This window comes from Haloferax gibbonsii ATCC 33959, assembly GCF_000336775.1.
GTDB lineage: Archaea > Halobacteriota > Halobacteria > Halobacteriales > Haloferacaceae > Haloferax > Haloferax gibbonsii.
Window position 1 is genome coordinate 1 of record NZ_AOLJ01000012.1, and the last position, 56581, is coordinate 56581.

A 56581-nucleotide genomic window follows, 5' to 3' on the forward strand; every position below is an offset into this window, starting at 1 on the left:
GGACCACCGCGCGGGAGGTCGAACAGAAGTTGGAGCACTACGAGGTCGACGAGTCCAGCGCCACCATCCTCGACACGCTCTCTATCGAGCGCGGCTACTCCCGACGCAGTTCGGACAACATCTACTACGTCGCGGCCCCCGACGACCTCGACGCCATCGTCGAGAAGACCCGGCAGTTCCTCGAACGCCACGACGGAAAGCTCCGGCTCAGCGTCGATTCGGTCACGGAGATGGCGTACTACGCCGACGAGGACCGCGCCTTCGAAGCGACGAAGCAGATTCTCGAACTCCTCGACGAGTTCGACGCGGTGGGGCTGTTCCACCTCTCGAAGGAAGTCCACGACCAGGAGACGCTCGACCGCTTCCGCGAACTGTTCGACGGCGTCGTCGACCTCGAAGAGGACGGCACCGTCACGACCGAGTTCTGAGGCGGCACGCGACGCGAGCGGCTACGTCGAATCGGCGGCGTCGTCACCCGAGTCGTCGGCGGTCGGGTCGTCGTCATCGACCGAGCCCGCGTCGTCGTCCGCCGCGAGTTGCGCGAAGGTCTTTTCGGCCCACTTGACCGCGTAGCTCGGCCCGTGGTCGCGGTACGCCGCGGTGTCAAGCGCCGAAAACGGCGCGGGGAGGTCGCGGCCGTGTTTGACGGCCGAACACGCGAACTCGGTCGCCTCGGCGAAGGAGAGTCTGCCGAGCGCGACGAGCCGCGGGAGGTTCGCAAGTCGGTCGTCGAGTCGGCCGCCGGCGTCGACCCACGCCTCGCGGAGGCGGTCGTGGTCGCCCTCCCACGACGCGAACGCCTCGCGGGTGTGGACGCCGACCCAGCCCTCGTAGAGCGCGGCCGCGACCTGATACGTCTCGCTCGGGCCGAGCGGCGTCGCCGCCGCGAGGTCGCGGTACCGCTCGCCGAAGAAGGGCAGGAAGTGCTCCGGAATCTCGTCGTTTCCGGCCTGCACGAACGCCTCGGCGATGAGGAAGTCCAGAAAGTCGTCCGGCGTCCCCTTCGCGCGGTACTTCACCAGCACGACCGGCGGGTCGGTCTGCCGGGACCACGTCACGGTGCCGTCGCCGGGCATCCCGATGGTGAAGTCGGACGAGGCGTAGCGCCGGAGCTGTTGGGGCGAGTCGTCTGGTAGCCACTCCGCGGGGTACGCCGCCGGGGAGAGCGACTCGACCACCAGCCCGAGGTTCTCCGCGGCCTCCGGGGGAATGGTGTCGAAGTCGCCGGCCACGTCCAAGACGAGCGCGCCGGGGGCGTACTCGTCGCGGACCGATTCGAGGTCCGACGGCAGGGTGCGCGTCTCGAACATCCGCTCAGGCGATGCTCATCCCGACGAACACGACGGCCAGCAGGGCCGACACGCCGACGGTACCGAGCACGATTTTCGTCGCTTGGCTCATAGTGGCACGATTAGGGGCCCGCCGCTTAACCTTTACACTCTATCGTCGGCCGAATCTCCAGTCGAAACGGAGGGGTTCGGGGACGCGCCCCACGGTCGTCGGTCACACGGTTCGGTCGCGTCGCGGACGCGAGAGAAAACGGTAGACTCGTCGGCGTCGCGGTCAGGGAACGAGCTGTTCGCCGTCGTCGTCGAGGATGCGGATGGCCTCGACGGGGCAGACGCGGGCGGCGAACTTCGCGTCGAACTCGGCGTCCTCCGGAATCTCGCGGACGAAGACGCCGTCGTCGGTCTCCTCGCCGTCGACGAGGTCGGCCTTGCCGTCGTCGACGTTCTTCTCGAAGCCCTCCCACTCGTCGACACACTGGAACATGCCGATGCAGGTGTCGCGGTCGTACTCGACTCTCATGCGCCATCGTACCGCCGGGCCGTACAAAGCCCTGCCGACGCGGGGACGTGGGTCGGCGTCGCCTCGCGTCGCGGTCGTGCGACCGACGCCGCGGGCGGCGACGCGTCCGCGCCCGAACCGACCCGATGGCTTAAACCGGGGGACGGTCCAAGGGAGATGCAATGCGAACTGCGGACCTGACGGGCCTGCCGACGGGGATTCCCGAGGCCCTCCGCGACGAGGGTATCGAGGAGCTGTACCCGCCGCAGGCCGAGGCCGTCGAGGCCGGCCTGACGGACGGCGAGAGCCTCGTGGCCGCCGTTCCGACGGCGAGCGGGAAGACGCTCATCGCCGAGCTGGCGATGCTGTCGAGCGTCGCGCGCGGCGGGAAGGCGCTGTACATCGTCCCGCTCCGGGCGCTCGCCTCCGAGAAGAAAGCCGAGTTCGAGCGCTGGGAGGAGTACGGCATCGACGTGGGCGTCTCGACCGGCAACTACGAGTCCGACGGCGAGTGGCTCTCCTCGCGCGACATCATCGTCGCCACCTCCGAGAAGGTCGACTCACTCGTCCGGAACAACGCGGCGTGGATGGACCAACTCACCTGCGTCGTCGCCGACGAGGTCCACCTCGTCGACGACAGACACCGCGGGCCGACGCTGGAGGTCACGCTGGCGAAGCTCCGCCGGCTCAACCCGAACCTGCAGGTCGTCGCGCTCTCGGCGACCGTCGGCAACGCGGGCGTCGTCGCCGACTGGCTCGACGCGGAACTCGTCAAGTCCGACTGGCGACCCATCGACCTCAAGATGGGCGTCCACTACGGCAACGCCGTCTCCTTCGCCGACGGGAGCCAACGCGAGGTGCCGGTCGGCCGCGGGGAGCGACAGACGCCCGCGCTCGTCGCCGACGCGTTGGAGGGCGACGGCGACGGCGACCAGGGCTCCTCGCTCGTCTTCGTGAACTCGCGGCGCAACGCCGAGTCCGCGGCCCGCCGCATGGCCGACGTGACGGAGCGGTACATCACCGGGGACGAGCGCGGTGACCTGGCGGAACTCGCCGCCGAGATACGCGACGTCTCCGACACCGAGACCTCCGAGGACCTCGCCGCGGCGGTCGCCAAGGGCGCGGCGTTCCACCACGCGGGGCTCGCCGCGGAGCACCGAACCCTCGTCGAGGACGCCTTCCGCGACCGACTCATCAAGTGCATCTGCGCCACGCCGACGCTCGCCGCCGGCGTCAACACCCCGAGTCGCCGCGTCGTCGTCCGCGACTGGCAGCGCTACGACGGCGACTACGGCGGGATGAAGCCGCTCGACGTGCTCGAAGTCCACCAGATGATGGGTCGCGCCGGTCGGCCCGGCCTCGACCCCTACGGCGAGGCGGTGCTGCTCGCGAAGGACGCCGACGCCCGCGACGAACTGTTCGAGCGGTACATCTGGGCCGACGCCGAGGACGTGCGGTCGAAGCTCGCGGCCGAGCCCGCGCTGCGGACGCACCTGCTCGCCACCGTCGCCTCCGGCTTCGCCCACACCCGCGAGGGACTGCTCGAATTCCTCGACCAGACGCTCTATGCGACCCAGACCGACGACCCCGAGCGACTCGGACAGGTGACCGACCGCGTGCTCGACTACCTCGAAGTGAACGGGTTCGTCGAGTTCGAAGGAGAGACGATACGGGCGACGCCCGTCGGCCACACCGTCTCGCGGCTCTACCTCGACCCGATGAGCGCCGCCGAAATCATCGACGGCCTCGAGTGGGCGGCGGACCACCGAACCGAGAAGCTCCGGGCGCTCGCGGGCGAGACGCCCGAGAAGCCGAAGCGAGCGCGGAGCGAATCCGACGACGAACCCGGCGGCTTCCAGCGGGCCAGCGAGATGGTCGCGGCAGAGAGCGGCGACGCGGGAGACGGGACGGGGGCGGACGACGGCGACGACAGCGACGACGCCGACGAGTTCGAGGCGGACCGGACGTATCCGACGCCGCTCGGCCTCTACCACCTCGTCTGCCGGACGCCGGACATGTATCAGCTCTACCTGAAGTCCGGCGACCGCGAGACCTACACCGAACTGTGCTACGAGCGCGAACCGGAGTTCCTCGGGCGCGTCCCCTCTGAGTACGAGGACGTGGCGTTCGAAGACTGGCTGTCGGCGCTGAAGACCGCGAAGCTCCTCGAAGACTGGGTCGGTGAGGTCGACGAGGACCGCATCACCGAGCGCTACGGCGTCGGCCCCGGCGACATCCGCGGGAAGGTCGAGACGGCCGAGTGGCTCCTCGGCGCGGCCGAGCGACTCGCCTCCGAACTCGACCTCGATTCCGTGTACGCGGTCCGCGAGGCGAAAAAGCGCGTCGAGTACGGCGTCCGCGAGGAGCTGCTCGACCTCGCCGGCGTCCGCGGCGTCGGCCGAAAGCGCGCCCGACGGCTGTTCGAAGCCGGCGTCGAGAGTCGGGCCGACCTCCGCGAGACCGAGAAATCGCGCATCCTCGCCGCGCTCCGGGGTCGCAGGAAGACCGCGGAGAACATCCTCGAAGCCGCGGGTCGGAAGGACCCCTCGATGGACGAGGTGGACGAGGACGACGCGCCGGAAGACGCCGTTCCCGACGACGCCGGCTTCGAGACGGCCAAAGAGCGCGCCGACCAGCAGGCCAGTCTGGGTGATTTCGAATGAGGCTCGTCGAAGCCGAGGCGACCGTCTCGGACCTCGATTCGTTCATCGCGGTCGTCGGCGACGTGGCCGACGAGACGGGCGCGACGGTGCAGGCGTTCGACGCCCGGTACGTCGTGGACCGCGAGCACCTCGAACGGGCGACCGAACTCGCCGACCGGGCCATCGGCCGCGGCAACGAAATCGCCCGCGACCGGGCCGTCGAAATCCTCCTCTACGCCAGCGGCCGCCGGCAGATTAACCGCGCGTTCGAAATCGGCGTCTCGGAGGGGACGCTCCCCGTCGTGATTCTCGTCGACGGCGGCGACGAAGAAGACGCCGAGGCCGCGCTGTTCGACCGACTCGACCTCGAACCCGCGGAGACCCTCGGCGACTACGACGAAGCGCTCGTCCGCGAGGTGTTCGACGTGGGCGAGACGGAATTGCGCGTCGCCGACGGCGACCTCCCCGCACTGGTCAAAGAGCGAGTCGCGCTGCTCGCGGTCGAACGCTAAGCGGTTTTCGCGGCCCGTACCCTCCGTATTCGGACGGTCTGAGAATACGTCAGCAAAACTCCACTCGAAACATACCCCTTGGGTTTCTGAAACCTACCCCTTCGTTTCAACTGGAGAACAGGGGACGGCGCGGCCTCATCGAGAGTAGAATGCTGAGAAGTAGTCCCACCAGGATTCGAACCTGGGTCGTTGCCCCCAGAAGGCAACAGGATTGGCCACTACCCCATGGGACTTCGCATCAGTTCGTACTTCGCGGGTATTTGTAAACGTTGCGTGTCGATTCCGCCGTGCGATTTTATGGCACGGTAACGGACGGACGTGCATAAACCGCCAACTATTTGCCCCTATTCTATCCACTCTCGTGTATGTACGTCGGACGTTTCGTCGTCGTTGGCCCCGGAATCGGTGCGTATCGCGTCTCCTCTCGGTCCTTCCCGAACCGACAGGTCGTCGACCGGGACGGAGCCCTGACCGTCGGGCCGACGCCCGACGCTCCCGAGACCGATAACCCCTACATCGCCTACAACTGCGTCCGCGAGGGCGGCGACTACGTCGTCGTCGGCAACGGTTCGCAGGTCGACCCCATCGCGGAGAAACTCGACCTCGGCTACCCGCCGCGCGACGCCCTCGCCGAGATTCTGCTCGCGCTCGACTACGAGAAAGACGACTACGACACGCCCCGAATCGCGGGCGTCGTCGGCGACGACGAGGCGTTCATCGGCATCGTCCGAAAGGACGCGCTCGTCGTGGAGGCCGTCTCCGAACCCACGCTCGTGGCGACCTACGAGGAAGACGACCCGCGCGCGTTCGACCTCGACGCGGAGACCGCGGCCGACGCGGCCCGCGAACTCTACGACCACGAGTTCGAACACGCCGTCTGCGCCGCCGCCGCGACCGTCGACGACTCGGTCGAGACCGCCTTCTACAACGGCGAGTAACGCAACTGTCGGCGTCCCGCCGCGGGCGAGCGCTCGACCGCGACCGGCCCGGAACTTTTCAGCCGCGCACCCGTACACCGAGCCATGCGTCTGGGCGTCATCTCGGACGTGCACGGGAACCTCCCGGCACTCGACGCGGTGCTCGAATCGATGCCGCCGGTCGACCGACTGGTCTGCGCCGGCGACGTGGTCGGCTACAACCCGTGGCCCGAGGAGTGCGTGTCCGAACTCGCCGAACGGGACGTGCCGACGGTCTCGGGGAACCACGACCGCGCGGTCACGTCGGGGACCGGCTTCCGCTTCAACAGCATGGCGGCCGCGGGCGTCGACTACGCCCGCGACGCGCTCTCCCCGGCGTCGATGGAGTGGCTATCCTCACTTCCGAAAACCCGACACCTCGCCGACGGCCGGGTCAAACTCGCCCACGGCCACCCCGACCACCCCGACCGCTACACCTACCCCGACGACTTCTCGCCGTCGCTCCTCGACGGCGAGGACCTGCTGGTGTTGGGTCACACCCACGTGCAGGGCCACCGAATCTACGACGACGGAATCGTCCTGAACCCCGGAAGCGTCGGCCAGCCCCGCGACGGCGACCCGCGGGCGGCCTACGCGGTCGCCGACCTCGACGCGATGGAAATCGAGGCGGAGCGCGTCAACTACGACATCGACCGCGTCGCCGAGCGCGTGCGCGAGGTCGGCCTGCCGGAGCGACTGGCGAGTCGGCTGTACGAGGGAAAATAGGGGAGAAATCGAGTAGGCGTCCTGAAGCCGTCAGTTCGACACCGGTTCGAGCCGCGCCGAGAAGTGCCGAAGCTCCTTCATCGGCGGCTCCTCGACGATTTCGAGACCGCCGTACTCGCCGGCGGATTCCATCACCTTCGCGGCCGTCTCGGCGACGTGTTCGAGGTGTTCGCGGCTGTAAGTGCGCCGCGGGAGCGCGAGGCGCACGAGGTCCGGTCGGTCGGTGCCGGGGAACGCGAAGCCGCCGAGTTCGACGCCTCGGACGCCGCCTTCGAGATAGAGCGCGCAGACGAGTTCCTGTCCGGGGAACTCGTCTTTCGGGATGTGCGGGAACACCTCGCCGGCGTCGAGATAGACCGCGTGGCCGCCGGTCGGCTGGTAGACGGGGACGCCCGCCTCGACGAGGAGGTCGCCCAGTTCGGCCACCTGCTCGACGCGGTCAGACACGTACGGCGGCGTGACGGCCTCGCGGAGGCCGACGGCCATCGCCTCGATGTCGCGGCCCGAGAGGCCGCCGTAAGTGGGAAAGCCCTCGTAGAGGATGGCGCGCTGCTTCGCGTGTTCGAACACCGTCTCGTCGCGCATCGCGGCGAAGCCGCCGATGTTGACGAGCGCGTCCTTCTTGCCGGACATCGTAATCGCGTCGGCGTGTTCGAACTGCGCGCGGGCGATTTCGGCGACCGAGCGGTTCTCGTAGCCCGCCTCGTGGGTCTTGATGAAGTGGGCGTTCTCGGCGAACCGGCAGGCGTCGATGACGAACATGGCGTCGATGTCGCGGGCGAACTCGGCGGTGGCGCGGATGTTCGCCATCGAGACCGGCTGGCCGGCGACGGAGTTGTTCGTGATGGTGAGGACGACGACGGGAATCGCGTCGGCGCCGACCTCCTCGACGAGCGCGTAGCCCGCGTCGATGTCGAAGTTACCCTTGAACGACTCCGTGGAGTTCGGGTCGCGGGCGGCGGGCGACGGACAGTCGACCGGCTCCGCGCCCTGATTGACGATGTGGGCCCGGGTCGTATCGAAGTGCGAGTTGTTCGGCACCACGTCGCCGTCCTCCAGGAGGACGCCGTAGAGGACGTTCTCCGCGCCGCGGCCCTGATGGGTCGGCACGACGTGCTCGAAGCCCATCACGTCGCGGACCGACTCCGCGAGTCGGGCGAACGACTCACTGCCCGCGTAGGCCTCGTCGCCGCGAATCATCGCCGCCCACTGCTCTGCGGACATGGTTCCCGTCCCCGAGTCGGTCAAGAGGTCGATGTACACGTCGCGGGCGTCGAGGTTGAACGCGTTGTAGCCGGCCCGTTCGAGGGCGGCCTCGCGCTCCTCTCGCGAGGGGAGTTCGATGGGCTCGACCATCTTCGCCTTGTACGATTTCATGCCCGCAATAGACCCGCGAGCGTGAAGTAATCGGTAGGCGGAAAATCGAGGGACGACGACCGATTTTCGGCGCTCGTGGACGGGAATGTGCATCGGTGTCGCCGGCTGTTCCGCTATCGCCACGAACCGCCCACGCCGACCGTCGGATACTGCCGACTGTTCGGCGTCGCTGGCGGAAACGACTGCGTGAAAACGGAATCGAGCCGAGGAGCGGGCTCAGAACTTGTCTTGGATGATGCCGAGCGTCTCCTCGCGGTCGTCCCACGCCACGAAGATTGCGACGGAGGTCGCGGAGGTGATGGCGTCGTGGATGTTGATGCCGGCGTCGGACAGCGGCTGAACGATGTCGAGGATGACGCCGGGGCGGTTCGGGAGTTCGCCGCCGGTGACGCGGACGACGGCGATGTCGTCTTCGACGGTGACCGAAGACAGCGCGTCGTCGGCGACGACGCGGTCGTGGAGGACGGCCTCGGCCCGGTCGGAGTCGTCTTCGAGGACGTAGAACGTGATAGAGTCCATCCCGGAGGCGACCGAGTCGACGTTGATGTCCTCTTCTCGGAGGGCTGCCGAGAGGTCCGCGAGGATTCCAGGTCGGTTGCGAATCGCTCGCCCGGCGACGGTGAGACACGCGAGGGGCTCTTCCTGCATGTCGATGAGGTTGTGGAACTCGCCTTCGATGAGCGTCCCGCCGGTGAGCAGGTCGCCGTGCTGGTAGTGGACGACCCGAACGTCGAGCGCCGCGTCCTTGTACGAGAGCGCGGACGGCGCGACGACTTCTGCCCCGCGGAACGAGAGGTTCCGGAGTTCGTCGACGGTGATGCGGCCGACGTTGCGCGCGCCTTCGACGACGCGCGGGTCGCCGGTCATGACGCCCTCCACGTCGGTCACGATGACGACCTCGTCGGCGTCCATGTAGTTGCCGAGCATCACGGCGGAGGTGTCGGAGCCGCCGCGGCCGAGCGTCGTGATTTCGCCGTCGTGGTTCTGCGCGAGGAAGCCGGTGATGACCGGGACGACGCCGTCGAGTTCGGCGGCGAGCTTCGCGGCCCGCTCTCGGGTCGCCTCGACGTCGACCTCGCCGAGGTCGTTCGTGATGACCGGCCACTCGTCGGTGCCGGGTTCGACGAACAGGGCGTTGACGCCGCGGGCGGCCAGCGCCGCCTTGAGCATGCGCACGCTGGTCCGCTCGCCCATCGAGACGATTTCGGCTCGGTCGCGGTCGTCGGCCTCGAACTTGATTTCGTCGAGGAGGTCGTCGGTCGTCGAGCCCATCGCGGAGGCGACGACGGCGATTTCGTGGCCGTGTTCGACGGCCGCGGCGATGGAGTCCGCGGCGCGGTTGATTCGGTCGCCGCTACCGAGCGAGGTGCCGCCGAACTTCGCGACTACGCGCATCGTCCCTCCGGTGCGTCGCGTCGCTTCGGGGCTTCGTTGGTAAACATGCGAGGGGCTAACGCGGGGGGACGTATAACTATGTCCTCCGGTTCAACCGTTGCCGTCACCCGCGAATCCGGCGACGAGACGGCTCGTACCGCCGCCTCGCGTGCGGAGATTTATCACCGAAGGCGCGGTACGTTCGGGCATGGATGTCAGAGACGCCGTGGACACCGACGCCGAGGCGCTCGCCGCCGTCGCGGACGCGCCGATACGGGCGATGCGGCGGCTGATACGCGACCGGACGGTCCGTCTCGCCACCGCCGACACGGGCTCCGACCCGAACGCCGACGCGCCGGCCGACGACGAACCGGTGCTCGGGTTCGTCGGCTTCGACGTCCGCGACGGCGTCCTCCACGTCACTCGACTCGGCGGGACCGAGCCGGCGGTGCGACGGCTGCTCGAAGAGCCGCTCCGCTTCGCCAGCGCCGAGAGCCTGCCGGTCGAGGTGCTCGTCCTCGAATCCGAGCGGCCGCTGTGCGACGCGGTCGAGCACGCCGGGTTCGACCGGGTGGGCCACGGCCCCCGGTTCGAGGGTGCGCCGACCGTCCGGTACGTCCTCGACGAGACGGGGTAATCCAGCCCGCGGGTCGCGGCCGCCCAGTTCGCTCCCGTCGCGCGCAACGAGGGCGCGGTCGGCGAGAACCGACGGAGGGCATACATACCTCCCTCTCGTTTGGTGGCCCATGGCCGACCGACACGGAAACCAACCGCCGGAAGTGAGACGACCGTGACCGCGGTCGAGGAACTGTTCGTCTCGCTCGCGGGGTCGAACCCCGTGATGCAGGGCCTCCTCGGGGGCATCGTCATCGCCGGCATGAACATGCTGGGCGCGCTTCTCATTCTCGTCTGGCGCGACCCCTCGAAGCGCTCGCTCGACACGCTTCTCGGCTTCGCCGCCGGCGTCATGCTCGCCGCGAGTTTCACGAGCCTCATCCTCCCCGGCATCGAGGCGGCGGGCGGGAGTCCGATTCCCGTCCTCGTCGGCTTCGTCATCGGCGTCGTCGTCCTCGACCAAGCGGACCTGTGGATTCCGCACGTCCACATCCTCGTGACCGGCAAGACCCGGACGGACGCCCCTGAGACGGAAACGAAGATGGCCTCGGTTATCCTGTTTATCGTCGCCATCACCATCCACAACATGCCCGAGGGCCTCGCCGTCGGGGTCGGCTTCGGCTCCGGCGACCTCGGGACGGCAATCCCGCTGATGCTCGCCATCGGCATCCAGAACATCCCCGAGGGGCTGGCGGTCTCCATCGCCGCCGTCAACGCCGGCCTCCGAAACACGACCTACGCGACGTTCGCTGGCATCCGCGCCGGTCTCGTGGAGATTCCGCTCGCCGTCTTCGGCGCGTGGGCCATCCAGTACGCCTCGGCGCTCCTCCCCTACGCGATGGGCTTCGCCGCCGGCGCGATGCTGTTCGTCATCTCCGACGAAATCGTCCCCGAGACGCACTCGAACGGCCACGAGCGCGTGGCGACGTTCGGGACGATGGTCGGCGTCATCGTGATGCTCTATCTCGACGTGACGCTCGGGTAGTCGAAGCGGCTCGGCGCGCGAAAACAGGGCGCACCGGGACGCCGCAAACACAGGAGTTCGAGTGGAAGCGAAGGGGTTCAGTCGCCGGTTCGGCGTCAGAGAGTCCGGTGTCGAGGGCGCGTCAGTCGTCGGCGAGCGGCGGGTCCGACGGGACCTCGTGGTCCGAGAGCCCGGCAGTCGGCGCGAGGAACTTCGCCGGGTCGAACGCGTCGAGGTCGTCGCCGGCGGCCACGCGCGCCGGCCAGTCCGGGTTGGCGAGCGCGCTCGTCCCCAGCGTGAACAGGTCCGCGCCGGCGTCGACGGCGGCACGCGCCGCGTCCGGGTCGCCGAGACCGCCGTTGGCGATAACGACCGTGTCGTCCGTGACGTACTCGGCGGCGGCCTCGGCGAGCGAGGGACCGTCCGCGCCGAAGGTCGGGCTCGTCGCGTCGGTCTCGGTCGTGTGGACGTAGTCGGCTCCGGCGGCCGAGAGCGCCTCGAAGAAGACCGCGGCCGCGTCCTCGCCCTCGGGCCACTCGTAGTCGCCGTCGGTCACTTTCTCCTGCGAGACGCGGACGCCGACGACGAACTCCTCGGGGACCGCGTCGGCGACCGCAGAAAGGACCTCGGCGGGGAACTTGACGCGAGACTCGGGCCCGCCGCCGTACTCGTCGTCGCGCTGGTTCGCGTCCGCCGCGAGGAACTCGTTGAGCAGATAGCCGTTCGCGCCGTGGAGTTCCACGCCGTCGAAGCCGGCTTCGACCGCGTTCCTCGCCGCCTGTACGAAGCCCTCACGAGCGGTTTCGAGGTCCGCCTCGTCGGCCGCCTTCGGGACGGCGAACTCGCCGCTTCCGCCGTAGGCCTCCGCCTTCTGGCCGTCGGGCTGGACCGCGGAGGGCGCGAGCGTCCGGTCGCCGTCGAGGTGCGGGTTCCCCTGCGACTGCGCCCCGGCGTGCATCAACTGCGCGAAAATCGGCGTGTCGACCTCGTGGACGGCGTCCGTGACGTTCGTCCACGCCTCGACGTGGTCGTCGGTGACGAGCCCCGGCTGGTTCAGATAGCCCTGGCTGTACGCGTCGTCCGTGTAGACGCCCTCGGTGACGAGGAATCCGAACCCGCCGTCGGCGAACTTCCGGTAGTAGTGGGCCATCTCGTTCGTCGCCAACCCCTCGTCGGTGGCGCTGATACGCGTCATCGGTGCCAACCCGGCCCGGTTAGCGAGCGACAGGTCGTTCAGGCTCGTCGCGTCGAACAGCGCGTCGTCAGTCATCACCGGTTCTGCGCGCGTCGCGGATAAAAACCGACGGCGGAATGGTCCCGACCCCCGCACATCCGGCGTGCTATCAGGGCGCACGAAGGGCGGGAAACGAGTCGACGGCACAGGAAAACCACGCAGTCGCCGTCTCAGGAGAACTTCCGAACCGTCATGTTCAGCGTGTCGAGGTCGACGATGGGGGCGTAGCCGGCGTCGGGGTCGATGTTGACGGACTTCTGGAAGTCGGTCTGGGCCTGCCAGCAGCCGGAGTTGACCGCGAGAACGTTGTGGTACTTGCCCCACCCGAGCTTGTGGACGTGGCCGGTGTGGAAGATGTCGGGCACGTCCTCCATGACGAGGTAGTCGAGTTCCTCGGGCGCGAGGCGGGTGTGGCCCCCGAACTGCGGCGCGACGTGGCGCTTTTTCAGGAGCTGATACATCGCCTTGTGCGGCTCGTCGTAGCTCGCCTTATCCGCCGGCAGCTCGGCGATGACCTCGTCGAGCGAGACGCCGTGGTACATGAGAACGTTGACCCCTTCGAGCGTGATCATCGAGGGATTGCTCGTGATTCGAGCGTCGTGGGCCGACATGATGTCGCGGAGTTCGTCGTCGAAGCCGGGCTGTGGCTCCGCGAGTCGGACGGCGTCGTGGTTGCCCGGAATCATCACGATGTCGAGGTCGCCGGGCACCGATTTGAGGTGCTCCGAGAACGACTCGTACTGCTCGTAGATGTCGATGACGTCGAGTTCCTCGTCCTGATTCGGATAGACGCCGACGCCCTCGACCATGTCGCCGGCGATGAGGAGGTACTCGATGCGCTCCGCCTCCTCGGTGTGGAGCCAGTCCGCGAACCGGTTCCACGCGTCGGCCATGAACTCCTGGCTGCCGACGTGGACGTCCGAGATGAGCGCCGCCTGCACGTCCCTGTCGGCGGTGTTGGGGCGGTGGCTCCGCGGCACGTCGGGGAAGTGCATCGAGTCGACGAAGAGGATGCCCGCGTCGCCAGAGAGCGTCCCCTGCACCGCGATGCACTCGTCCATGAGGAGTTCGTCGACGTAGCCCGCGATGTCCTTGTCCTTCATCACGAGACAGGGGAACGTCCCCGTCGTGTCTTCGAGTTCGATAATCCAGTGGCCGCTCTTGGTGGAGCGAACGTCGTCGACGAGGCCGATGAGCTCCGCGTCCTCGCCGCCGGACATGTTCGAGATGGCCTTCGCGGGGCGGTGGTTGACGCGCCCGCGGAGCATCTTCGAGAGTTTCTCGTAGCGGTCGCGGAACACCTTCACGAAGTCGTCGTACTCGCCGGTGCCCGTCGACTGGCCGGTCATGTCGTTGGCGATTTCGAGGGACCGAAGCGCCGGGTCGACGTTCCGCCCGGTCGGCTCTCCCTCGGCTTCGGCTGGAGTCGATTGAGCGGTGTGGTCCGCGTTGTCGTGCGATGTTGCAGCGGAAACAGGGGGGTCTGACGCGGCGGTGGCAGACGCGTCGGCGTCCGTAGCCCGCGCGGCGGCCGAGCCGGTCGATTCCGTTCCCGGCGGGTCCGCGGCGGGGGCGGACGCGAGCACCTCGCGGACGTGGTCGGCGGTGATGCGAAGCGCGTCGTCCGGGACGGCTTCGACGACGCGGGCGAGGGTGCGGCCGGGGTCGTCGGAGCCGGCGATGAGGGTCACGGCCTCGCGTTCGGCGTTGTAGCCGCGACCGACGAGCGCCCGGACGATGCGCGCCGGCGTCTCCAGTGGCACACCCGGAGTGTGCGACACGCGGCAAAAAGGATGCCGAAACCCAGAACGTTGAAACCCAGTCCGGGTAAACTGGGAGTGATGAGTGACGACGACGGTCGCCCGCCCTCCCCCGAACCGCGGCGCGGTCCCGCCTCCGACGAAGGCGTACTAACTCGGCTCCGGACGGCAGAGGAGGGGCCGCTGCTGTTCGTCCGCGAAGTCCTGACGAGCGCGCTCGCCGTGTTGGCCGTCGGGTTGTTCCTGTTCGCGGTGAGCGGCGTGTGGCCGCCGATGGTCGCCGTCGAAAGCGGGAGCATGGAACCGCACATGCACAAAGGCGACCTCGTGTTCATCACGGGACCGGACCGGTACGCCCCGGACGCGTCCGTCGAGGGAACTGCCGTCGTCACCGCCGAGACGGGCGCGGAGGTCGACTATCGGAAGTTCGGCGGCCCCGGCAGCGTCATCGTCTACGACGACCCCGGGTCGGCAGGGCCCCCGATTATCCACCGGGCGATGTTCTGGGTCGACGAAGGGGAGAACTGGTACGACCGGGCGAACCCCGAGTACATGTCGGCCGACAACTGTCGAGAACTCGCCAACTGTCCCGCGGAGTACGCCGGCTTCATCACGAAAGGCGACAACAACCCGCGGTACGACCAGGTGAGCGGCATCGCCGACCCGGTCCGACCCGAGTGGGTTCAAGGCGTCGCGCGGGTCCGCATCCCGCTTCTCGGCTGGGTCCGCCTGACGCTCGCCAACTCGATGGCGACGACGACGCCGGTCGCGCCCGTGTCGATTGATTCCGCTGATTCCGTCGAATCCGTCGACGTGGCGACCGAGGACGTGACGACGGCGGAGCCGACGGTCGCCAACGTAGCGACGACGGCACCGCTTCCGGTCGAGACGTCGAAGACAGCAGTGCACGGCGACGCGGTCGCGGCGTGACCCGGGTTCGGTAAGCAGGACTAAGCAGAGAAGAACTAAGCAGAGCAGAACTTCTACGACGGCTCCGGTCAGAGAGCGACGGTTGTCGTTTAGTTGTCGAACCGCGCCTGCACGAACGGCTGTGCGCTCTCGATGTCGCCGAGCCGGGAGTCCGTCAGCAGGACGGCCTCGGTCTCGTCGATGGGGACAGAAAGACTGATTTCCTTGGTCCGGCCGTAGCGACCCTTCGAGACGACGACGGCGTTGACGATGCCGAGCATGTCGAGTTCCGAGATGAGGTCGGTGACGCGGCGCTGGGTGAGTACGTCGGCGTCGATCTCCTCGCAGAGGCGCTTGTAGATGTTGAACACCTCGCCGGTGTTGATGTTGCGGACGCCGTTTTTCTCCAGGAGGATGATGGCGAAGAGGACGATTTTCGACTGCGTGGGGAGGGTACGGACGACCTCGACCACCCGGTCGAGTTCGATTTTGTCCTGCGCCTGCCGGACGTGTGCCTCCTCGACGGTGTCGGCCTGCCCGCGCTCTGCGAGCTCGCCGGCCGTGCGGAGCAGGTCGAGCGCGCGCCGGGCGTCACCGTGTTCCTGCGCGGCGAAGGCGGCGCACAGCGGAATCACGTCGTCGGTGAGCGCGCCGGGCTTGAACGCCACGTCGGCGCGGTGCTGGAGGATGTCGCGGAGCTGGTTCGCGTCGTACGGTGGGAAGACGATTTCCTCCTCGCCGAGGCTCGACTTGACCCGGGGGTCGAGGAAGTCGGTGAACTTCAGGTCGTTCGAGATACCCATGATGGAGATGCGGGAGTTGTCGAGTTCGGAGTTCATCCGCGAGAGGTTGTAGAGGGTGTCGTCGCCCGACTTCTCGACCAGTTTGTCGATTTCGTCGAGCATGATGACGACCACGCGCTCCTTGTAGTCGACGGCGTCGAAGAACGTCGTGTAGACCCGGTCGGTCGGCCACCCGGTCATCGGCACCGTCTCCATCTCGTCGGCGTCGTCGTCGAGTTCCGCCGCGCGCTCGTCTATCTCGGCGATGGAGTCGTAGGGCGTGTCCGCGAGGGCGTTCGGGTCTTCCGTCGCCCGCGTGCGCATCTCGTCGAGGCGTTCCTGTTCGGCCTCGATGCGTTCGACGTTCTTCTCGATGAACTTGTTCGCCAACTGCGCGAGCACGCGGTACTGCGTGTCCGTCACCTCGCAGTTGATGTACTCGACCTCGCAGGGCACGTCGTACTTCTGGGAGGTGGATTCGAGTTCCTGGCTGACGAACTTCGCGCTCGCGGTCTTCCCAGTCCCCGTCTTCCCGTAGATGAGGATGTTCGACGGCGTCTCCCCGCGCAGGGCGGAGACGAGAATCGTCGCCATCTGGTTTATCTGGTCGGTCCGGTGAGGGAGTTCGTGCGGGGTGTACGACGGACGAAGGACTTCCTTGTTCTCGAAAATCGGCTCGCCGGCGAGGAGGTCGTCGAACAGCCCCTTCGAACCCTCGTCGTCGTTGAGGACGACCTTGTCGAGACCGACGTCGGGGTCTTTGTGCTGGTCGAGGTCCTCGTCGGGCGCGTCGGCGTCGGGGCCGATGCTCGCCTGAATGTCGATGTCTTCGGGGGAGACGTCGTCCTCGGCGGCTGGTGTCGGTGTCTCGGAGGACGCATCGTCAGCGGACGCGTCGGTACTGGGTGCATCGCCGGAGTCGCCGTCGACGGCGCTGTCGTCCGACGTGCTGTTCCCGACTTCTCCTCGTGCGCCGCCTCGCGGATTCTCTTCCTCGTCCATCGTGAATACCCCTTTGTTTCAAGTGGAATAGTCGCCCGCAGCGGCGCATACGGTGCGTGAGGCCGGTGGTAGTCGGCATCTGCGCGTCACGCCGAAGAAGGCGATTCCAGATGATGCAAAGGAACCAAACGAACAGTCGGTACAAAAATCTTACTTCTCCGACTCGTCTGCCGTCGTTCGACCGGAACTCGACCGGACGGGACCGTTTCAACACGAGCGCTCGATTCGCTCGGGGAACGGAGACTCCTCGCGACCACTGTCCGGAAGCGCCGGTTGGAGTCGTCAGTCGATTGGGGTCGTCGGTTGGAAGTCGGGAGTCAGCTGAGGGTCAGCCGGGGGTCAGTCGATGGGGTCGGCAGGTCGTGATGGGGTCGGCAGGTCGTATCGACACCGAGAGCGGAACGTCTCGGAGTCGAAACCACGGCCGGGAGTCAGCGATGGGTGAGGAAGGGTTCGGATGAGACGAGTAGTTCGAGTCGATCGGAGAACGTAGTCGGATGGGGTCGGGAGTCGGATAGAGCTGATCGAATGAGTCGGCCGGCTGGGACGGAGGGAATTGGGGACAGTGGCGTCGAGGTGAAACGGATCGGTTCGAACAATCGCACTCTGTCGAATCGAACCGCGGGACGCGTCGAGACTCCGAGCGATAGTGGTGGATTTCGACGAACGGCAGTTGCGCACCGGACACCCGGGCGGCACCACACCGGACTCCCGGTCGACGCGAAACCCACCGGTCCGCGTGGGTGGAGTGGAACTCGGAGTTGAGTGGACGTCCGACGAGAAAAATCGGTCCCCGAGACCCCTTCGTTTCGTGTGGAAACGGGTAAAACACGCTTCCGGAGAAATCGAGGGTCTGAGGATTTTAGCGACCGTCCTAACCCCTTGGTTTCCTCTGCAATTAAGTGGGTGTTCTCCAGTTCGACGGGAAACCCCTGGGTCTCGCATCCCCCACACCCCTTCGTTTCGGGTGGAGGCGTGAGAGGGTGGGGAGGGGGTCTCGGTGGTCTTTAGATACAGATAGTTTTATTACTCATATTGTCATACCGTAACCGTACTGGGGCAAAAAGAGATATTATTGTACTCCCCTAGAATAGAATTAACGTCCCACCGCCGTCTAGCGGTCTCCCCCCACCCACCCCTTCGGGCCGTTCCACCCGAAACGAAGGGGTGGGGGTGTTCCCCCGACCGTTTCGCGTCTACCAAATAGTGTCAACCCCGTGTCTTGTCCGCGGAGACTAAGGTGACGACAGATCGGGGGAGAGACCGGCTCGGTGTTTTCAGGAACTGTTCGGCACATTCAGGAGATTCTCCGTTCGTCGTATGTCCAAGTTACGCACGTGTGCGCGCAAAGTAACCATAAACTGCAATACGGATTCGGCTCGAACCGTTTTCGTATCAGTTACTTCACACTCGGTGAACAAGCGCTCGTCTCTCGTTTCTCGTTGCCCGACCTCGTTTTATCGAACTGACCCTCGTCCACGACGCTCCTTTCTGTCGTCTTGTCTCCCACGTGACTGGTGTCTGACGTAGTGCTTAAGTGAGTCCGGTTGGGTGATACCTCCATACGCCCTCCACGACGCGTTCGGGAGGTGCGGGAGGCCCAGGATGGGACTGCTCACAGATTTAAGAGACAGCATCTCACGAGTCGTCGACCGGCTCTTTTCGGAGAGCGAGCCGAAGCGGATCGGTATATATGGCCCGCCCAACGCCGGGAAGACGACTCTCGCAAACCGTATCGCCCGTGACTGGACCGGTGACGCCATCGGTCCCGAGAGCCACATCCCTCACGAGACTCGCCGCGCCAGGCGGAAAGAGAACGTCGAAATCGAGCGGAACGGCAAGAAAGTCACCATCGACATCGTCGACACGCCGGGTGTCACGACGAAGGTCGATTACAAGGAATTCCTCGAACACGACATGGAGAAAGACGACGCCGTCCGCCGGTCCCGCGAGGCGACCGAGGGCGTCGCCGAGGCCATGCACTGGCTCCGCGAGGACGTCGACGGCGTCATCTACGTGCTCGACAGCACGAAGGACCCGATATCGCAGGTCAACACGATGCTCATCGGCATCATCGAGAGCCAGGACCTGCCCGTGCTCATCTTCGCGAACAAGATCGACCTCGAAGACTCGAACGTCGAGCGCATCGCGAACGCGTACCCACAGCACGAAACAGTCGAGTTGTCGGCGCTCGAAGGGGAGAACATGGACGAAGTGTACGCCAAAATCGCGGAGTACTTCGCGTGATTCACCATGCCTGAAGCAACCGCCTCCGACAACGGCTCCGACGGGGTCCAGATAGACCTCTTCAGCGGGAATCGGATGGCAAACCTCACGAGCATGGAGAAGATTCGGCTCATCCTCGACGGCGTCCGCGACGGCAACATCGTCATCCTCGAGGAGGGCCTTTCGCCCGACGAGGAGTCGAAGCTCATCGAGGTCACGATGGCCGAGATAAGCCCCGACGAGTTCAACGGAATCGAAATCGAGACGTACCCGCGTTCGCAGACCGCAGACCAGAGCTTCCTCGACCGGCTCATGGGCCGACAGTCGACCCAGAAGCTCACCGTCATCGGTCCCGCGAACCAGATTCAGACGCTACACAAGGACGAGAATCTCATCAGCGCGCTCGTCTCGCGAAAGTAGGGGGTCCCACGAACGCCCTCACGCGCCATCCGGCGTCAACATCTATCAATGCCACATCAATGCACCACGTGCGGTAAGGTGTTCCCCGACGGCTCGAAGGAGATGCTCTCGGGGTGCCCGAGCTGCGGCGGCAACAAGTTTCAGTTCAAGCCCGCGTCGAGCGGGAGCGCTCCCGCGAGCGCGAGCGACGACGCGACGTCGACGGGCGGCGCCGGAACGCGGGACCTGACCTCCTCGGCAGCCGACGCCGTCCGAGACCGCGCGCAGCAGCAGTCCCACCCCGACACGACCGACGAGGAGTCGATGACCGTCAGCGACTGGGCGAACGCGAATGCGGACGCGGACGCCTCACAGCGAACCGAGACTGTCGATGCCGCCGGCTCGACCCAGAACGAGCCGTCGCCGACCGACGCGGTCGACGCAAGTGACGCGGTCGACGCAAGTGACGCGGCCGACGCAAGCGACGCGGTCGACGACCCCGAAGCCAAACCCCGCGGTTGGGGCGAATGGCCGTCTGCGCCCGGCGAGTCTCCGGGGGCAGACCCGCAGGACCCGGAAGCATCGCGGAACGAATCGCGGGCCCAATCGGCCTCGGAGCAGGCCAGCCGCTCGCGGGGACCGGATTCGCCCCCGAACCGCGAGCCGGGGAAAATCAACGCGCGCGAGACGGACGAAGACAACTCCCAGAAGAGCGCGCGGAGCGACGTCGTCACCCCCGAGGAACTCGCCGCTGCCGACGCGAACCGGCGCGGCTCGCCGGCGGAGACGCCGTCCGAAGCGCCTTCCGGCCCCGACCCCGACGCGGCCGCCGGTCAGCCCGCCGACGCCGCACCCACGGACGCGGACGGTACGGTCATCGAGCCGTCGTCAGACGACCGACCCAACCTGGACCAGCTCCGCGAGGAGCTCAACGACCAGTTCGAGAGCATCAAAATCGTCAATCCCGGTCAGTACGAACTCAATCTCATGGAACTGTACGACCGCGACGAGTACATCATCTCGCTCCGCGAGGACGGCCGCTACGTCATCGAAGTCCCGGACTCGTGGGGACCGGGCAACCGCGAAGACTGAGCGCGTTCCTCGCGTCGAACTGATTTTCCGACCCCGTTGTTTCCGGTGGAACGCCGGCCGTTCGGTCCCGCGGACGAGTCCGTCCGTCGAATCGGCACAATCGTTATATACGATAGTTGAGAGTATATCTCCTTGGGGAAGCGCTATGTCCAATCCGCACAACGAAAAGGTCGCCGAGTGGGCGTCGCTCCTCGGAGCGTCGCTCCCGTCCGCGCGACCAGACGACCCCGACCTCGACACCGCCGACAGCGCGGGGTAACGACCGCCGCGGTTTCCACCGGCGGACCGCTTTACTTTCACCCCGCTCTGCGAACCCTTATCGGCGAGGACGAGTAATCGTCACCGATGCCGGCCTCCGAGGACGTTGCGTACGTGGACCACCCGCTACTCGCGCCGTCGTTCATCGAGCGACGGCTCTACCAGATTCGCCTCGCCGGTACCGCGCGCAACGGCCACACGCTGGTCTGTCTTCCCACCGGCCTCGGGAAGACGACCGTCAGCCTGCTCGTCACGGCCCAGCGGCTCCACGACGTCGGCGGGAAGTCGCTGTTTCTCGCGCCCACGAAGCCGCTCGTCCAGCAGCACGCCGACTTCTACCGCGAGGCGCTGAACGTCCCGGACGACGAAATCGTCGTCTTCACCGGCGACGTTCGGCCCGACGACCGGGCCGAACTCTGGCAGGAGGCCCAGATAGTTATCGCCACGCCGCAGGTCATCGAAAACGACCTCATCGGCAACCGTATTTCGCTTCGGGACGTGACGCACCTCACCTTCGACGAGTGCCACCGCGCGAGCGGCGACTACGCCTACGTCTACATCGCGGAGCGTTACCACGCCGACGCCGAAGACCCGCTCGTCACGGGGATGAGCGCCTCGCCGGGCGGCGACGAGGAGGCCATCCTCGAAGTCTGTGAGAACCTCGGCATCGTCGACGTGGAGGTGATGACCGAGGAGGACGCCGACGTGTCGGAGTACACCCACGACACGGACGTGGAGTGGAACCGCATCCAGCTCCCCGACGAGATTCTGGAGATACGCGACGCCCTCAACGAGGTCATCACCGACCGCCTGGAGAAACTCAAGCAGTTGGGCGTCACCAAGTCGACGAAGCCCGATATCTCCCAGAAGAAGCTCAACCGGATGCGCGCGGAGCTACAGCGACTGATGAACGCCGACAAGTCGGAGGGCTACAAGGGTATGTCCACGCACGCGGAGGTGATGAAGCTCCGCCGGGCGGTCGAGCTCGTCGAGACCCAGTCGGTCGAGTCGGTCCGGCGGTACTTCGAGCGCCAGCGCAACGCCGCCCGGTCGTCGGGCGCGTCGAAGGCCAGCCAGCGACTCGTCGCCGAACCGAAGGTCCGCGAGGCGATGCGGAAAGCCGAGTCGTTCGACGGCCTCCACCCGAAGTTCAGGAAGACGCGCATCCTCCTCGCGGAGACGCTCGGCATTCAGGACGGCGAGCGCGTCATCGTCTTCACCGAGTCCCGCGACACGGCCGAGGCGCTCACGGAGTTCCTCTCGGAGAGCTTCTCGGTCCGGCGGTTCGTCGGACAGGGCGACCGCGAGGGCTCCGACGGGATGACGCAGAAGGAACAGCAGGAGACCCTCGACAAGTTCCGAAGCGGCGAGTTCGAGGTGCTGGTCTCGACCTCCGTCGCGGAGGAGGGCCTCGACGTGCCCGAGGTCGACCTCGTGCTCTTTTTCGAACCCGTGCCGACGGCCATCCGGTCCATCCAGCGGAAGGGTCGGACCGGTCGTCAGGCCGACGGTCGCGTGGTCGTCCTCCTCGCGGAGGACACCCGCGACGAGGCGTACTTCTGGATATCGCGCCGCCGCGAGAAGACGATGCAAAACGAGCTTCGCGACCTCAAGGGCGCGGCCGACGACCTCGAAGCCGAACTCGACCCCTCCCAGCGCGACCTCTCGGCGTTCGCGGGCGACGACGGCAGTTCCGCCGGCAACGCCGGGAGTTCCACCGGAAACGAGGGGGTTGACGCCGCGGCCGGTGACGATGCAAACGTGGCGTCGGACGCGGAATCGGCCGCTGAATCAGCCGCCGCGTCGACCGCCACGAACGGAGAGACCGCGGTCGCCGCGTCGACCGCCACGAACGGAGAGACCGCGGTCGCCGCGGCGACCGACTCGGACGGGCAGTCGGGCCTCGCCGACTTCGGTCCCTCCGACGAGGAGTTGGCGCGGGCGGACGACGGCGACGACGGCGACGACGACGACGGCGACGATGAAAACGACGGCGACGGCGACGAGGCGGACGACCCGGCCACCGTCGCCGCGGCGGGAACGGACGACGAGGAGACCGTCGAAATCGTCGTCGACCAGCGCGAACTCGACTCCAACATCGCCCGCACTCTCTCGAAGCGCGAGGACCTGACGACCCGGTTGGAGACGCTCGCGGTCGGCGACTACGTCCTCTCGGACCGCGTCGCGGTCGAGCGAAAGAGCGTCTCGGACTTCCTCGACACGCTCACGGGCGGCGACCGCTCGATATTCGAGCAGATAGCGGACCTCACGCGTCACTACGCCCGGCCGCTTCTCATCATCGAGGGTCGTGGTCTCTACGAGGAGCGGAACATCCACCCCGGCGCGATTCGCGGGGCGCTGTCGTCGGTCGCGGTCGATTTCAACGTGAGCGTGCTGTTCACGGAGGACGAAGACGACACCGCGGAGATGCTGGCGACCATCGCCACCCGCGAGCAGACGGACCGCGAGCGCACCGTGAGCGTCCACGGCGGCAAGAGCGCGAAGACGCTCGACGAGCAACAGGAGTACGTCGTCTCGGCCATCGCCGACATCGGCCCGGTCACGGCGCGGACGCTGCTCGAAGCGTTCGGGAGCGTCGAGGCGGTCATGACCGCCAACGAGGACGACCTCAAAGAGGTCCGCGGCGTCGGCCAAGTCACCGCCGAGCGAATCCGCGAGGTCGTCGGGGCGGAGTATCGCTGAGCGCGGATGAGTGCGCTTCTCCGAAACAGAGGGACCGAAGCGTGTTGATTTCAACCGCCGAGAGCGATAGCGGTGCGCCGGTCGGTTATCGGTCGAGCGCGGAGATGGCCTCGGCGGCCTCGCGCGCGGCGGTCAGATACTCGGTCGCCCGCCGCGGGTCGTCGGTCGACTCGGCGCGCTCGGCGGCCCACGTCAGCGTCCGCACGAGCGACTCGCGCGCGTCGGTGACGTCGCCGGCGACCTCGCGGCGTGCACGCTGCCCGGTCGCCCGCTGCTCGCCTGCGGTTCGCGCTGACGGGGTCGCGGCGCGCCCGTTCGCGCCGGTGGGGTCACGGCGCGCCTCGTCGGCGACGCGGGTTCCTTGGCCCTGCGCCGGCTGTCGCGTTCCGGCCTGCGGTCGCTCGGAGTCCGACGCCTCGGCGGTGACCGCCGCAGGGTCGGCCGCCGCATCGGCGCGCTCTACGGACTCGGTCGCTCCGCCGGACGAGGCCTCGACCCCGCCTTCGACCGGGTCGGCTTCGACGGCCGCCTCGGCGGCCTGCTCGGCGTCTTGGTCCGCATTCGCCGCGACCTGCCCCTCGGCCTGACAGGTCGGACAGAACACCTGTCCCTCGTAGCGGAACAGCGGGTCGCCGCAGTTGTCGCAGTGCTTGTTCGTCATCGTCGCGCCCTTGAGGAGCAACTCGCTCATGCGCTGGGTCGAACGGCGCTTCGTCTCGTCTCGCTCGTACTTCTCCCGAAGTCGCTGCCGCTCTGCTTCCTTATCGAAGTCGCTCATGTGCGTGTGGACGCGACGTGCGTCGAAAAACCCCACGGCGTCGCTCGGGTGGTTTCGTCACCGGCGGTCTCACCGGCTCTCGCGGCCGACGACACCCCGCCGCTGTCGGTCGAAATTCGACGACTGACGAACAGATAATCGACAGACGGCGCTTCGGTGCCCGTTTCGAAACGTTTACTCGGAATCCACAGCCTGGTTAATGTGGTATGACGAAAGTTAGCGTGATTGGTGCGGCCGGGACGGTCGGCGCCGCGGCTGGGTACAACCTCGCGCTTCGCGATGTCTGTGACGAACTCGTGTTCGTCGACATCCCGAAGATGGAAGACAAGACGGTCGGACAGGCGGCGGACACGAACCACGGCATCGCGTACGACTCCAACACGGTCGTGACGCAGGGCGGCTACGAGGACACCGCCGGCTCCGACGTGGTCGTCATCACGGCGGGCATCCCGCGGCAGCCGGGACAGACCCGCATCGACCTCGCGGGCGACAACGCCCCCATCATGGACGACATCGGCTCCTCGCTCGCAGAGCACAACGACGACTTCGTCTCCATCACCACGTCGAACCCCGTCGACCTGCTCAACCGCCACCTCTACGAGACGGGCGACCGCGACCGCCACAAAGTCATCGGCTTCGGCGGCCGACTCGACTCCGCCCGCTTCCGCTACGTGCTGAGCCAGCGCTTCGACGTGCCGGTCAAGAACGTCGAAGCGACCATCCTCGGCGAGCACGGCGACGCGCAGGTGCCCGTCTTCTCGAAGGTCCGCGTCGACGGCAACGACCCCGCCTTCTCCGGCGACGAGAAAGACGAGATTCTCGGCGACCTCCAGGAGTCCGCCATGGACGTCATCGAGCGCAAGGGCGCGACCCAGTGGGGCCCGGCGACCGGCGTCGCCCACATGGTCGAGGCCGTCCTGCACGACACCGGCGAAGTGCTTCCCGGCTCGCTCGTCCTCGACGGCGAGTTCGGCTACGAGGACACCGCCTTCGGCGTCCCCGTCAAGCTCGGCTCGAACGGCATCGAGGAGGTCGTCGAGTGGGACCTCGACGACTACGAGGCCGACCTCATGGACGACGCGGCCGAGAAGCTCCGCGACCAGTACAACAAAATCGCGTAAGCCGCTCCGGCTCGCTCGCGCGACGAATCCAATCCGTCTTTTTCACCCGACGCGGCCGACCCCGCTCAGAGCCGTCGCTTCAGCTCCGCGGCCGTCTTCTCGCCGACGCCGGGCACGTCCGTCAGGTCCTCGACCGACGCCTCGCGGACGCCCTCGACGCTGCCGAACCGCGTGAGCAGCGCCCGGCGGGTCTTCTCGCCGACGCCGGGCACGTCGTCGAGGACGGTCTTCACCTCGTCGCGGAGCGTCTGGTGGTACTGGACGGCGAAGCGGTGGGCCTCGTCGCGGACGCGCTGGAGGACGTGCAGGTGCGGCGCGTCGTCCGGCCAGTCGAACGTCCGGTCGGGCGTGACGACCAGTTCGCGGTCCTTGGCGATGCCGACGGCGGGCACGTCCCAGCCGGTCTCCTCGAGGGCGTCCAGCGCGGCGTTCAACTGTCCCTTCCCGCCGTCGATGAGGAGTAAGTCGGGGTCCGGGCGGTCGTCGCGGCCTTCCAGCGCGCGGGTCGCCCGCCAGCGGACGAGTTCTCGCATGTTCGCGTAGTCGTCGTTGCGCTCGGGGAGTCGCCGCCGGCGGTAGTCCGAGGTTTCGGCGCTCCCCTCGACGAAGCACACGTCGCTGCCGACGACGGCCTTGCCCTGCGCGTGGCTCACGTCGAAGCCCTCGATGCGGGAGACGCGTCGCACGTCGAGGTCGAGTTCGCGGGCGAGCGTGGCGAGCCCGTCGTCGCGGCCGGCGCGCCGGCGGGCGTTCTTCAGGGCGAGTTCGATCAGTTTCGCCTCGCGGCCCGCGCCGGGGACGCGGACGCCCACGCCCTCCGATTCGAGCCACGCGACCACGTCCTCGTCGTCGGGATGCTCCGAGAGGACGACCGCGTCGGGGAGTTCGCGTTCGGCGTAGAACTGCGCGAGGAACGCCGAGAGGACGGCGGCCGTGCGGTCTTCGCCCTCGGGGGCGTCGAGGTGGTGCCGCGTCCGGTCGACCAGTTGCCCGCGCTCGGCGTGGAGCCGGGCGACGGTCGCCGAGTCGCCGCGGAGCGAGACGCCGAGCACGTCGATGGCGCGCTCGTCGGACTGCGACGAGACGGCGTCCTCGCCCGCGCCGTGGAACGACTCGACGACTTCCAACCGGTCGCGGAGGTTGGCGGCGCGCTCGAACTCCGCGTCCTGTGAGGCCGCCTCCATCTCCCGGCGGAGCGGGTCGGCGAGGACGCCCGTCTCGCCCTCGAAGAAGCGGACCGCCGACTCCACGTCCTCGCGGTAGTCGCGCTCCGCGATTTCGCCGGTACAGGGGGCCGTACACAGCCCCATCTCGTAGTCGAGACACGGCCGCGAGCGGTTCGAGTACTTGTGGTCAGAACAGCCGCGGAGGCCGTAGGTCTCCCGAATCGCCTTCACGACCGTCTCGACGCGGCCCTTGTCGGTGTACGGTCCGAAGACGGTCGCGGAGTCCTCGGGGTCGCGGGTGACCTCGATGCGCGGGACCGCGTGGGCCGTCAGTTGGACGAGCGGGTAGGACTTGTCGTCCTTCAGGCGGACGTTGTAGCGCGGCTGGTGGCGCTTGATGAGGTTGGCTTCGAGGAGGAGCGCCTGCGTTTCAGTGTCGGTAACGGCGAAGTCGATGTGCTCCGCGCGGTCGACCATCCGGGAGATACGCTCCGACCGCGGGTCGGCGTACGACCGAACCCGCGCGCGGATGTCGACGGCCTTCCCGACGTACAGCACCGTGTCGCCGGCGACGAACTGGTACACGCCGGGGTCCGACGGAAGCGCGCTGGCTCGTTCGCTGACCGCGGCAGGGTCCATCTGGGGTGGCTTACCGCGCGAAGGGCTTGAGGCTGACGCGTCGAGCCAGCGGGGCGGCCGATTCGGCCGTCTCGCCGCCCCGAAAATTATCTGATTTGATAATCTGCTCGAAAGATACTCCTGTGATGCTCTGAAACGTGGCCTCTAATGTCACTTGGTATACTCTCACGCGTCCGCTCGTGGTTCGGTGAGGAGACTCCGTTACCGGACGGCGGAATCGTCGCCGGTTCCGCCACGGACGCGCCGGACTTGAACGTCGACGACGACGTACTGCTCGACGGCGTCGGCCTCCCGGCGTTCGTCCTCGACGAGCAGGGTCGCATCGCGGCGTGGAACGCCGGCGTCGAGTCGTTGACCGGCACGTCCGCGGACGCCGCGCTGGGCCGACGCGACCTCGGTGATGCCTTCTACGGCGACTCCGCGGCCAGCGTGCTCGCGGGGCAGGTCCTCGACAACCCACTCGACGCCGCGGCGCTCGACGGCGTGGAACTCGACGACCCCGACCGCCTGCTCTACGCCGTAGAAGAGACGTTTGCGGACGTGAACGGCGACGACTGCCACGCCCGGCACACGGCGATGCCGCTCTACGAGGGCGACGAGCTCGTCGGCGTCCTCCAGACCGTCCGCAACCGGACGACGGAAGTCGAGCGCCACCGCGAGGTCGCCGCGCTCGTCTCCGAGGTCGAATCGACGCTGACCCAGTTGAGCGGGGGCAACCTCGACGCGCGGGCGACGATAGACGAGAGCGGGGCCGTCGACGACCAGCTCTATCTCGTCGTCGACGCGGTCAACGAGACGGCGCGCAACCTCTCGACGCTGGCGTCGAACGTCGAAGACGAGACGGAGACGGCGACCGCGGCGGTCACGCGGGCCGCCTCGGCGGCCGACGCCATCGTCGATAACGTCGAAGAGCAGCGCGACCTCCTCGACGAGGGCGCGACCCAGATGCAGCAGTTCAGCGCGACGATGGAGGAGGTCGCCGCGACCGCCGACGAGGTCGACACGGCGGCCACGGAGGCGCGGCAGGCGACCGCCGAGGGCCGCGAGGCCAACAGCGAGGCGCGAGCGGCGACCGAGAGCGTCGTCACGATGGGCGACGAGCTCGTCGACCGCGTGACCGAACTCGGCGGCCGCATGGACGACATCGAGGCGGTCGTCGAGGTCATCTCCGAGGTGGCCGAACAGACGAACCTGCTCGCGCTCAACGCGAACATCGAGGCCGCCCGCGCCGGCGAGGACGGCGACGGGTTCGCCGTCGTCGCGGAGGAGGTCAAGTCGCTCGCCGACGAGACGCGCCAGCACACCGAAGACATCACCGCGCAGATAGAGGACATCCAGTCGCAGACCGGCGAGGCGGTCCACGCGGCGACGGAGTCGAACGACCGCATCGAGCACGCCGACGACCGCATCTCCGAGATGCTGGCGGCGTTCGAGGAAATCGCCACCTCCATCGACACCGCCGCGGACGGCGTCGCGGAGGTCTCCCGCGCGACCGACGAGCAGGCCGAGGCGGTCGAAGAACTGACCGCGACCATCGAGGACGTGCGCGACCGGACCGTCGAGACCGAGGGCGCGGTCGACAGCATCGTCAGCGCGACCGACGAGAGCACGCAGGCGCTGTCGTCGCTCGCCATGGAAGTCGAGGAACTGACGGGCAATCGCTCCTGAGCCGGGTTCCGAACGGCCGGCGTCGATGCCGGCACGCGTAAGGGAACCCCGTCCGAACCACGGGGCATGAGCGACGACGACACGACGCGGCTCTGGTTGGTCGAGCGGTCCTACGACGACCGGGACCTCATCATCCTCATCTACGCGACGCCGGACGGCGAGTACGAACTCCGGAAGGAGCTCGCCGCGGCCGTGATGCACCAGCGCCGGATGACCGTGACCGCCGCCATCGACGCGCCGACAGAGAACCTCGAACCAGTAAGTGACGACGACCTGCGCGAGCGGTACGCGACGGAGGCCACGAAGATGGCCGACTCCCACGAACCCGACGAAGAGGTCTGAGGCGGCACAGCCGGCCGTCGACATCGACCGCCGATACCGGCCGTCGAACCCGACCGTATCGCACGACTGCGGCGATGTGACTCCTCCGTCTGACCCTCCGCTCGGCGCGGGAATGTTATCGCCCGTGATTTTTGCACCTAAAACCCTTTAACCCAGTACGACGCAGGCCCGCCCATGGCCGCCATCGAACTGAACGGGGTGACGAAACGGTTCGAAGACGACGAGGGACTGTTCGATTCTCTCCTCCCGTCGTCCGACGCCGACGCCGTCACCGCCGTCGACGACCTCACGTTCTCCGTCGCGGAGGGTGAGGTCTTCGGGTTCCTCGGTCCCAACGGTGCCGGAAAATCGACGACTATCAACATGCTTCTCGACTTCGTGCGCCCGACGAGCGGGTCCGTCCGCGTGCTCGGACACGACGCGCAAGCCGAGAGCGTGGCCGTCCGGCGTCGGACCGGCGTGCTCCCCGAGGGGTACGACGTGTACGACCGGCTGACCGGGCGCGAACACGTCGAGTTCGCCATCGAGTCCAAGGAAGCCGACGACGACCCCGACGAACTGCTCTCCCGCGTCGGCCTCGACCCCGACGAGGCGGACCGCCGCGCCGGCGGCTACTCCAAGGGGATGTCCCAGCGCCTCGCGCTCGCGATGGCGCTCGCCGGGAGTCCCGACCTCCTCGTCCTCGACGAGCCATCCTCCGGTCTCGACCCCGCCGGCGCGCGCGAGATGCGCGACATCGTCCGCACCGAGGCCGACCGCGGCGCGACGGTGTTCTTCTCCAGCCACGTCCTCGGACAGGTCGAAGCGGTCTGTGACCGCGTCGGCATCATGCGCGACGGCGAACTCATCGCCGAGGACACCATCGAGGGGCTCCGGAGCCGAATCGAGACCGACTCGGTTCTCCGCATCGACGTCGACGGCGACGCCGCCCTCGACGCTGTCCGCGCCCTCGACGGCGTCTCGTCGGTCGAGACCGACGGCGACCGCCTCATCGTCGGCTGTACCGACGACGCCAAGTCGCGCGTCATCGAGGCCGTCGAGGCCGGCGGCGCGACCGTGGCCGACTTCGAGACTGACTCCGCGTCGCTGGAGGACATCTTCCTCGCGTACACCGAGGGCGACGACTCCGCAGGCGAACCGGAGGTGACAGCATGACGCTCGAATCGGTCGCGCGCAAGGACTTCCGCGACGCTCTCCGGTCGCGGTGGCTCCTCGGCCTGACGCTGTTTTTCGCCCTCCTCATCGGCGGGTCGACGGCGCTGTTCTACGGCGTCCTGCTCTCTGGCGCGGGCGCGAACTCCGAGACGCTGTTCGGCCTCACCACCGCGCCCGGCGGGCTGTTCAACTTCTCCTACGCGGGCATGCTCGGGTTCGTCCTCGCGCTCATCGCGCTCGTGACGGCCCACGGCTCGCTCATCGACGAGCGCGAGTCGGGCACCATCAAGCTCCTGCTGTCGCTGCCGAACTCTCGGCGCGACGTGGTGTTCGGAAAGCTCGTCGGCCGCACGCTCGTCGTCATCATCTCGATGCTCGTCGGCTTCGTCGTCGCCCTCTTCGCGATGCTGTTCACCGGCGGGCAGGTCATGTTCGTCTCCTACGCGGGACAGGTCGCCCTCTCGGGGCTCCTCGCCACGGCGTTCGTCTCCATCGGCGTCTGGCTCTCCGCGACCTCGGCGTCCCAGCGACAGGCGCTGTTCGGCACCGTCGGGCTGTACTTCATCTTCGCCGTCCTCTGGTCGACGGTCGCCACGGGCGTCCCGCGGCTCGTCAACTGGGTCATCGAGCAGCTCGGTCTCACCGCGCTGACCGCGCCGCAAATCGTCCAGATGCGCCTTTTCATCAAGTACCTGAACCCGCTTCGAGCCTACGAGACGCTGGTCGCGGAACTGTACGGCCCCGCGGTCGCCGCCCGCCTGTTCAAGGCCGGACTCGGCGAGCGACTCGCCATCGAGGCGACCTTCAGCGAGGCACTTCCGTTCTACTTCACCGGGCCGTTCATCCTCGCCATCCTCCTCGCGTGGATCGTCGTCCCGCCGCTGCTCGGCTACCGCGCGTTCCAGAAGGCGGACCTCTGAGGCGGAGACGCGGGCCGCAGAGGCGGTAACGACCGCTTTCGCGACTCTCCCACCGACTGTCGACTATTCTGGTGGGTACGCCACGCCGCGCTCTGCGAGCAGGTCCTTGAACTCGGCTTCCGTGAGCGTCGGTACGTCGTTCGCGTCGGCGTCGTCGCGCTTCGACTGGCCGGGGTTCTCGCCGACGACGAGGTAGTCGGTGTTGCCCGAGACGGAGCCGGTGACGCTGCCACCGTGAGATTCGACGAGGTCCTTCACGTCGCCCCGGCTCGCGGCGAGCGTCCCGGTCACGACGAACGTCAGGCCGTCGAGTTCGTCGCCGCCCGATTCGACGGGTTCGGGGTCGACGCCGCGGTCGAGGAGCGCGCGAATCACGGCGCGGTTGTCCGCGTTCTCGAAGAAGTCGCGGACGCGGCGCGCGACCGTCTCGCCCACGTCGGGGACCGTCGTCAGGCGCTCTTCGAACGCGTCGAACTCGCCTTCGTCGGCGTCGGATTCGATGGGAAACGCCTCGATTGACCCGAACTCGCGGGCGAGACCGCGGGCGGTCGCTTCTCCGACCTCGGGGATGCTCAGGCCGACGAGGAACGAGTCGAGAGCGGGGTTCGTCGAGTTCTCGACGGCGGTCACGAGGTTCTCGGCGCTCGTCTCGCCCCACCCTTCTAACTCGGCGAGGTCGTCGGCCGTCAGGCCGTACAGGTCGGCGACCGTCTCGACGAGGCCGGCGTCGACGAGCTGGGAGACGCGCTCCCCGCCGAGGCCGTCGATGTCCATCGCGCCCTTGACCGCGAAGTGGCCGATAGAGGCCTCCCGTTGGGCCGGACACGAAAGCCCGCCCGAGCAGAACGCCAGCGGGCCGTCGCGGTCCACCGCGCTCCCGCAGACCGGACACTGGTCGGGGAACTCGTAGCTCCCGCCGCCGTCCTCCGTGACTTCGACCACCTGCGGAATCACGTCGCCGGCGCGCTTGACTCGGACTCGGTCGCCGACCGCGACGCCGAGGTCGGCTATCTCGTCGGGGTTGTGGAGCGTCGCCCGCGAGACGGTGACGCCGCCCACGTCGACGGGGTCGAGGATGGCGACCGGCGTGAGTCGGCCCGTTCGTCCGACCTGCACGACGATGTCGCGGACGGTCGTCACCTCGTGGCGCGCGGGGAACTTGTAGGCGAACGCCCAGCGGACCGAGCGACTCTTTTCGCCCAAGCGCTCGCGGGCCTCCCGCGAGTCCACCTTGATGACCGTCCCATCGATTTCGTAGTCGAGGTCGTCGCGGGCCGCCTGCATCCGGTTTCGGTAGTCGATGGCTCCCTCCACGTCTTCGGCGCGCTCGACGCGGTCGGCGACGCGGAGGCCCCACTCGCGCAGGCGGTCGAGCGCCGCCCACTGGCTGTCGGGGCGCGCGCTCGCGTCGAGGATGTCGTAGAAGAAGACCGCGAGCGGCCTGTCGGCGACGACCGAGGGGTCGAGGTTGCGGAGCGTCCCGGCGGCCGCGTTCCGGGGGTTGGCGAAGGCGTCCTCGCCGGCCTCGACGCGCCGGGCGTTGAGGTCGCTGAAGTCGGACTTCGGCATGTAAATCTCGCCGCGGACGGCCAGTCGGTCGGGGTGGTCGCCGCGGAGCGACAGCGGCACGGTCGGAATCGTCTTCACCTGCGCGCTCACGTCGTCGCCGCGTCGGCCGTCACCGCGGGTGGCCGCGCGGGCGAACTCGCCGCCCTCGTAGACGACTTCGACCGAGAGGCCGTCGAACTTGGGCTCGCAGACGTAGTCGACCGCGCCGACCTCGCGGCGGACGCGCTCGTCGAACTCCCGGAGGTCGTCGGCCTCGGTGCTCTGGTCGATTGAGAGCATTGGCGCGACGTGTTCGACCGTCTCCAGCGCGTCGATCGGCTCGCCGCCGACGCGGTTCGTCGGGCTGTTGGTCGTGTCGAGGTCGAACGCGCCTTCGAGCGCGACGAGGCGGGAGAACAGCGCGTCGTAGGCCGCGTCGGAGACGAGTGGGTCGGCCTCGACGTAGTAGCGGTGGTCGTGCTCGCGGACGGCTTCGCGGAGGAGCGCGGCCTGTTCTTCGGCCGCTTCGCGCGAGAGCGACTCGGCGGGTTCGAACTCGGTCGGCGGGTCGCGGAGGTACGGGTTCGACTCGGCGTCGATGTCGGCGTCGCTCATTGGTTCGGGTGTCGGCGGGACGGCGGGTAAACGCTCCGGGGTGACGGCGAACGGCGACGTTCCGGCCGCGACGACTCCCGCCCGAACCGCGCCGCGTCACGCGAACAGGTAGGCGACGCCGAGCGCGGACATGAAGACGCCGACGAACCGCGTGAGCGTCACGTTCCACTCGGCGGGTTCGACCTCGTCGTTGGGGGTCTTGCTCCCGATGGCGTCGACCCGCTCGCCGAGTTTCGACACGCGGTAGGGGAACGCCGCCGCCGGGAGGCCGACTGCGAGAAAGACGGCGGCGACGAGGAGGAAGTCTCCGGCCATGAAACCGGTCTTCGGTCTCGGGGAATAAGCGTGTTGGCGACGACGGTAGGCGAAGCCGGGGATGAGACTGTGCGCCGACGATTCGGCTCTCGCCGACCGCTCACCTGCGGTTCACGACCATCTCGACCGACCCCTCGGGTCGGAGCGTAATCGAGGGGTCGAACGACAGGTCGTGGGTCGGGTCGACCGTCCACGACCGGGCAATCGTCGCCAGCGCGAGACGCGCTTCCAGCATGGCGAAGCGGTCGCCGATACACCGCCGCGGGCCGCCGCCGAACGGGAAGTAGGCGTACTTCGGGAGGTCGCGCTCGAACGCTTTCGTCCACCGGCTCGGCCGGAAGTCGAGGGGGTCGTCGTAGAACCGCGGGTCGCGGTGGAGCACCCACTGCTGGACCGAGACGGTCTGTCCGGGTTCGACGCGGTAGCCGCCGACTGCGTCGGGTTCGGCGGCCTCGCGGATGAGTTCCCACACCGGCGGATAGACCCGCATCCCCTCCTTGACGACCTGCTCGGTGTAGGTCAGATCGTCGAGGTCGCCGAAGCCGGGGCGCTCGCCGTCGAGGACGGCGTCGAGCTCCTCGCGGAGCGTCGACGCCTGCTCGGGGTTCGTCCCGAGGAGGTGGAGCGTGTAGGTGAGCGCCAGCGCGGTCGTCTCGTGGCCGGCGAGGAGGATGGTCACGAGTTCGTCGCGTATCTGCTCGTCCGACAGGGAATCGCCGTCGTCGTCGCGGAACGTCAACAGGAGCGAGACGACGTCGTTGGCCTCGGGGTCGGGGTCGTCGTCGCGGTGCTCGGTCACGATGCGGCCGACGACCTCGGTGAGGTCGTCCAGCGCCTGCTGATACCGACGGTTGCGCGGAGTGGGGACCCACCGCGGCACGTCCACCGGGCGCTTCATCGAGGTCGACGAGTAGTCCATGACGGTTTCGAGGGCGTCGCCGACGGCGGACTCCTCCTCGCGGATGTCCACGTCGAACAGCGTCTTCGCGGCGATTTCGACGGTGAGGCTCATCATGTCCTCGTGGATGTCGCGTGTCTCGCCGTCCTCCCACGACGACAGCATGCGCTCCGTGTAGTCGACCATCACCTCGCTGTAGCGCCGGAGCATCTGCGGGAGGAACGCCGGCTGCATCAGGTGGCGCTGCTGCCGCCAGAACTCGCCCTCGCTCGTGAGCAGGCCGTCGCCGAGGACCGTCCCGAGCGATTCCTGAAACAGCTCGCCTTTGATATACCGCTGGTTCTCCTGTACGAGGACGTGCTCGACGAGTTCGGGGTCGCTCAGCTGGTAAAACGAGATGCCGCCGATGTCGTACTCGGCGACCGGACCGTACTCGCGGGCGACCTCGGTGACGAACGCGAGCGGGTCGTCCGCGTACCGAAGGGTGTGGTGGACCACGGGCTTCGACGGGGGACTCGGCGGTCGTTCTCGACCGCCTTGCGTCGCTTCTGACATGGATGAAGCTACGGGCGGAACCGGGATGGCGCTACTGCCGATGCCGGCCGGCCCTTTATATCGTGGTCCACCAAGTCGGCGACGCGACGCCGGCGGCCGTCACCCGAGCCGGTTCATCACGCGCGATTCGACCTTCCGGAGGTGTTCCGAGACGGTGCTCTGCGAGCAGCCGAGTTCGGCGGCGAGTTCCTCGACCGACACCCGACGCGGGATGTCGTAGTAGCCGCGCTCGACGGCGGCCTCGAGGACTTCGCGCTGGCGGGCGGTGAGGTCCGCGCGGACGCCGCCGCGGACCGGTTCGTAGTCCGAGAGGCCGTCCACGCAGAACGCGTCGGTGAGCGAGTCGGGCAGCGACGCGACCGCGCCCGAGAGCTGCGCGTGGCTCCCGAGGACGTTGACGACGACGCCCTCGCGGGTGAGCCGAATCGGCGTGTCGAGAAGCAGGTCGTGTTCGTCCACGAGTTCGAGGAGGCGGCGCACGTCGTCGTCGGGGACGAGATGAACGTGGCAGACGACGCCGCCGTCGGCCGTCTCGCCCGCGTCGAAATCGACGATATCGGGGTGGTCGGCCAGCCGCGCCTCGATGTCCGGCGGCGCGTCTTCGAGGACGCAGAGTTCGACCACGGTTCCGTCGGGCCGGAGCCGCAGGTCGCGAAGCTCCCCGCGCGGGTGTCGGCCGTCGACCGCGAACACGTCGTACGGGCTCCCGAACGGGTTCTCGTCGGCGTCGAAGTGGGCCCGGAGACACTTCATGCGTTACATCCTCCCTCGCGCCGCCGAGGTATGCAAGTTACTCTCCGACGCGGACCGTCCCGTTCCCCCGCGCTCTCCTCCGGACCGGCCGCCGCTCCCCGACCGCAACCACGGGCAACGCTTGCCGTAACTGACGGTTATTCCTCTGTCGAAGATTATGCACCTCATACATGAATCGAGGCTTCCGCACGCTCGGCCTCCACGCCGGACAGGACCCGGACCCGGCGACAGGGGCCCGCGCCCCGCCGCTCTATCAGACCACGTCGTACGTCTTCGACGACGCGGACCACGCCGCGGACCTGTACGCCCTCGAAGCCGACGGCGACGTCTACTCCCGCATCTCCAACCCGACGACCCGCATCCTCGAACGCCGCCTCGCCGCCCTCGAATCGGGCGTCGACGCGGTCGCCACCGCCTCCGGGATGGGCGCGCTCGACGCGCTCACGACCGTCCTCGCGTCGGTCGGCGACAACGTCGTCCTCTCGGAGGACATGTACGGCGGCACGGCCTCGTACTTCTCGAAGACCGCCGTCAGGCGCGGCGTCGAATCTCGGACCGTCGAGACGCTCGACGTGGACGCCTACGAGGACGCCATCGACGAGGACACCGCCTTCGTCCACGTCGAGACGGTGGCGAACCCCTCGCTGAAGACGCCGGACTTCGAGGCCATCGCCGAGGTCGCCCACGAGAACCGCGTCCCGCTCGTCGTTGACAACACGTTCGCCACGCCCGCGCTCTGTCGCCCCATCGAACACGGCGCGGACATCGTCTGGGAGTCGACGACGAAGTGGCTCCACGGCTCCGGCACGACCGTCGGCGGCGTCGTCGTCGACGGCGGCACCTTCCCGTGGGACGCGGCCGACTACGACGAGCTCTCCGGCGAGAACCCCGCCTTCGGCGTCGATTTCGTCGAGCGGTTCGGCGAGCGCGCCTTCGCCGAGGCCGTCCGCCAGCGCGCCGTCCGGAGCACCGGCAGTTGCCAGTCGCCGTTCGACGCCTGGCAGACGCTTCAGGGCGTCGAGACGCTCGCGCTCCGGATGCGCGCCCACTGCGAGAACGCCCGGCAGGTCGCCGAGTTCCTCCGCGACCGCGACGGCGTCGCGTGGGTCACCTACCCCGGCTTCGAGGACCACGAGACCCACGACCTCGCCTCGGAGTACCTGCAGGGCGGCTACGCCGGCATGGTCACCTTCGGCCTCGACGGCGCGGACGACGAGGCGGCCTACGGAGCCGCCAAGACCGTCTGCGAGTCGGTCGACCTCGTGAGCTTCCTCGCCAACATCGGCGACGCGAAGACGCTTCTCATCCACCCCGCGTCGACCACGCACGCCCAGCTCTCGATGGACGAACAGCGCGCCGCGGGCGTCGCGCCCGACATGCTCCGACTGTCGGTCGGCATCGAGGACGCCGCCGACATCATCGCCGACCTCGACCAGGCAATCGAACACGCCCTGCGTCAGCAGGCCGACGGGGGGTCGGAGGAGCCATGAGCCGCACGCGAACCACGCCCGGTCGCCGGGTCGAATCCGACGTGGTCGACATCGGCGAACACGAGTTCGAGTCGGGCGAGATACTGCCCGACCTGCAGGTCGCCTACGAGGCCTACGGCGAGTTCGACGGGCAGAACGCGGTCCTCGTCTGTCACGGTCTCACCGGGAGCCAGCACGTCGCCGGCCACGGCACCGAGTCGGGCGTCTCCGGGCAGGCCCGCGCGTGGTGGGGCGACATCGTCGGACCGGGCAAGGCGCTCGACACCAACGACTACTACGTCATCTGCGTGAACGTCCCGGGGTCGTGTTACGGCACGAGCGGCCCGGCGAGCGAGGGTCCCGACGGCGAGCCGTGGGGCACGGACTTCCCGCCGGTCACCGTCCACGACTGGACCCGCGCCCAGCGCCGCCTGCTCGACCACCTCGGCGTCGGCCGCCTCCACGCCGTCGTCGGCGGCTCCGTCGGCGGCATGAACGCCCTCGACTGGGCCGTGCAGTTCCCCGACGACGTGGAGCGCCTCGCCGTCGTCGCCTCGGCGGCCCGCCTCGATTCGCAGTGCCTCGGCATCGACGCCGTCGCCCGCCGCGCCATCACCTCGGACCCGAACTGGAACGGCGGCGACTACTACGGCGAGGACCGCGCCTCGCCCGACGCGGGCCTCGGACTCGCCCGCCAACTCGGCCACCTGATGTACCTCTCGAAGGACTCGATGGAGCGCAAGTTCGGCCGGCGCTCCGCGGGCCGCGGCGACCGCGGCGACGCCTTCCCGTCGGACCCCGCGGCCGCGTTCTTCCCGTACCGCGAGGTCGAGTCCTACCTCGACTACCAGGCCGAGAAGTTCGCCGAGCGCTTCGACGCCAACTCGTACCTGTACCTCACGCGCGCCATGGACGACTTCGACCTCTCGGAGGGTTACGAGTCCGACGCGGCCGCCCTCGCCGCCTTCGAGGGCGAGTCGCTCCTCGTCTCCTTCACCGGCGACTGGCACTTCACGACCGAGCAGTCGGAGTCGCTGGCGGGCGCGTTCCGCCGCGTCGACGCGCCGGTCGCCCACCACGTCGTCGAGTCCGACCACGGCCACGACGCCTTCCTCGTCGAACCCGAGAAGGTCGGGCCGCCGCTCGGCGACTTCGTCGACGAGGGCGTCGCGGGCCGCGCCGTGACCGACACCGCGACCGACGGCGGCGAACCCGACGAGGAGAAGGACTTCGCACCGGTTCACTCCTCTTTGTTCTCGCGCTGACGGTCCGGCCGTCGTCCCGCCTGCTGCCCGGCAGTCTTCCTCTTTCGCGTCGGTCCCGCGTCGCAGAAGCCGGCGGGAATTGCGACCGACACCCCGCTTTACCCCCGTTCGATTCGACGTTCGGGTATGAGCGACGACAGTCCGGGCTTCCACACTCGGAGTCTCCACGCCGGACAGAGCCCCGATTCCGCGACGGGCGCGCGCGCCCCGCCGCTGTACCAGACCACCTCGTACGTCTTCGAGGACGCCGCCGACGCCGCCGCGCAGTTCGCCCTCGAAAAGCCGGGACACATCTACTCGCGGCTGATGAACCCGACCGTCGGGATGCTGCAGGAGCGCCTCGCGTCGCTCGAAGGCGGCGTGGGCGCGGTCGCGACCTCGTCCGGGATGGCCGCGTTCGACCTCGCGACCTTCCTGCTCGCCTCTGCCGGCGACAACATCGTCTCCGCGTCGTCGCTGTACGGCGGGACCTACACCTACCTCACCCACACCGTCGAGCGCCGCGGCGTCACGACCCGGTTCGTGGACACGCTCGACGTTGACGCCTACGAGGAAGCCATCGACGACGACACCGCGTTCGTCCACCTCGAGACCATCGGCAACCCGGCGCTCGTGACGCCGGACATCGAGGCCATCGCCGAGGTCGCCCACGACCACGGGACGCCGCTGTTCGTGGACAACACGTTCGCCACGCCGTACCTCTGTAACCCCATCGAGCACGGCGCGGACCTCGTCTGGCAGTCCACGACGAAGTGGATTCACGGGGCCGGAACGACCATCGGCGGCATCCTCATCGACGGCGGCACCTTCCCGTGGGACGAGTACGCCGACGACTACCCCGAAATCGCGAAGCCGAACCCGGCGTACCACGGCGTCAACTTCGACGAGACGTTCGGCCCCGCCGGCTTCACCTACGCCGGTATCGCCCGCGGCCTGCGCGACCTCGGCAACTCCCAGTCGCCGTTCGACGCGTGGCAGACGCTCGAAAAGCTCGAATCGCTCCCGCTTCGGATGCGCGCGCACTGCGAGAACGCGCAGGCTGTCGCGGAGTTCCTCGACGACCACGAGAAGGTGTCGTGGGTGAACTACCCCGGCCTCGAATCCCACGAGACCCACGAGGAGGCCTCGAAGTACCTCGACGGCGGCTACGGCGGCATGATTACCTTCGGCCTCACCGACGGCTACGAGGCGGCCAAGGGCACCGTCAACAACGTCGAACTCGCGTCGCTCCTTGCCAACGTCGGCGACGCGAAGACGCTCGTCATCCACCCGTCGTCCACCACCCACCAGCAGCTCACGGAAGACGAACAGGCCGCCGCGGGCGTCACGCCCGACATGGTCCGCCTGTCGGTCGGCATCGAGGACGTCGACGACATCATCGACGACCTCGACCAGGCGATTCGCGCCGCGTCGAACTGAACTGAGGGCGCTCCCCTCGGGCGAGTCGTTTCCGGCCGCCGCGTCGGCGGACTGGCCGACCACCGACCGCCGTTCCTTTTATTCCCGCGCCAGTAGGTACCTCCGTGGTAGAAGCACTCCTCTTCGTCGGTTTCCTGGTGGCAGTGTTCGTCGGGTTCAACATCGGCGGCTCGTCCACGGGGGTCGCCTTCGGTCCCGCGGTCGGGAGCGGTGTGCTCGGCAAACTCGCCGCAGCGGCCCTGATGACGGGGTTCGCGCTCCTCGGCGGGTGGACGCTCGGGAGGGAGGTCGTCGCCAAGATGGGCGGCGAAATCGTCCCGCAAAGCGAGTTCACCCTCGCGGCGAGCGTCGCCGTCCTCTTTTTCGTCGGCCTCGCGCTGTTGGTCTCTAACACCTTCGGCGTCCCCGCCTCCACGTCGATGACGGCGGTCGGGGCCATCGCGGGCCTCGGCCTCGCCAACGGGTCGCTCGACTCCGGCGTGATGCTCGAAATCATCTCGTGGTGGATCGTCGCGCCCGTCATCGCCTTCTGGATCTGCGCGGTCATCGGGCGGTACATCTACCCGTATCTCGACGCGTGGCTCAAACTCGACCAGAGCCCCGGCGCCCTCGTCAGGCTCGACCGCGACGGCGGCGTTCCGCGACCGCGACTCGGGCCGAACACGACGTACCGCGAGTTCGGAAGCACCGTCCTCGTCGTCGTCGTCGCCTGTTACATGGCGTTCTCCGCGGGCGCGTCGAACGTCGCCAACGCGGTCGCCCCGCTCGTCGGCAACGGCGCGCTCGAGATGAACACGGGCATCCTCATCGCCGGCGGCGCCATCGGGCTCGGCGCGTTCACCATCGCCCGTCGGACGCTCGACACCGTCGGCAACGACCTCACGCAGTTGCCCATCCTCGCGGCGCTCATCGTCGAGACGGTGAGCGCGTCGCTCATCTCCTTCCTGTCGGCCATCGGTATCCCCGCCAGCCTCGCCGTGAGCGCGACGATGTGCATCGTCGGCCTCGGCTGGGGACGTGCGACCCGAACCGTCACTCTCGGCGAGGCCCTGAGCGGCGGCGAGGCCCCGCAGGTATCGGTCAACGCACTCACCGTCGAGCGCGAGGACGAGGTGCCGAAGATGGGCGAGGAAGCGCCCGACGAACTCTCCGCGCAGGACCTGTTCGACCCCGGCACGACCGGGCGGGTCATCTTCTTCTGGATGCTCACGCCCTCGCTTTCGGCCCTCGCGTCGTACGCGCTGTTCTCCGCTGGCGTTATCTGAAGCGTTCAATCGCCGCGTCCGTCAATCCGGAACTATCACGGTCAACAATGTAACAAACGGGCGGCCGCCGCCGCGGCGCGGGTCGAATTCGGCGCACGGAACAGCAAAGTCTAATGGGGTGGCCTTCGAATCCTCTGTCGATGCCCACGGTAACCTACCTCAACTACGAAGTTCTCGACGACAACGGCTGGGACCTCGACGACGACGACCTCTTCGAGCAGGCCGCGGACGCCGGTCTCGACGCCGAAGACTACGGTGAGATGGAAGTCAACCAGGGCGAGTACATCCTGGAAGCCGCCGAGGCCCAGGGCTACGACTGGCCCTTCAGCTGCCGCGCAGGTGCCTGTGCGAACTGTGCGTCCATCCTGAAGGAGGGCGAAATCGAGATGGACATGCAGCAGATTCTCTCCGACGAGGAGGTCAACGACAAGAACGTCCGTCTCACCTGCATCGGTTCGCCGGTCGAGGACGAGGTCAAGATCGTCTACAACGCGAAGCACCTCGACTACCTGCAGAACCGCGTCATCTAAGGCGCTATCCCGAACATTTCTTTCGACGCGTCGCACCCGTGACCGACGGGTACGCCGTTTCCGCCCCCGTCCGAGCCGAGAGGCCGACAGCGATTTGTCCCGCCGACCGGTCGCTCCACCCGTGTCGAGAGTCACGACCGTCGTCCGCGAACTCCGCCCCGACGATTCGCTCCCGAGCGAAGCGACCGAACTCGGTCGACTCGGGCTCTTTCTCGCCTGTCTCACGGTGGCGAGCGCGGCCAGCTACTGGGTCGCGCTCAGGCTCCGCGGCGTCCCGATAGTCGGCACGCTCGCGTCCCCGAACGTCGCCGGCCTCGCGGTTCCGACGCTGGTCTACGCGCGCCATCGCGGCGTCTCGCTCTCGTTCGGGCTTCCCGGGCGCTCCCGACTCGCCGACGCGGCGGCGACGGTTCTCGCTCCCGCGCTCGCCGTCGTCGCGACGAGCGTTGTCTTCGCGGCCGGGTTCGACGCCTCGCTCGCCGCGCTCCTCGGGTGGACGTACCACCCGGAAGCGTCGGTCGCGACGGCGGCGGTTCGGACCGCCGAAGACGCGGCACTCGCCGGCCTCGGGTTCGGGATTCTCGTCGCGGCGGTGTTCGACCTCGCCTCGTCGCGGGTCGGACTCTCGTCCGCGCGCGCCGTCGCTGCGACGGCCGCGCTCGCGACGTTCTTTCGTTCGGTGCTCCGCGACGCCGCCTTCACGCTCGTCGTCTTCCCGAAACCCTGGCGGGTCGGCGTCGTCTCGCTTCTCCTCGTCGCCGCCGTCTGCGGCTGTGTCGCGGTCGGCGTGACGTATCGGAGCGCGGCCGAGCGGTCGATTCGACCCCTCTCGCGCCCGACGCTCGCTCCCGCGTTCGCCTTCGGACTGCTCGCCGTGGCCGCGCTCGGAACCGTCTTCGCCGACGTTCCCGGCAGCGTCGAACACGCCCTGTGGGCGCTCGCGTTCGGCGTGGCCGCCCTCGGCTTCGGCCGCTCGAAGTCGGCGTGGGTTCCCGCGGCCGCGATGGCACTGTTCTCGCTTTCGATTCGGCTCGTCGGCTTCGTCGAACTCGCGTTGTTCTGACCCGCCGCCGGGGTCGGTTTCAGGATTGATACCCGTCCCGAACACCTAACTCCCCTGCCCCCAGTCTGCGGGTATGTTCGGTATCGGAACGCTCCCCGACCTCCTGCGGTTGGTGGTGCTCCCCGTCCTCGCGTGGACCGCGGTACGCGACGTCCGCACGCGGCGCGTCCCCAACGTCGTCTGGTATCCGCTCGCGGCGCTGGGGCTCGTCCTGCTCGCGTGGGAACTCCTCGGCCACCTGCCGCCGGAGACGGTGCTCGACCGGCTGTACCTGATTCGCGTCGGCGTGAGCGTCTGTTTCGTCGTCCCGCTTTCGTACCTGTTCTGGCGGCTCGGCGGCTTCGGCGGCGCGGACGCGAAGGCGCTCATGGTGTTCGCCGTCCTGCTCCCGACGTTCCCCAGTTACGTCGTCGCCGGGACGGAGTTTCCGCTCGCCGCCACCCGCCTCGGCGTCTTCTCGATGACGATTCTCACGAACACGGTCATCGTCGGCCTCGCCTACCCGCTGTTCCTCGCCGCCAGGAACCTCGCCGACGGCGAGTTCGAGTTCCCCATCTCGTTCGTCGGCCGCCGCGTCTCCGTGGGGTCGCTCTCGGCGGCCCACGGCCGCCTGTTCGAGTCGCCCGAGGGAATCACGCGGAACGGACTGGACCTCGACGCGCTCCGGATGTACCTCCGCTGGCGCGGCCTCACGCTCGCGGACCTGCGTTCGGACCCGGACGCCCTCCGCGACCCCGACAGCATCGGCGAGACGTTCGACCCGACGGACGGCGCGGTCCACCGCGCGGCAACCGACGGCGGCGCGTCGCCCGACCTCGACGACGAGGATGCGGTAGACGGCGATACCGCGGCTGCCGGCGCTGGAGGCGACACCGCCGCAGCCGACGCGGACGCGTCGTTCGACGACCCGTGGGGCGCGGCCCGCTTCCTCGACAGCATCGAGGGCACCGCCTACGGCACCTCGCCCGAGAAACTCCGCGGCGGACTGGAACTCGTGACGACTCGCGAGTCGGTGTGGATTTCGCCGGGCATCCCGTTTCTCGTCCCCATGTTCGTCGGTCTCGTCGTTGCGTTCGTCTACGGCGACATCCTCTTCGGCGTCCTCGGCGCGCTCGGTATCGTCTGAGCACGCGGGGGAGAGTCGGGCGTCGTTTCCGCGCGGCGACGCACAAGAGATAACCCCGGCCACCGCGTGACCCGAATCATGACCGTCGATGTCGACTTCGGCGAGGACGGCCTCGTCCCCGCCGTGGCGCAGGACGCCGACTCCGGAGAGGTGCTCATGCTGGCGTACGTCTCGCCCGAGGCGCTCGACCGAACCGTCGAGACGGGCCGGGCGCACTACTACTCGCGGAGCCGCGACGAACTCTGGGAGAAAGGGGCTTCGAGCGGCCACACACAGGAGATTCGGGAGGTCCGCGTCGACTGCGATGCGGACACCCTGCTGTACCTCGTCGACCAGAACGTCGGCGCGTGCCACACCGGCCACCGGTCGTGTTTCTACCGCACCGTCGAGGGCGAGAACGTCGGCGAGCGCGTCTTCGACCCCGACGCGGTCTACGACGACGAGTGACCGATGCGAGCCGACCGATGACGGGCGCGACCGCTCCGCCGACCGTCGCCACGACCGCGACCGACGGGTCGACCGACCGATGACCGCGGTCGCCGGCCGATGCTGAACGTCAATCCGGTTTCCGTGGTCGCCATCGTCGTGGGGCTGGGCTGTTTCGCCCTCGGCGGCCGGCTGCTCAAGAGCGCCGCGGCCGCCCGTCGGGTCGCCCGCTCCGACGACCCGGAGTTCGTCCTCGACCCGACCCGCGAGGACCCGCCGGACGACGAACTCGGCGGCGACGACCTCGAACGCGGCTTCATGCTGTTGGTGTTCGGCGCGCTGGCGCTCCTGTTCGCGGCGATTAGCCTGTGAGCGGCGCGCGAAAAGAGACTCCTTCTCCCCGGTGCTATCGCCGAGTTACAGCGTCGCGACCGCGGTTCGAAGCGCGTCGGCGGCGTCCTCGGCGAGTTCGGTCGCGCGTTCCTCGGAGCGACCCTCGGCGTAGACGCGGACTTTCGGCTCGGTTCCCGAGGGGCGGACGAGCACCCACGCGTCGCCGTAGTCGAGGCGGTAGCCGTCGGTCGTGTTCGGCGTCGCGTCGGCGGATTCCGCGTAGTCGGCGGCGGCGTTGAGCATCGCCGTCAACTCGGCTTCCTCGTCGTATTCGAGGTTGATGCGGACGTTGTAGTAGTCCTCGTAGGGCGCGACGAGTTCGCTCGGCGGGCGCTCGGCGACGAGTTCGAGGAACTTCGCCGCGATGTACGCGCCGTCGCGGACGAGGCGGTAGTTGGGGTAGAACACTCCCCCGTTACCCTCGCCCGCGATGGGGACGTTCCGACCCTCGCGCCAGAGTTCGCGGATGCGGGTGATGAGGTTCGTCGCGCCGATGGGCGTGAGTTCGAGGTCGGCTCCGACCTCCTCGCAGACGTCGACGAGGCGCTGGGAGACGTTCACCGCGGAGACGGTCGCGTCGCCCGGTTCGAGGGCGGCGGCCGCGAGGGCGGCCAGCGACGCCTCGCCGGAGATGCACTCGCCGCGCTCGTTCACGAAGACGGCCCGGTCGGCGTCGCCGTCGTGGGCGATTCCCACGTCGGCGTCGGTCGCGCGGACGAGTCGTTCGAGGTCGCTGAGGTTCTCGGGGACCGGCTCGGACTGGCGGCCGGGGAAGTGGCCGTCTGGCTGGGCGTTGACCGTGCGGACCTCGCAGCCGAGTTCGCGGAGGAAGTCGGGCGTGACGAGCGACCCGGCGCCGTGGCCGGGGTCGAGCGCGACCGTGAGGTTCGCGTCGGCGATTTTCTCGCGGTCGACGCTGGCGAGGAGGTCCTCGCGGTAGTCGTCGTTCGCCGTCTCGACGCGCCGGGTCTTCCCGACGGCGTCCCACTCGGCCACGTCGAACTCCTCGGCGAGGATGTGGTCTTCGATGCGCTCTAACTCCTCGACGGCGAGTTCGACGCCGTCGTCGCCGACGAGTTTGACGCCGTTGAACTCCGGGGGGTTGTGCGAGGCCGTGATGACGACGCCCGGAACGCCCTGGTTCTCGCAGTACCGGACCGCGGCGGGGGTGGGGACGACGCCGAGGTCGTCCACGTCGACGCCGACGCTCGCCAGCCCGGACTCGGCGGCGTTGACGAACATCTCACCCGTCGTTCGGGTGTCGCGTGCGATGGCGACCCGGTCTGCGTTCCAGACCGTGCCGGCGGCCTTGGCGACGCGGAGGACGAACTCCGGTGTGAGGCTCTCACCCACCACGCCGCGGGTGCCGCTGGAACCGAAGAGTTTCATTGAGTGTGTGTGCACCCCGGCGCGACAAAGCCGTTCCGAACTGGTGGCTCGCTCGGTCCGTTCGTCGCCCGATTCGCGTCGCCCACTCCGGGGTGTCGCACCCGGGTCGTCGTATTCGGTATCTCGGTCGCCGTATCCGGTGCGTTTACGCACGTCGCTCGCCCACGGTGGCGTATGTTCCCGGAGTTCGAAGTCGTCCCCGCGGTCGACATGCAAGACGGCGAGGTCGTCCAGCTCGTACAGGGCGAACGCGGCACCGAGAAGACCTACGGCGACCCGGTCGAGGCCGCCCGCCGCTGGGTCGACGCCGGCGCGGAGACGCTCCACCTCGTGGACCTCGACGGCGCGTTCGAGGGCGAGCGGAAGAACGCCCCGGCGGTCGACGCCGTCCTCGACGCGGTCGACGTGCCGCTCCAACTCGGCGGCGGCATCCGCACCGCCGACGACGCCCGCGACCTGCTGGACCGCGGCGTCGACCGCGTCATCCTCGGCACCGCGGCCGTCGAGAACCCCGACATCGTCGCCGAACTCGCCGAGGACTACCCCGACGGCGTGATGGTCAGCCTCGACGCGAAAGACGGCGAGGTCGTCGTCTCCGGCTGGACCGAGGGAACCGGCCTGGACCCCGCCGAGGCGGCCGCCCGGTACGAGGAACTCGGCGCGGCGGCCATCCTCTTCACCGACGTGGACGTCGAGGGACAGCTCGAAGGCGTCCACCTCGAGACGACCTCGGCGGTCGTCGACGCGGTCGACATCCCCGTCGTCGCCTCCGGCGGCGTCGCCTCGCTCGACGACGTCCGCGCGCTCCGCGAGGCGGGCGCGGCGGCGACCGTCGTCGGCACCGCGCTCTACGAGGGGCGGTTCACGCTCGAAGAGGCGATAGAGGCGTAGTCGCCGACGAGACGCGCCGCACCGAGGCGCTATCCGTCCAGATACGCGAGAACGGCCGCGGCGAGGCTCTCGACGGTCCCGTAGACGCCGACGGCGACGAACAGCGCGCCGATAATCGCGGTCTCGGGACGCGAGGTCGCGAGGAACGGCCCCGAGAGGACGAGCATACTGACAGTCACCACGTCGCGTTTCGGGCTGGCGGTCGCTCCGCGCCGCATCAGTCGCTCGCCTCCGGACGACTCGATTCCAGTCGCATCGGTCGGTTATCGCCCACTCAGGACGCCTCCGCCGAGTACCGCCGCGCCGACCGCGAGCGTCACCAGTGCGACGCCGAGCGCGACAGCCACCCCGGACCGGGCGGTGAGCAGGAGTCCCCCGACGCAGATGGTGTAGCCCACCACCAGCGCTCCCTTTCGCTGCATACCCCACGGTACACGTCCGAAACCATGAACGTCCGTCAGACGAGCGTCTGACGCTGCGGCGGGCTGCGGTCGCCTCCGCACGACGAGAATCCCTATATGCGCGGCCCGCTTCGAACGCGACATGAGCGACGCCGACCGACGCGCGGCCGTCTCCCGCGAGACGTCCGAGACGACCATCGACGTGACGCTGTCCATCGACGGCGACGGCGACGCGGTCGTCGACACCGGTATCGGGTTCTTCGACCACATGCTGGAGGCCTTCGCCAAACACGGCCTGTTCGACCTGACCGTCCAGTGCGACGGCGACCTCCACATCGACGACCACCACACCGTCGAGGACGTGGCCATCGTCCTCGGCGAGGCGTTCACCGAGGCGCTCGGCGACAAGCGCGGCATCGTCCGCTACGCCGACCGCAAGGTCCCGCTCGACGAGGCCGTCGCCTCCGTCGTCGTGGACGTGTCGGGCCGCCCCTTCTTCGAGTTCTCCGGGGAGTTCTCACAGCCCTACGTCGGCGAGTTCACCAGCCACATGGCCGAACACTTCGCGATGTCGCTGTCGATGAACGCCGGCCTCACGCTCCACGCGGGCGTCGAGGGCGACAACGCCCACCACGAGGTCGAGGCGCTGTTCAAGGCGCTCGCGCGCTCGCTCGACGACGCGACCCGCGTGGACCCGCGGCGCTCCGACACGCCGAGTACCAAAGGAAAACTGTAGTCGCCAGTCCGCCCCGTTCTCCCCGACCTCCCGCACTCGACTCTCAGGGTCGCCGGAGCGTCCCCGAGTCGTCGACGAGCAGACCGCGTTCGACCGCGTAGTCGAAGATATCGGCGACCTCGTCGTCCTCGAGGTCGTACGCGCCGGACGCCAGCGCCTCGACTTCCGCCCGCTCGACGGGGAACTCGCGGTTCTGGAGGATGCGAATGACCTTTCGGAACTTCGGCGGCTCCTCGCTCCGGTCGGGCGACCCGCCGCTGGTTTCAGTCTCATCGTCGGCGTCCGAGTCGGCCCCACTGTCGGTCGCTTCGGCTTCGTCGTCGGTCTCGTCGGTCTCCCGAGCGGCACCGTCGGACTCCTCGGTTTCGGTCTCGGTTTCGGTGTCGCCGTCGTCGTCCGCGTCGTCTCCCGAGACGTCGCTGTCGCCGTCGTCGGGCGAGTCGTGATCGGCCGGCTCCGGCGGCGTCGGCGCGGGGTCGACCGCGTTCACGTCGACCGAGGCGGCCTCGCCGCCCGACCCGCTCGCGGTCCGCTCCGGTGCCGCGGACGCGCCCGTCTCGGCCCGCGCGTCGTCGGGTACGTCGACGCCGGCGTCGACGCCGAGTCGGGAGAGAAGCGGCGCGATGACCTCGCTCAGCGTCTCCTCGCAGTGTTCGCAGAGGACGACGCGGCGCTGGTCGTCGGCCGGCGTCAACTCCGGCGGCAGTACCTCGAACACGCCGACGGCGTCGGTCCCACAGAAATCGCAGGTGCGTAGCTCGCGCATGCACGACGGGTATCCGCGCCGACGGTTAAACCCACTCCCCGGCCGCGGCGTCGGTCGCCTGCCCGCGGCGTCGTCCACCCGACGCCCGCGCGACGCCTCCAGTCAGCCGCCGTCGGCGACGTACCACTTAATGCACCCGCCCGCAAATCCCCCGACCAACGAATGTTCGACGAGATTATGGAGAAGTTCGAGGGCAGCCCGAGCCAGCAGGCCGTCATCCGGCTCCTCCTGGAGCGGGGCTTTTCCGTCAACGACCAGGGACGGGTCGTCTCGGGCGGCATCGAGATACCGAACACCGGCATCGCCCGCGAGGCCGACGTGGACAGGCGAGTCGTCGACTCGACGACCGACGCAATCCTCGCCGACGAGGAGCTTCGGCGAATCTTCCAGAACATCTCGTCGATTCCGAGTCTGATGGACCTCGCGCCGGTGCTCAACCTCTCCGTGCTCACCGTCGAGGTGGCCGACGCCGACGAGCCCGGCATCGTCGCCACCGTCACCTCGAAGCTCGCCGACGCGGGCATCTCGATTCGCCAGACGATAAGCGAGGACCCCGAGTTCACCGACGACCCGAAGCTCTACATCATCACCGACGAGCCGATTCCCGGCGACCTGCTCAACGACCTGTCGAACCTCGAATTCGTCCGCCGCATCATCATCGCCTGAGCCGCCCCGTCGGCTCGCGGATGTTCTGTCAACGCAGCAATAAGACTCTTGTAACTTCACGTGGTAGCTGTTCGCATGGTGTCCATGCGCAGTTGCATGTGTTGTGGTGAGCCGATTTCCGAGACGCGCCACCTCTGCGGCGTCTGCATCCAAAACGGGTGTACGTCGTACGCGGACGCCTGCGGACAGTAGCAGTCGCGCGTCGTCTCCCGCCCGAACACCCGTCGCCCTCGGCCGGCCCTCGCCGACCCCATGCCGTCCGGGCCGGGCCGACGACGCCCCGGTGCGAACGCTTTTCCACGCCGCGACGCCAACTCGGTGGCATGACCGACGCCTATCGAACCGTCGCCGGCCGGGCCGACGCCCGCTTCGAGGTCAACGGCTCGGAGTTCATCGGCTACGTCTCCCCCGCGGAGACGGTCGAGGAGGCGGAGGCGTTCGTCGCCGAAATCGAGGAGCGCCACCCCGACGCCACCCACAACGTCCCCGCCTACCGGGTGCCCGCCGGGTCGGCCTCGTCGTCGGTTCCCGGCGGGGGGAACGTCATGCTCCGCGAGTACCAGAGCGACGACGGCGAGCCGAGCGGCTCGTCGGGAAAACCGGCGCTCAACGTTCTCGTCCAGCAGGACGTGCGCAACGTCGCCGCCGTCGTGACGCGCTACTACGGCGGCACCAACCTCGGCGTCGGCGGCCTCGCCCGCGCGTACTCCCGGGCCGTCAAGGAGGCGCTCGACGCGGCGGGCGTCGTCGAGGAGATTCCCCACGAGCGGTTCACCGCGACCGTCGAGTACGACGACTCGGGGAGCGTCCGCGGGCTCCTAGAGAGCGCGGGCGTCGAGTTCGAAGCCGCCTACGAGGCCGACGTGTCGTTCGAGGTCCGCGTTCCCGTCGAGGACGGGGCGGACCTCCGCGACCGCATCAGAAGCGCGACCAGCGGCCGCGCGGACATCGAGTAGCGCAGTCGCGGGCTTCTTTTCGGTTCAGTTGGTCGGTTCTACCTGTTCCGGCGGCGTCGGTGCGGCCCGCTCGCGCGTCTCGCGGCGGTTCTTCACGGCGAGCGCGCCGAACAGCACCCCACCGACCGCGCGCATGGCGAGGTCGACGGCGACCGTGTCCGGGACGGTCCCGACGAGTCCGAGGAAGCTCCCGAGGTCGAACGCGGCGTTCAACAGGAGCATCGGGGCCATGAGCAGGAACGCCGAGAGGGCGAACAGGGCCCGTTCGGTCTGCGATACGCGGCCGTAGAGGTAGCCGATGACGGTCGCGCCGAGTCCGATGACCCCGATGAAGACGCCCGCGACCGGGATGACCACCTCGGGAACGAAGTAGCCGACCTCGGCCACGTCGGCGAACGTGATGACCGCCGCGGACTCGCCCCGTCCGCGGAGGAGCAGGATGCCCGGGGTGAGGGCGAAGGCGAACGGTACGATGGCCTTGTTGAGCGACAGCGAGAACGCCTTCGTCCCGGTCCGGAACGGATTGGACCGGGCGATGCCCGAGGCGGCGTACGCCGCGACCGCCACCGGCGGTGTGATGTCCGCTATCACCCCGAAGTAGAGGATGAACAGGTGGGCCGCGAGCAGCGGGATGTCGGAGGACTGCGCGATAGCCGGCCCGAGCAGCGAGACGAGGATGATGTACGTCACCGTCGTCGGCATGCCCATGCCGAGGATGATGGAGGCGATGGCGGTGAAAAGCAACAGGAGGACGATAGAGCCGCCGGCGACCGCCTTGATGAGCGCGGTCAGGTTCGGGCCGAGGCCGGTCGCGCTGACGACGCCGGGGATGATGCCCGCGGCGGCGACGGCGACGACGACCTCGGTCGAGGTGCGCGCGCCGGAGTCCATCGACTTCCCGATGAACGTCACGTAGCGGAAGACGTTCAGGTCGGACAGCGACGGCCGCGAGACGGCGTTGGCGACGTTGTCGGCCGCCTCGTCGACCGCGTCGTCGAACTCCAACAGCGGCGAGTCGAGCGCCGGTCGGACGAGCATCACGACGAGGCTGACGAAGATGGCGATGACGCCGAGGTCGCCCGCGGCGGCGAAGAGCGCGGCGGTCGCGCCGAGCGGCTCGCCGCTTCCGCCCGTGACCGCGTCGATGACGCCGACGCCGGTGGTGACGTACGACCCGAGTTGCGCGACGAACGCCGCCGCGATAGCGCCCAAGAGGGGCACGCGGGTCCGCTCGCTGTACGCCGCGACGACGGACAGGAGCGCCATGATGGCGATGAGCGTGAACCACGCCGAGCGCGCGACCGTCAGGCGCTCGACCAGCAGGTAGTACATGAGCAACACGAGCGGGATGAGGTAGAACCACCCGCGGACGAGGTGCTTTCCGAGGTCGACGACCTCGGAGCGGTCGAGGCCACCGATGCCGGCCCGCGTCGCTTCGAGGTGGACCATCACCCACACGCCGAAGAAGAACACCACGGCGGGGATGGCCGCCGCGATGATGATGTCGGAGAAGGGGACGCCGATGAACTCGATCATGAGGAAGGCCGCCGCGCCCATCACCGGCGGGAGAATCTGCCCGCCGGAGGACGCGGAGGCCTCGACGGCCCCGGCGAACTCGGAGCGGTAGCCGGAGCGCTTCATCAGCGGGATGGTGAACGCGCCGGTCGTCACCGTGTTGGCGATGGAAGAGCCCGAAATGGTCCCCATGAAGCCGGACGCGAGGATGGACGCCTTCGCCGGGCCGCCCTTGCGGGTCCCGGTCGCGGCGTACGCGAGGTCGATGAACCACTGGCCGGCCCCCGACATCTCCAGGAACGCCCCGAACAGGATGAAGATGTAGATGAACTGCACGGAGACGGTGACCGGGATGCCGAAGACGCCGTTTTCGGTGTTGTACCAGAGGTTCTGGATGATGTTCGCCCACGACCCCTCGGGGATGGAGAGGACGCCGACCAGCGGCATCGACGGCGAGATGAGGTAGCCGAACCTCGCGTAGACGATGAACGAGGCGACGATGACCATCAGGTAGAACCCGAGCGAGCGGCGGGTCGCCTCCAGGACGAGGAGGACGCCGACCGCGCCGAGGAAGAACGGGTAGGACACGTCCGCGAAGGGGAGGACGCCGATGGCCGCGACGACCGCGTCGGCGAGGAAGCCGAGCGGGCCGAGCGTCTCGGACAGCGAGACGAACGGCGCGCCGAGGTACTCGGCGACCGTCCGGCCGGCTTCGAGGCCGAACACGCGGAGCCGCTGAATCTCGGACCACTCGAACACCATGTAGGCCGCCGTGGCGACGGCGAACACGATAAACAGCAGGTCGAGCGGCGTCACGCGCTCGCGCTCCGGGTCGATCGCGAGCCATCGGACGAACCGGCGGATTCCCGCGGCACCGCGGGTGACCGGGTGGTCCTCACCGAGGTTCGACGCGAGGGTCGGAACGACGCGACTGAGTGCCGCGGCGAACCGACCGTGGCCGGTCGTCGCCGGGAAGAGGACGAACGCCAGCACGAGCGCGAAGGCGACGTGAATCGAGTTCACCTGCAGGAGTTGGAGCGAACCGAGCGACACCTCGCCGACGAGCGGTATCGTCGCGGCGAACTCGAAGCCGCGGGCGGCCAGCCACGACTGGAAGACGGAAAAGGAGATGGCGACGAGCGACGTGAGAATCGCCGCCCACCCCGAGAGCGTCCGCTTCCGGTCGATGCCCTCCAGCATCTCCTGTGCCTCTTCTTCGGATAGTTCTTCGTCGGTACTCGCTGCCTCGCGGTCGTCGTCAGCGGGCGACTCGCCGCCGTCGGTTCGAATCGGCGGGTCGGCCGCCAGCGCGTCGGTCTCCGGGACGGACCGGGAGGCGTCTTCGTCGTCGGGGTCGTCGGGTCGACCCTCGTCGTGTGTTCGGTTCATCGTTGGTCAGTGGAGGGCGGCGTCGAGGACGGAGCGGTGCGTGACGTACAGGCGGACCGAGCGCGCGTCGGAGAGCGCCACGAGGTCGTAGGTCCGGTCACCGACGTGTAGCTTGTGGCCGGCGATGCGGCCGGGCTTGACGTACAGGTCCTCGTAGCTCCCCTCGGGGTCGAAGACGAACGAGCCGTTTTCGGTCGTCACGTTCGCCCGAGCGGGCAGCCCCGCGCCGTAGGACTTGAACTCCATCTTGGTCATGACGAGTTCGCCGTCCTGAACCGCGTAGGCGTCGAGGACGCGCGTCTTCTCGACGCTGTGGGTGTATTCGAGCGCGACGGTCGTGTTCTCTTCGACCGGCATCGTCTGTAGTCGCTCGCCGGTCTCGGCGTCTTCGACGACGAGCACCTGTCCGGCCGGAACGGCGGCGCTCCCGCCGACGGCGACCGCCAGCACCGCGACTACGACGAGGAGACGTGTGGGAGTCGAATCAAGCATCGAAAGATGGGTAGGAAACCGCTGTTCGAAAGCGAAGCGAAGCGCCCGGGCTCAGCCGAAGTAGGCCTGCGCGCCGGGGTGGAGCTCGATGGACATGCCGTCCTGCGCGCTCTCCTTGGAGATGAAGTCCGTCTTGATGGTGAGTTCGTCGACGTTCTCGAAGATGGCGCTGGTGACCGATTCGACGGTCGATTCGGGCTGTTCGGCGTTGGTCGCGATCATCGCCTGCACCGAGACGGTCGGGGCGGGGTTCTCCAGTCCGTAGGTGCCCGACGGAACCTCGTCGTCGGCGTAGAACGGCGCGGCGTCCTTGACGGCCGTGCGGTTCTCGCCCTCGATGGGGACGATGCGCACGTCCTCGGTCGCGGCGAGTTCCTCGATAGCGCCGACCGGCCAGCCGCCGACGACGAACGCGGCGTCGATGTCGCCGTTCTTCAGCTGGTCGGAGGCCTGCGAGAAGCCGGTGTTCTGCTCGCTGTAGTCCGAGATGCCGAGGGCTTCGAGAATCTGGGTCGCGTTGACCTGCGTCCCGGAGCCGAGGTCGCCGGTGTTGATGGTCGCACCGGAGAGGTCGGACGGCGTCTCGATGCCCGTGTCGGCGAGCGTGACGACGTGAATCGTCTCGGGGTAGAGCGTGGCGACGCCGCGGAGGTTCTCGACGGGGCTACCCTGGAACGCCTCGATGCCCTCGCCGTTGCGGGCGAAGTAGGCGACGTCGTTCTGAATCAGCGCGAAGTCCGCGTCGCCGCGGGCGAGGCTGCCGACGTTCTCGACGGACGCGCCGGTGGACTGCACCTGAATCGTGAAGTCGGTCTGTCCCTCGATGACGGACTTGAACTCGTTCGAGAGGGGGTAGTACGTGCCGCCCGTCCCGCCGGCGTGCCACGAGAGTCGGCTCTCGGTGCCGCCGTTACCGCCGGATTCGGTCGTCGTCTCCTCGGCGGTGGTGGTATCTTCGCCACCGGATTCGGTCGTCGTCGTCGTCTCTTCGCCGCCGCCACCGGAACAGCCGGCGAGGCCGGCCAGACCGACGGCACCTGTCGCAGCGATAAACTGTCGGCGGTCAAGCTTCCGAGTCATACATCACTATTCGTCACGATACGTATTTATGGCTGTTCATGTCAACGGCCAACATATCTCTATTTACACACTAATTGTAGTAAATTCTTATCAATGTTAGAATATTAATTCGCCAACGATACACATACCTGAACTCGCCCTTCTGGGGAGAAATACAATCCTCCGCGGTTCTGATTTCACTTCGACCCGCGTGCCCACCGCTGTCGGTTTCTCGTTTCTCTGTTCCGTCCGACTCCGGAGTTCGCGGCGGACTTCGACCCGAAACGAAGGGGTTCGGCGAGTTGGGTGCCGACCCCGACGCACCCCGTGCAAACGTCTCTCACAGTAGTCTACGGGGGTACGGTTCGGGACGTTCGACTCGAACTACAGTCGGCCGCCGGCGGGCGACTTTCGACCCGAAAAGAGGGGGTTCGGACGGCGTTCAGGGGAGTGCGCTCGCGCCCGCGGTCGTCAGTCGACGATTATCTCGGAGTCCGTCGAGTCGTCCGACGACTGCTTGGGCGACATCTGTTCTTCGTACCGGGTTATCCAGTCGGCGAAACAGGTCGGACAGAGTCGCTGGTCGTCCACGGTCGAGCCGTCGACCTGCAACTGGACCGCGCGGGCGAGGGCGTCTTCGACCGCCCGCCCGCAGCCGTCGCACGGGTCGCTCATCGTCGGGTTCCTCCGGTGGCGCGAGGTTCGTCCATGCGTCGGAGGTGCGCGGGCGGTAACTTAGTCGTTACCCGAATTCGGGTCGGCGGCCGGGACGTCCCGCCCGCGAGCCGCGGTGCGAGGAGACCGAGCTACGTCGTGCGGAACGCCCGGTCGCCGGCGTCGCCCAGCCCGGGGACGATGTAGCCGTCGTCGTCGAGGTAGTCGTCGATGGAGACCGTCAGCAGGTCGACCTCGGGGAACTCGCTGTCGACGCGGAGCAGACCGTCGGGCGCGGAGACGGCAGAGAGGACGAACAGCTTCTCGGGGTCGACGCCCGCGTTCTCGAGGATGTGGTCGAGGACCGAGCACATCGTCGAACCGGTCGCGAGCATCGGGTCGGCCACGATGACCGTGTCTTTCTCCGTGATTTCGGGGAGCTTCACGTAGTCGATGGTGATGGGGAAGCCGCCGTCGTCGTCCATCCCCGCCTCCTCGTCGCGGCCGGCGGAGATGACTCCCTGCTTCGCCCGCGGGAACGCCTTGAGCAGTCCCTCCACGAACGGCGTCGCGGCGCGGAGCACGTTGATGATGACGACGTTGTCGAGCCCTTTCACGTGCTCGCCGGTCGTCTCGGCCAGCGGGGTCTGGATGGTGACGTACTCGGTCTCCATCGCGCCGTCGATTATCTCGTAGCCACAGATGCGGCCGAGTTTGACGAGGCCTTTCCGGAAGGCGACCTGCGTCGTCTCCACGTCCCGGAGGCGCGAGAGCGTGTCCTTCGCCAGCGCGTGCGTGATGAGATACGCGTCGTCTCGGTCTTCGATGGGCATCTTACTGAGAAGGCGGTTTCCCGAAGGACATAAATGCGGCTATCGGCCGCCAGCGGTGCCCTGCGGGTAGTTCACGCGTAGAATGG

The 56581-nt window shown here is 68.1% G+C and carries 53 protein-coding genes and 1 tRNA gene; 30 read left to right on the forward strand and 24 right to left on the reverse strand.

The genetic code is table 11. The features are described 5' to 3' along the window. The coding region (locus C454_RS07230) for a DUF7090 family protein (RefSeq protein ID WP_004974036.1) at positions 1–428 on the forward strand (428 nt) is incomplete at its 5' end. 21 nt (positions 429–449) lie between these two features. On the opposite strand, the gene C454_RS07235 is transcribed toward C454_RS07230, so the two are convergent. The 3 genes from C454_RS07235 to C454_RS07240 all read right to left on the reverse strand — a co-directional run bounded on the left by C454_RS07235 (position 450) and on the right by C454_RS07240 (position 1809). Next, entirely contained in the window at positions 450–1310 is an 861-nt protein-coding gene (locus C454_RS07235) for a DUF7089 family protein (RefSeq protein ID WP_004974038.1), read from the reverse strand. A 4-nt stretch (positions 1311–1314) separates the two neighbouring features. Beyond that, complete coding sequence (locus C454_RS21350) at positions 1315–1401, reverse strand: hypothetical protein (protein ID WP_422653684.1); 87 nt, start codon at positions 1399–1401, stop codon at positions 1315–1317. 162 nt (positions 1402–1563) lie between these two features. Further along, positions 1564–1809 carry a ferredoxin gene (locus C454_RS07240; RefSeq protein ID WP_004974040.1) on the reverse strand — a complete coding sequence of 82 codons (246 nt, stop codon included), beginning with the start codon at positions 1807–1809 and terminating at the stop codon, positions 1564–1566. A gap of 161 nt (positions 1810–1970) precedes the next feature. Between C454_RS07240 and C454_RS07245 the strand changes: the two genes are divergently transcribed. Next, the gene (locus C454_RS07245) at positions 1971–4451 is read left to right on the forward strand and encodes an ATP-dependent DNA helicase (protein WP_004974042.1); all 2481 of its coding nucleotides are present in this window, start codon (positions 1971–1973) and stop codon (positions 4449–4451) included. Beyond that, positions 4448–4942 (forward strand): KEOPS complex subunit Cgi121, encoded by a 495-nt coding sequence (gene cgi121 / locus C454_RS07250; protein WP_004974044.1) that lies wholly within the window; start codon positions 4448–4450, stop codon positions 4940–4942. The genes C454_RS07245 and cgi121 overlap by 4 nt, the downstream gene beginning before the upstream one ends. Before the next feature lie 160 nt (positions 4943–5102). Here the strand turns inward: cgi121 and C454_RS07255 are convergent. Next, a tRNA-Gln gene (locus C454_RS07255) sits at positions 5103–5175 on the reverse strand. A 132-nt stretch (positions 5176–5307) separates the two neighbouring features. Here C454_RS07255 and C454_RS07260 point away from each other — a divergent pair. Then, complete coding sequence (locus tag C454_RS07260; protein ID WP_004974045.1) at positions 5308–5880, forward strand: IMP cyclohydrolase; 573 nt, start codon at positions 5308–5310, stop codon at positions 5878–5880. A gap of 84 nt (positions 5881–5964) precedes the next feature. Next, the gene (locus C454_RS07265; RefSeq protein ID WP_004974046.1) at positions 5965–6624 is read left to right on the forward strand and encodes a metallophosphoesterase family protein; all 660 of its coding nucleotides are present in this window, start codon (positions 5965–5967) and stop codon (positions 6622–6624) included. Between the two features lie 30 nt (positions 6625–6654). On the opposite strand, the gene C454_RS07270 is transcribed toward C454_RS07265, so the two are convergent. Further along, positions 6655–8001, reverse strand: coding sequence for a tryptophanase (locus tag C454_RS07270; protein ID WP_004974050.1), 1347 nt, complete (start codon positions 7999–8001; stop codon positions 6655–6657). A 216-nt stretch (positions 8002–8217) separates the two neighbouring features. Continuing rightward, the gene (locus C454_RS07275) at positions 8218–9396 is read right to left on the reverse strand and encodes an aspartate kinase (RefSeq protein ID WP_004974053.1); all 1179 of its coding nucleotides are present in this window, start codon (positions 9394–9396) and stop codon (positions 8218–8220) included. 187 nt (positions 9397–9583) lie between these two features. Between C454_RS07275 and C454_RS07280 the strand changes: the two genes are divergently transcribed. Next, positions 9584–10012: a hypothetical protein gene (locus tag C454_RS07280; RefSeq protein WP_004974055.1), complete on the forward strand. Its 429-nt coding sequence runs from the start codon at positions 9584–9586 to the stop codon at positions 10010–10012. 153 nt (positions 10013–10165) lie between these two features. After that, entirely contained in the window at positions 10166–10975 is an 810-nt protein-coding gene (locus C454_RS07285; RefSeq protein WP_004974056.1) for a ZIP family metal transporter, read from the forward strand. 121 nt (positions 10976–11096) lie between these two features. Here the strand turns inward: C454_RS07285 and C454_RS07290 are convergent, their stop codons facing one another. Next, positions 11097–12224, reverse strand: a complete 1128-nt coding sequence (locus C454_RS07290; protein WP_004974059.1) for an oxidoreductase — start codon at positions 12222–12224, stop codon at positions 11097–11099. Between the two features lie 134 nt (positions 12225–12358). After that, positions 12359–13951 (reverse strand): DNA-directed DNA polymerase II small subunit, encoded by a 1593-nt coding sequence (locus tag C454_RS07295; protein ID WP_004974061.1) that lies wholly within the window; start codon positions 13949–13951, stop codon positions 12359–12361. 78 nt (positions 13952–14029) lie between these two features. On the opposite strand from C454_RS07295, the gene C454_RS07300 reads away from it, so the two are divergent. Next, a complete protein-coding gene (locus C454_RS07300) occupies positions 14030–14878 on the forward strand; it encodes a S26 family signal peptidase (RefSeq protein WP_004974062.1) in 849 nt (282 codons plus the stop codon). Between the two features lie 89 nt (positions 14879–14967). On the opposite strand, the gene C454_RS07305 is transcribed toward C454_RS07300, so the two are convergent. After that, positions 14968–16641 (reverse strand): Cdc6/Cdc18 family protein, encoded by a 1674-nt coding sequence (locus tag C454_RS07305; protein ID WP_004974065.1) that lies wholly within the window; start codon positions 16639–16641, stop codon positions 14968–14970. Between the two features lie 1605 nt (positions 16642–18246). Here C454_RS07305 and C454_RS07310 point away from each other — a divergent pair. The 4 genes from C454_RS07310 (at position 18247) to C454_RS07325 (ending at position 23319) form a co-directional block, all read left to right on the forward strand. Next, positions 18247–18888: an Era-like GTP-binding protein gene (locus C454_RS07310; RefSeq protein ID WP_004974066.1), complete on the forward strand. Its 642-nt coding sequence runs from the start codon at positions 18247–18249 to the stop codon at positions 18886–18888. A 6-nt stretch (positions 18889–18894) separates the two neighbouring features. Then, positions 18895–19287: a DUF2073 domain-containing protein gene (locus C454_RS07315; protein ID WP_004044951.1), complete on the forward strand. Its 393-nt coding sequence runs from the start codon at positions 18895–18897 to the stop codon at positions 19285–19287. A 48-nt stretch (positions 19288–19335) separates the two neighbouring features. Beyond that, complete coding sequence (locus C454_RS07320; protein WP_081605192.1) at positions 19336–20358, forward strand: OapC/ArvC family zinc-ribbon domain-containing protein; 1023 nt, start codon at positions 19336–19338, stop codon at positions 20356–20358. Positions 20359–20703: 345 nt separating this feature from the next. After that, positions 20704–23319, forward strand: coding sequence for a DEAD/DEAH box helicase (locus C454_RS07325; protein WP_004974075.1), 2616 nt, complete (start codon positions 20704–20706; stop codon positions 23317–23319). An 85-nt stretch (positions 23320–23404) separates the two neighbouring features. On the opposite strand, the gene C454_RS07330 is transcribed toward C454_RS07325, so the two are convergent. Beyond that, positions 23405–24097 carry an Sjogren's syndrome/scleroderma autoantigen 1 family protein gene (locus tag C454_RS07330; RefSeq protein WP_004974079.1) on the reverse strand — a complete coding sequence of 231 codons (693 nt, stop codon included), beginning with the start codon at positions 24095–24097 and terminating at the stop codon, positions 23405–23407. A gap of 206 nt (positions 24098–24303) precedes the next feature. On the opposite strand from C454_RS07330, the gene mdh reads away from it, so the two are divergent. Then, the gene (gene mdh, locus C454_RS07335; RefSeq protein ID WP_049905028.1) at positions 24304–25218 is read left to right on the forward strand and encodes a malate dehydrogenase; all 915 of its coding nucleotides are present in this window, start codon (positions 24304–24306) and stop codon (positions 25216–25218) included. 65 nt (positions 25219–25283) lie between these two features. Here mdh and C454_RS07340 read toward each other — a convergent pair whose 3' ends face one another. Then, the gene (locus tag C454_RS07340) at positions 25284–27023 is read right to left on the reverse strand and encodes an excinuclease ABC subunit C (protein WP_004974084.1); all 1740 of its coding nucleotides are present in this window, start codon (positions 27021–27023) and stop codon (positions 25284–25286) included. Between the two features lie 147 nt (positions 27024–27170). Between C454_RS07340 and C454_RS07345 the strand changes: the two genes are divergently transcribed. The 4 genes from C454_RS07345 to C454_RS07360 all read left to right on the forward strand — a co-directional run bounded on the left by C454_RS07345 (position 27171) and on the right by C454_RS07360 (position 31108). Next, positions 27171–28691, forward strand: coding sequence for a methyl-accepting chemotaxis protein (locus C454_RS07345; RefSeq protein WP_004974085.1), 1521 nt, complete (start codon positions 27171–27173; stop codon positions 28689–28691). Between the two features lie 66 nt (positions 28692–28757). Beyond that, positions 28758–29033: a hypothetical protein gene (locus C454_RS07350; RefSeq protein ID WP_004974087.1), complete on the forward strand. Its 276-nt coding sequence runs from the start codon at positions 28758–28760 to the stop codon at positions 29031–29033. Positions 29034–29207: 174 nt separating this feature from the next. Further along, a complete protein-coding gene (locus C454_RS07355; RefSeq protein WP_004974090.1) occupies positions 29208–30188 on the forward strand; it encodes an ABC transporter ATP-binding protein in 981 nt (326 codons plus the stop codon). Then, positions 30185–31108 carry an ABC transporter permease gene (locus C454_RS07360; protein ID WP_004974092.1) on the forward strand — a complete coding sequence of 308 codons (924 nt, stop codon included), beginning with the start codon at positions 30185–30187 and terminating at the stop codon, positions 31106–31108. The genes C454_RS07355 and C454_RS07360 overlap by 4 nt, the downstream gene beginning before the upstream one ends. A gap of 63 nt (positions 31109–31171) precedes the next feature. Here the strand turns inward: C454_RS07360 and ligA are convergent, their stop codons facing one another. From ligA to C454_RS07380, 4 genes are all read right to left on the reverse strand, one after another. Next, on the reverse strand, positions 31172–33271 hold the full coding sequence (gene ligA, locus C454_RS07365; protein ID WP_004974095.1) for an NAD-dependent DNA ligase LigA: 2100 nt from the start codon (positions 33269–33271) through the stop codon (positions 31172–31174). 96 nt (positions 33272–33367) lie between these two features. Further along, positions 33368–33586 carry a hypothetical protein gene (locus tag C454_RS07370; protein ID WP_004974097.1) on the reverse strand — a complete coding sequence of 73 codons (219 nt, stop codon included), beginning with the start codon at positions 33584–33586 and terminating at the stop codon, positions 33368–33370. A 100-nt stretch (positions 33587–33686) separates the two neighbouring features. After that, positions 33687–35039, reverse strand: a complete 1353-nt coding sequence (locus tag C454_RS07375; protein WP_049905029.1) for a cytochrome P450 — start codon at positions 35037–35039, stop codon at positions 33687–33689. Positions 35040–35138: 99 nt separating this feature from the next. Then, positions 35139–35792 (reverse strand): helix-turn-helix domain-containing protein, encoded by a 654-nt coding sequence (locus C454_RS07380; RefSeq protein WP_004974100.1) that lies wholly within the window; start codon positions 35790–35792, stop codon positions 35139–35141. Between the two features lie 170 nt (positions 35793–35962). Here C454_RS07380 and C454_RS07385 point away from each other — a divergent pair, with 170 nt between their 5' ends. The 9 genes from C454_RS07385 (at position 35963) to C454_RS07425 (ending at position 44727) form a co-directional block, all read left to right on the forward strand. Further along, complete coding sequence (locus C454_RS07385; RefSeq protein ID WP_004974102.1) at positions 35963–37282, forward strand: O-acetylhomoserine aminocarboxypropyltransferase/cysteine synthase family protein; 1320 nt, start codon at positions 35963–35965, stop codon at positions 37280–37282. Continuing rightward, a complete protein-coding gene (gene metX / locus C454_RS07390) occupies positions 37279–38526 on the forward strand; it encodes a homoserine O-acetyltransferase MetX (protein WP_004974103.1) in 1248 nt (415 codons plus the stop codon). The genes C454_RS07385 and metX overlap by 4 nt, the downstream gene beginning before the upstream one ends. A gap of 126 nt (positions 38527–38652) precedes the next feature. Continuing rightward, the gene (locus tag C454_RS07395) at positions 38653–39945 is read left to right on the forward strand and encodes an O-acetylhomoserine aminocarboxypropyltransferase/cysteine synthase family protein (RefSeq protein WP_004974105.1); all 1293 of its coding nucleotides are present in this window, start codon (positions 38653–38655) and stop codon (positions 39943–39945) included. Between the two features lie 143 nt (positions 39946–40088). After that, positions 40089–41210: an inorganic phosphate transporter gene (locus C454_RS07400; RefSeq protein WP_004974107.1), complete on the forward strand. Its 1122-nt coding sequence runs from the start codon at positions 40089–40091 to the stop codon at positions 41208–41210. Positions 41211–41350: 140 nt separating this feature from the next. After that, positions 41351–41740: a ferredoxin Fer gene (gene fer, locus C454_RS07405; protein WP_004974109.1), complete on the forward strand. Its 390-nt coding sequence runs from the start codon at positions 41351–41353 to the stop codon at positions 41738–41740. Positions 41741–41861: 121 nt separating this feature from the next. Next, the gene (locus C454_RS07410) at positions 41862–42803 is read left to right on the forward strand and encodes a hypothetical protein (RefSeq protein WP_004974111.1); all 942 of its coding nucleotides are present in this window, start codon (positions 41862–41864) and stop codon (positions 42801–42803) included. Between the two features lie 73 nt (positions 42804–42876). Further along, on the forward strand, positions 42877–43929 hold the full coding sequence (locus tag C454_RS07415) for an A24 family peptidase (protein ID WP_004974114.1): 1053 nt from the start codon (positions 42877–42879) through the stop codon (positions 43927–43929). A gap of 78 nt (positions 43930–44007) precedes the next feature. Then, positions 44008–44376, forward strand: coding sequence for a phosphoribosyl-AMP cyclohydrolase (gene hisI / locus C454_RS07420; RefSeq protein ID WP_004974115.1), 369 nt, complete (start codon positions 44008–44010; stop codon positions 44374–44376). Between the two features lie 99 nt (positions 44377–44475). Next, positions 44476–44727: a hypothetical protein gene (locus tag C454_RS07425; RefSeq protein WP_004974117.1), complete on the forward strand. Its 252-nt coding sequence runs from the start codon at positions 44476–44478 to the stop codon at positions 44725–44727. A 45-nt stretch (positions 44728–44772) separates the two neighbouring features. Here the strand turns inward: C454_RS07425 and glmM are convergent, their stop codons facing one another. Then, the gene (gene glmM / locus C454_RS07430) at positions 44773–46137 is read right to left on the reverse strand and encodes a phosphoglucosamine mutase (RefSeq protein ID WP_004974119.1); all 1365 of its coding nucleotides are present in this window, start codon (positions 46135–46137) and stop codon (positions 44773–44775) included. A 174-nt stretch (positions 46138–46311) separates the two neighbouring features. On the opposite strand from glmM, the gene hisA reads away from it, so the two are divergent. Continuing rightward, positions 46312–47028, forward strand: coding sequence for a 1-(5-phosphoribosyl)-5-[(5-phosphoribosylamino)methylideneamino]imidazole-4-carboxamide isomerase (gene hisA, locus C454_RS07435; protein WP_004974120.1), 717 nt, complete (start codon positions 46312–46314; stop codon positions 47026–47028). Between the two features lie 29 nt (positions 47029–47057). Here hisA and C454_RS07440 read toward each other — a convergent pair whose 3' ends face one another. Both C454_RS07440 and C454_RS21005 read right to left on the reverse strand, forming a co-directional pair. Then, positions 47058–47246: a hypothetical protein gene (locus C454_RS07440; RefSeq protein ID WP_004974121.1), complete on the reverse strand. Its 189-nt coding sequence runs from the start codon at positions 47244–47246 to the stop codon at positions 47058–47060. Positions 47247–47291: 45 nt separating this feature from the next. Beyond that, complete coding sequence (locus tag C454_RS21005; RefSeq protein ID WP_231608289.1) at positions 47292–47450, reverse strand: hypothetical protein; 159 nt, start codon at positions 47448–47450, stop codon at positions 47292–47294. A 121-nt stretch (positions 47451–47571) separates the two neighbouring features. Between C454_RS21005 and hisB the strand changes: the two genes are divergently transcribed. Continuing rightward, positions 47572–48165, forward strand: a complete 594-nt coding sequence (gene hisB, locus C454_RS07450) for an imidazoleglycerol-phosphate dehydratase HisB (protein ID WP_004974124.1) — start codon at positions 47572–47574, stop codon at positions 48163–48165. 43 nt (positions 48166–48208) lie between these two features. On the opposite strand, the gene C454_RS07455 is transcribed toward hisB, so the two are convergent. Beyond that, positions 48209–48931, reverse strand: a complete 723-nt coding sequence (locus C454_RS07455; protein ID WP_004974126.1) for a hypothetical protein — start codon at positions 48929–48931, stop codon at positions 48209–48211. 162 nt (positions 48932–49093) lie between these two features. Here C454_RS07455 and C454_RS07460 point away from each other — a divergent pair, with 162 nt between their 5' ends. Beyond that, positions 49094–49597, forward strand: a complete 504-nt coding sequence (locus tag C454_RS07460) for an ACT domain-containing protein (protein ID WP_004974129.1) — start codon at positions 49094–49096, stop codon at positions 49595–49597. Positions 49598–49920: 323 nt separating this feature from the next. Then, positions 49921–50553: an IMPACT family protein gene (locus tag C454_RS07465; RefSeq protein WP_004974131.1), complete on the forward strand. Its 633-nt coding sequence runs from the start codon at positions 49921–49923 to the stop codon at positions 50551–50553. Positions 50554–50577: 24 nt separating this feature from the next. On the opposite strand, the gene C454_RS07470 is transcribed toward C454_RS07465, so the two are convergent. The 5 genes from C454_RS07470 to upp all read right to left on the reverse strand — a co-directional run bounded on the left by C454_RS07470 (position 50578) and on the right by upp (position 56495). Further along, on the reverse strand, positions 50578–53457 hold the full coding sequence (locus tag C454_RS07470; protein ID WP_004974138.1) for a TRAP transporter permease: 2880 nt from the start codon (positions 53455–53457) through the stop codon (positions 50578–50580). A gap of 6 nt (positions 53458–53463) precedes the next feature. Beyond that, positions 53464–53949, reverse strand: coding sequence for a DUF1850 domain-containing protein (locus tag C454_RS07475; RefSeq protein ID WP_049905033.1), 486 nt, complete (start codon positions 53947–53949; stop codon positions 53464–53466). 51 nt (positions 53950–54000) lie between these two features. Beyond that, positions 54001–55029, reverse strand: a complete 1029-nt coding sequence (locus C454_RS07480) for a TAXI family TRAP transporter solute-binding subunit (RefSeq protein WP_004974141.1) — start codon at positions 55027–55029, stop codon at positions 54001–54003. Positions 55030–55479: 450 nt separating this feature from the next. Continuing rightward, the gene (locus tag C454_RS07485) at positions 55480–55683 is read right to left on the reverse strand and encodes a DUF7569 family protein (protein WP_004974143.1); all 204 of its coding nucleotides are present in this window, start codon (positions 55681–55683) and stop codon (positions 55480–55482) included. A 131-nt stretch (positions 55684–55814) separates the two neighbouring features. Beyond that, a complete protein-coding gene (gene upp / locus C454_RS07490) occupies positions 55815–56495 on the reverse strand; it encodes a uracil phosphoribosyltransferase (RefSeq protein WP_004974145.1) in 681 nt (226 codons plus the stop codon). Between the last annotated feature and the right edge of the window lie 86 nt (positions 56496–56581).

Coding starts and splice junctions, on each gene's coding strand:
- C454_RS07305 (WP_004974065.1), bottom strand. CDS start 16,641: ATGGACGAGGAAGAGAATCCGCGAGGCGGCGCACGAGGAGAAGTCGGG.
- metX (WP_004974103.1), top strand. CDS start 37,279: ATGAGCCGCACGCGAACCACGCCCGGTCGCCGGGTCGAATCCGACGTG.
- C454_RS07280 (WP_004974055.1), top strand. CDS start 9,584: ATGGATGTCAGAGACGCCGTGGACACCGACGCCGAGGCGCTCGCCGCC.
- C454_RS07475 (WP_049905033.1), bottom strand. CDS start 53,949: ATGCTTGATTCGACTCCCACACGTCTCCTCGTCGTAGTCGCGGTGCTG.
- hisI (WP_004974115.1), top strand. CDS start 44,008: ATGACCGTCGATGTCGACTTCGGCGAGGACGGCCTCGTCCCCGCCGTG.
- C454_RS07275 (WP_004974053.1), bottom strand. CDS start 9,396: ATGCGCGTAGTCGCGAAGTTCGGCGGCACCTCGCTCGGTAGCGGCGAC.
- C454_RS07315 (WP_004044951.1), top strand. CDS start 18,895: ATGCCTGAAGCAACCGCCTCCGACAACGGCTCCGACGGGGTCCAGATA.
- upp (WP_004974145.1), bottom strand. CDS start 56,495: ATGCCCATCGAAGACCGAGACGACGCGTATCTCATCACGCACGCGCTG.
- C454_RS07380 (WP_004974100.1), bottom strand. CDS start 35,792: ATGAAGTGTCTCCGGGCCCACTTCGACGCCGACGAGAACCCGTTCGGG.
- hisA (WP_004974120.1), top strand. CDS start 46,312: ATGTTCCCGGAGTTCGAAGTCGTCCCCGCGGTCGACATGCAAGACGGC.
- C454_RS07440 (WP_004974121.1), bottom strand. CDS start 47,246: ATGCGGCGCGGAGCGACCGCCAGCCCGAAACGCGACGTGGTGACTGTC.
- C454_RS07330 (WP_004974079.1), bottom strand. CDS start 24,097: ATGAGCGACTTCGATAAGGAAGCAGAGCGGCAGCGACTTCGGGAGAAG.
- C454_RS07270 (WP_004974050.1), bottom strand. CDS start 8,001: ATGAAATCGTACAAGGCGAAGATGGTCGAGCCCATCGAACTCCCCTCG.
- C454_RS07240 (WP_004974040.1), bottom strand. CDS start 1,809: ATGAGAGTCGAGTACGACCGCGACACCTGCATCGGCATGTTCCAGTGT.
- C454_RS07385 (WP_004974102.1), top strand. CDS start 35,963: ATGAATCGAGGCTTCCGCACGCTCGGCCTCCACGCCGGACAGGACCCG.
- C454_RS07465 (WP_004974131.1), top strand. CDS start 49,921: ATGACCGACGCCTATCGAACCGTCGCCGGCCGGGCCGACGCCCGCTTC.
- fer (WP_004974109.1), top strand. CDS start 41,351: ATGCCCACGGTAACCTACCTCAACTACGAAGTTCTCGACGACAACGGC.
- C454_RS07260 (WP_004974045.1), top strand. CDS start 5,308: ATGTACGTCGGACGTTTCGTCGTCGTTGGCCCCGGAATCGGTGCGTAT.
- C454_RS07460 (WP_004974129.1), top strand. CDS start 49,094: ATGTTCGACGAGATTATGGAGAAGTTCGAGGGCAGCCCGAGCCAGCAG.
- C454_RS07480 (WP_004974141.1), bottom strand. CDS start 55,029: ATGACTCGGAAGCTTGACCGCCGACAGTTTATCGCTGCGACAGGTGCC.
- C454_RS07265 (WP_004974046.1), top strand. CDS start 5,965: ATGCGTCTGGGCGTCATCTCGGACGTGCACGGGAACCTCCCGGCACTC.
- C454_RS07425 (WP_004974117.1), top strand. CDS start 44,476: ATGCTGAACGTCAATCCGGTTTCCGTGGTCGCCATCGTCGTGGGGCTG.
- C454_RS07370 (WP_004974097.1), bottom strand. CDS start 33,586: ATGGCCGGAGACTTCCTCCTCGTCGCCGCCGTCTTTCTCGCAGTCGGC.
- mdh (WP_049905028.1), top strand. CDS start 24,304: ATGACGAAAGTTAGCGTGATTGGTGCGGCCGGGACGGTCGGCGCCGCG.
- C454_RS07375 (WP_049905029.1), bottom strand. CDS start 35,039: ATGTCAGAAGCGACGCAAGGCGGTCGAGAACGACCGCCGAGTCCCCCG.
- C454_RS07325 (WP_004974075.1), top strand. CDS start 20,704: ATGCCGGCCTCCGAGGACGTTGCGTACGTGGACCACCCGCTACTCGCG.
- C454_RS07300 (WP_004974062.1), top strand. CDS start 14,030: ATGAGTGACGACGACGGTCGCCCGCCCTCCCCCGAACCGCGGCGCGGT.
- C454_RS07455 (WP_004974126.1), bottom strand. CDS start 48,931: ATGCGCGAGCTACGCACCTGCGATTTCTGTGGGACCGACGCCGTCGGC.
- C454_RS07485 (WP_004974143.1), bottom strand. CDS start 55,683: ATGAGCGACCCGTGCGACGGCTGCGGGCGGGCGGTCGAAGACGCCCTC.
- C454_RS07245 (WP_004974042.1), top strand. CDS start 1,971: ATGCGAACTGCGGACCTGACGGGCCTGCCGACGGGGATTCCCGAGGCC.
- hisB (WP_004974124.1), top strand. CDS start 47,572: ATGAGCGACGCCGACCGACGCGCGGCCGTCTCCCGCGAGACGTCCGAG.
- C454_RS07360 (WP_004974092.1), top strand. CDS start 30,185: ATGACGCTCGAATCGGTCGCGCGCAAGGACTTCCGCGACGCTCTCCGG.
- C454_RS07345 (WP_004974085.1), top strand. CDS start 27,171: ATGTCACTTGGTATACTCTCACGCGTCCGCTCGTGGTTCGGTGAGGAG.
- C454_RS07470 (WP_004974138.1), bottom strand. CDS start 53,457: ATGAACCGAACACACGACGAGGGTCGACCCGACGACCCCGACGACGAA.
- C454_RS21005 (WP_231608289.1), bottom strand. CDS start 47,450: ATGCAGCGAAAGGGAGCGCTGGTGGTGGGCTACACCATCTGCGTCGGG.
- C454_RS07290 (WP_004974059.1), bottom strand. CDS start 12,224: ATGACTGACGACGCGCTGTTCGACGCGACGAGCCTGAACGACCTGTCG.
- ligA (WP_004974095.1), bottom strand. CDS start 33,271: ATGAGCGACGCCGACATCGACGCCGAGTCGAACCCGTACCTCCGCGAC.
- C454_RS07310 (WP_004974066.1), top strand. CDS start 18,247: ATGGGACTGCTCACAGATTTAAGAGACAGCATCTCACGAGTCGTCGAC.
- C454_RS07340 (WP_004974084.1), bottom strand. CDS start 27,023: ATGGACCCTGCCGCGGTCAGCGAACGAGCCAGCGCGCTTCCGTCGGAC.
- C454_RS07235 (WP_004974038.1), bottom strand. CDS start 1,310: ATGTTCGAGACGCGCACCCTGCCGTCGGACCTCGAATCGGTCCGCGAC.
- C454_RS07415 (WP_004974114.1), top strand. CDS start 42,877: ATGTTCGGTATCGGAACGCTCCCCGACCTCCTGCGGTTGGTGGTGCTC.
- C454_RS07355 (WP_004974090.1), top strand. CDS start 29,208: ATGGCCGCCATCGAACTGAACGGGGTGACGAAACGGTTCGAAGACGAC.
- glmM (WP_004974119.1), bottom strand. CDS start 46,137: ATGAAACTCTTCGGTTCCAGCGGCACCCGCGGCGTGGTGGGTGAGAGC.
- C454_RS07395 (WP_004974105.1), top strand. CDS start 38,653: ATGAGCGACGACAGTCCGGGCTTCCACACTCGGAGTCTCCACGCCGGA.
- C454_RS07350 (WP_004974087.1), top strand. CDS start 28,758: ATGAGCGACGACGACACGACGCGGCTCTGGTTGGTCGAGCGGTCCTAC.
- C454_RS21350 (WP_422653684.1), bottom strand. CDS start 1,401: ATGAGCCAAGCGACGAAAATCGTGCTCGGTACCGTCGGCGTGTCGGCC.
- C454_RS07320 (WP_081605192.1), top strand. CDS start 19,336: ATGCCACATCAATGCACCACGTGCGGTAAGGTGTTCCCCGACGGCTCG.
- cgi121 (WP_004974044.1), top strand. CDS start 4,448: ATGAGGCTCGTCGAAGCCGAGGCGACCGTCTCGGACCTCGATTCGTTC.